Origin of the sequence: uncultured Legionella sp. (genome assembly GCF_937871865.1) — a bacterium.
Lineage (GTDB): Bacteria > Pseudomonadota > Gammaproteobacteria > Legionellales > Legionellaceae > Legionella.
Map to the genome: position 1 here is coordinate 1 of NZ_CALMPD010000052.1, position 47148 is coordinate 47148.

Consider the following 47148-nt stretch of genomic DNA (forward strand, 5'->3'; position numbering starts at 1 on the left):
AATGACAACATCACACTGAATAGAGGTGAATGCGGATTGAATGAGTTCAAGATAAAGCGGAGCAATAGTAGAATTCGTTACTATAAGAACCTGTTTTGAAGTAACCAAGTGGCGTAACAGTGACGAATCACTGACGCCCTTTCGACAGATTAGTATAGGGTATTGATATCCAGGTAAAGTGACATCAATCTGGGTATGCCCCTCAAACTTCGCCATAAATATATTTTATAATGTTATTCGCTACAGCTTTAACAGTTAATTTATCAGTTTCAAAACTAACATCAGCTAACTCATCATAAAATGGCTCGCGCTCATCTCTTAACGATTCCAGTCGTCCTTCAAGATCTTCTGTTTGTAACAGCGGACGCTTTGTGTCTCGTTTAGTTCGTTCAAATTGCTGCTGTAATGACGTTTTCAAATAAATAACAGTACCCCGACCGGCCAGAGCATTTCTGTTTTCAGGGGTAATAACTACACCGCCACCCGTTGCAAGGACAATATTAGTTTTTTGAGTAAGCTCATCAATAACTTTCTGCTCACGGCGCCGGAAGCCCTCTTCACCTTCGATATCAAAAATCCATGATATATCGGCACCAGCACGCTCTTCTATGACTTCATCCGAATCAAAGAATTCCAGTTTGAGCTCCTTTGCCAAAGCACGGCCTATAGTGCTTTTTCCAGCACCCATGGGGCCAATGAGAAAAATATTTCGTACTTTAACTATGCTCATTTTTTCTTACTTACCTCGTTCACTGTAGTGTTATTTAGATACACGTTTTAGTTGATTTTATGATATCAAACACATTTCACAGGTCAGATTAGATAAAAAATAATCTAAAACCCCAAATTTAACGCATATTCATTCTGAATATGTAATTATCCATTTACTGATAAAGAATGTATATGGCCTATTCTACAACGAATAGATACTAAAATCCCACATAATTATAGTTTATCAGTTCGACAAACTCACCAAATTTATTTATACACCTCTTTTTCTCTACCTTGTATCGCTGTAATTGATAAAGAGTTCGTTATTATCCTCGGAGTAATGAAAATGAGCAACTCTTCATTTCTTATTCTTACCTGTTTATTACTAAATAGTATACCGACAACCGGTAATTCTCCTAAAAAGGGTATTCGACTAATGGCTCTGTTTTTATCTTGCTTATAAATTCCGCCAAGTACAATAGTTTGTCCATTATTCACTAAAACATTAGTCTGAATCTGTTTTGTTAAAATAATAGGAACCCCTAACACCCGTTCACCTGAATCAGCATCCTGATTAATTTGCAAATCCATTAATATTTTACCATCGGGCGTTATTTGAGGTATTACCTTTAAACTTAATACCGCTTTTTTAAATGCTACCGCAGTAGCTCCGCTTGAGGTAGCCTCCTGATAGGGGATTTCTTTGCCAGACTCAATTACTGCTGCTTGCTGATTCGTAGTAATAATGCTGGGACTGGAAATTAATTCAGCCTGCCCCTGACTTTCCAATGCAGATAACTCTAAATCAAGTAAAATGCCATCTCCTAATTTAGCAAGTGCAATACCAACAGAAGCAGGAACTGCAGCCTCTGGAGCTGCTGCCAAATCCAGGTTTAAGCGTTGAGCTATAGGTACAGCCGCAGGATTGGCAAGACCTGCTGGTAATTGCAGTTGGTTTGCGCCAGCCAAGGTACCGCTTAAATGAGTAGGTTTCGATACCCCCCACTTAATCCCTAGATCCTGGCTAAAATCTTTATTCACTTCGACTATTCTGGCCTCAATCTGTACTTGTTTGACAGCCACATCCAATTGCTTAATGAGATCTCTGACCTCCTCTATTTTTAACCCAGTATCTTGTATCCATAAGGTATTCGTCCGAGCATCAACACTAATTTTACCCCGGGGAGACAAAAGTGAATTTTGTTTGTCTTTAATTAATATCGCAATATCTGCAGCTTTCGCGTAATTAATCTGAATTAAATCAGAACGTATTGGCTCAAGCTTTTCTATAGACTGTTGGCTCTTTAGCTCATCTTCTTCTCTTTTATCAAGGGACGCTTTACTGTCAATGAGCATGACGTTACCATTTTTTCGTTTATCAAGCCCTTGTGTAGTCAATATAATATCTAATGCCTGGTCCCAGGGTGTATCATTTAACCGAAGGGTAATATCGCCCTGGACCTTATCGCTTACGACCATATTAATTCCAGTGAAATCAGCCAAGAGCTGCAGAACTGCACGTATATTAATGTTCTGAAAATTCAGAGAGATTCGCTTTCCAGTAAACACCTGTTTCTTCAGTTTCGCCTGCTGAACCTCTTCCGCCGTAAGCGGGAAAATATCAACCATGAATTGTTTATTCACCTGATAAACAAAATGCCCATAATCGCCTTTACTGAGGATAGTCATCCTGACATTTTTCCCATCCTGCTGCAGAGTGACTACTTGAACAGGACTATGATAATCAGTTACATCAAAACGTTTCAGCAAATTTGCAGGTACTTGAGTGTTGAGAAAATTGACTACAACCTCTTTACCCGATTGTGTTACATCAATTGGAATACTCGTATCAGAAACATTAATGATGTATTCGCCCGCCTTGCTTTTCTATACCACGAAAATCAAATCGATTAATTAGATATCGTGTATTAACTGCCTGATTGGTGATGAATACTTCCTTATTGTTTTTATATAGTTCATTACTTTTACCATTTAGAACAAGGCTATAAACAGTCCCTGCCGCACTTCCAGAATAAGAAACTGTGCGCTGCAAATCCAATATTGCCCTTACCCTATCCGCTACAGATACAATGTTGTACGTGTTTAACGAACCTAATTCAATTTTTTTCATTCTCTGATCTGGCGATAAATACAAGTCAGTTTTAATAAAATCCAGCACAATTCGTGCAGGTTTCTGGGTAATAAAACTGGCTGGAAGCTGCTTTAAAGGATGAGTAAACTGAAAATCAATACGCACCCTGTCTTCAGGCAAAGGAAAAACTTTGACTGACACCAATGAATTACCTTTGGAAAAGGCCACACTGAAACCAACACTTAATAAAATCAAAATAGCGATAATCTTCCGCACCTGTGCTCCTACTTACCAGTATCTAAATTCAGGGTAATTATTCTTTTTTCCCACACCCCAGTATCTTTTACAGTTTCTTCTAATTTAATCAGTTCTCTTTTAATTACGATAATACGCCCATAGTTTTGTCCCATATAATCCCCAACCCTGACTCGATTGATTTGCGTGTCGGGTTGTTTTATTAGCGCCCAGATAACAGAGCCCTGCTCAAGAATTCCTACGAATTTTAATGCATCAAGCGGAAAAGCCTCCAAGGGTTGTTTTAAGCGACTCTGATCAGGAGCATCACTCTCTGCATTCTTCTTTAAGACAACAGGCTTAAACGGACTACGCCTTGTATCATTTTCGGGAAATTTGAAAATAGGCAAGGGAGCAAATTTGGGAATAGGCTCGATAGTCTTGGCTGGCCTGGACTTGGTATCATTAATATATTTATGTAAATCGCTATTATCCCCAGAACAGGAAATTATTAGCAGTGATAATAATCCGATAGGAACTGCTTGTAGATGCTTTATATAGTTTATCATTGTGATCGGTATCGATATATTTTAGCCGTGATATTCATCACCAAATCATCCTCTGATGTTGCTTTACCGTCTTTAGAGGACTCTCCCTGAATACTAAATTCATGCAAGGTAACAATTCTGTTCATTTCTGCTACCCTACTTAAAAAAGTTGCCAATTGCATGTAAGTACCACCCACGGTGGTTTTAATGGGTAGCTCTATATAAAAATCATGAACCACTTCGGGTTGCGGGGCAAACAGTTTAAATTTCAAACCAGATATGACACCAGTTTTAGAAATTTCCTCCAATAAACCTGGCATTTCATTTTTTGCTGGAAGTTGTTTGAGCATATTGCCGAAACGTTCGTTCATTAATTGCAATTGATTACGATATGCTTGTAAATTTGATGCCTGATGTTGTTTCTTTTCAAACTCGTCTTTTAAAGTAATTTCCTGCCGTTTCAGCGTGTCGTACTGCTCAAAATTATCTCTAATAAAAACCCAATAACCTAATGCAACGATTAATAAACTCATGCCAGCAATAACGCCAATTTTTACAGTAATTGGCCATTGCCCTACATTTTCAAGAGTTAATTCACTTAAATTGACTGAATTCATTCTAATAGCACCAGCCTAATATTTAGGTTTAAGAACAAAACTTAATTTAAACTCATTATTTGCGGCTTGCTTTTTCTCATCCATCTTTTTAATCTCCGTAAGTACAGGAGCCTGAATCCAGGCATTATTATCTATACTTCGCATCAACAAAGATATATTGGTGTTTGATTCAGCAAAGCCCCAGACAGAAACGATATCATTTTGTCGTTCCAGTTTAGTTACATATAATCCCGGAGGCATGACTTTTATTAATTCATCAAATAAATGAACCATCAACGTCCTTGTCGACTGCAAGTTTTGAACAATAGACATTCTTGAAATAAGACCGTCCCTGATTTGTTTCAATGTTTTAATTTCTTTTATCTGCTCATCAAAACGAGTAATTTCTGTTTTAAGCATCTGATTACGCTTTGTTTGATTATTCTTCAAATAAACGGCGTAAGAATTAATAAAAAAAACAATGATGGCAGCAATAATAATGCCTATCAATGACATAGTAGTGAACAATTTTTTTTCTTGTTCACGCCGGTATTCACGCCATGGCAGCAGATTTATTTCAGTCATAGTTCACTCAAGATGCCGAAGAGCCAACCCACAAGCAGCCATCAATGCAGGAGCATCATTAGTTATGGCTTCCAAATTGACCATTTTCCCAAAAGACATACGTGACAGCGGGTTTGCTATTGTTGTAGAAACACCTAGCTGCTCCTGAATCAACGTGGCCAATCCAGGCTGTCGTGCCAATCCGCCAGCTAACAAAATATGATCGACAAAGCCATGTTGACTGGTCGAATAAAAAAACTGTAACGTTCGTTTTACTTGTAATAAAACCATGTCCTTAAAAGGTTCCCAAACTTCCGTTTCATATCCTGCAGGTAACCTACCTTCTTCTTTTGCTATCAGAGCCTGCTCTGTAGTCATATTGTAGTGCTCGGTAATTGCTTCAATTAGTTGCATTCCGCCAAATTTTTCTTCTCTGGAAAATATTAATCGCATCCCATGCAAAACAAATAAATGTGTGTAATTAGCGCCTATATCAATTATGGCGACTATTTTATCTTGTCCTCCAGCAGGGAGTTCTTGTGACAATTGTTGTGCCGCGCGCTCTACAGCATAAGATTCTACATCTACAATTTTGGCTTCCAGACCTGCACGAGTTATCGCATCGACCCGGCTACTCACATTTTCTGCACGTGATGCAACAATAAGTACATCCAGCATTGCTGAATTTTTTGCCGAGTGCCCTAAAACCTCAAAATCAATATTAATTTCATCTATAGGATATGGAATGTATTTATCTGCTTCAATCACTACAAGCTCTTCCATTTCGCTGTCATTTAAACCATCATTCATTTGGACGATTTTGCTGATAACGGCTGAATCAGGAACCGCCAGTGCAACCTGTTTGCAATTTAGTTTCGAAGTACTTATTAATTGTTTGATGCTAATTGCTACCGCGTCCACATCTTTAATGACGTTTCCATCAAGTGCATTTACTGGAAGCAACTGACGACCATATCCCTCAACACACAGTTGCTCTCCGGAATCAGAAATTTCCAATATTTTTATTGATGAAGAACTAATGTCTACACCAAGAATAGAACGATGCTTGGGTTTAAACAGTTTAAGCACTTATTTTCCTCCCTGAGTATTCCCTGCTGCCTCAAAAGCGCACTTCTATTAAATTAGAAAAATACATCATCCAGAACATAGCGAAGGGCTCCTGAATCTCGGAGCCTCTCAGAATGACGGACAAAATCCTGAGGCCTCAAAAGCGTCGAGTAAAAGGCTCGCCAGCAACAATAACCAATGAGAAGGTTATAATTTCTCAAGAACCAGATTAATTGTTCCTATTCGATACAATAATTTCGCCACAATTTATTGAGATCTTACAGAATGTTAACGTAAGCTCTTGTAAATTGGAATCTTTTCAAATCAGTTATTTTACTAAGACGACAGTAACCTCACAATAAAACGGAGCCAACGTTAACTTGCACTCACACAAATCATTAAATATAGTGAAAATCAAGTTGTAATTAATAAAAGCATGGCGTTTTAAAAGGAGATGGCATGATAAAGGGCTAGTCGGTTGTTAGCGCTCTAATTTAGCGATTTAATGCTGGATTGGAGTAGATAGGTGACAGGTTGAATCATAAATTGAGGCATTAAGACCTCGTAAAGGAGATTGATCAAACCTATCACCGAACGGCCAGCCTGAGGCACTGAGACCTCGAATAGGAGTATGGTGACTGCCGATGAAAATTCTACTCTGTTAGGTTGTTTTTGCAAACAATAAGCGGAGTAAAAAAGTGAGACATATTGGAGTTGATTTACATACAAACAGCTTAACAGCCTGTTTTTTAGAGGAAGGAAAAGAAGAGTGCTTTGCTACTTATAAAGTGGAAGAGATGGAACAATTTAGGCAAGAGTTAATGGGAGATGATGTGTTAGCCGTAGAGGCAACTGGAAACTCCAACTACTTTTATGATCAACTGATTGATTATGTGGAAGAGATTGTAGTTGTTGCACCAAATCAGTTTGATGTGATTCGCCGCTCTGTCAGTAAAACGGATAAAAATGATGCTCGAGCATTGGCCTTTTTCTTAAGCAAGGACATGTTACCAAGAGCGCGAGTAAAAAAGAAAGAATATCGAGAGTTGGCAAGTCTTGTAGAGACTCGAGATAAATTAGTGAAGCTAAGAACTGTGTTGCTTAATAAAATACATGGTCTATTAAATGGGCAAGGAATAAAGCTTAAGAAAGAATCTTTGAGTAGTAAAAAAGGACTATTGCGCACATTAGATCATCCACTACCTGATGTTGTTCGCATTGAATGCGAGATTATTGTGGAGCAAGTGCAGCAATTGAATTTAAGTGTAGCCCGTATTAATGAAGCGTCCACTAACCAAGCAAAGCAGCTTGAAGGGTTTGAGAATATAGTCAGCATTAAAGGGGTTGGTGAGAAGTCAGCAGCCATTTTGTTGTCGGTTATTGGTGATGTGAATGAGTTTGAAAATGAGAGCAAATTGGCAGCCTATTTTGGTTTGGTGCCTCGGGTATCAAACTCTAATGAAACGGAACGAAGTGGGCGAATTACGAAACGTGGTTCCAAGATAGGCAGAACCACCTTAGTGCAGTGTGCCTTAATTGCAATAAAGTATAGCAAATATCTGCGACAGTTCTATGACCGCATTAAGGCGAGAAGAGGCTCATCAAAAGCGATTATTGCGACTGCTAAAAAATTGTTGGGTGTGATTTATAACACGTTAAAAAACAAATGGGTGTTTGAGGATTTTCCAAACTTTGTAATTAAAAATACAGTGTAATTGGAAGATAAGAGTAGATTTTTATCATAGGAGATTAAAATGACTGGATTAGAAGATTTACTCTACTCATTAACTACCGTAATTATTCGATATCACGATGCGCAGACCCGCGTAAAAAAATTAGTTCCAGAAAGTGATGAACACTCAGCAAGGAAAGACTCTCGAATATTAGCAAAAATAATTATCAACGATGATAAAATTGATTTTAAAACAAGGCTAAATACATTAATAAAAGAATGTCCTCAAAGCTCTCCAGATCGCAAACCATTTCTTGAATTCCTGTTGAATGAAATTGTTTCGCTCAAATCATTTTTGGATCAAAAGACATCATTTGATACATTTCAATATGAGGAATTCAAAAAACAACTGTTCACCCTTTTCTGGGATTTCAATAGTTTGTTATCCACGACTAAAAGCAATACCAGTAAAGTAACGAAAAATAAAACCGGTTTTATCGCTGAGGCAATATGTGTTTTAGCTGGATTAGTAAATGATGGTTGGTCTGGAAGTGAATTATGCAATTCTGGAATCTTTTTAAAAGAAGAGGTTATTGAACGATTTCATATAACTCTTGGCTCCGGTCCTAGTGAATTTATTGAATTATCAGAACAAATATGTTCCGAACATCAGAATGCTCTTTTAATTATAGAGTTAACAGCTCAAATTAGTCTCACTAAATCGATGTCCCAAGTAAGTACGGCAAGCCAAGATGGTGAAATTGCCGAGCTTAAAGAAGCGAATCAAAATTTAACAAGCAACCTTTCAAAATTAAAAATCACATTGTATCTACTAACATCGCAATACATGATGTTAAAGAAAAGTGATGCACAACATAAAAAAACAATTGAACAGCAGGAAAAGATCATAGAAACACTAACGGAGCAAGTTAAGGATCTATCAGAGGAATCCTCTACACCCCCAACATCTGGGTATGGATCTTTTTTCGGGATTACATTATAACTGATTGCAGAACATAGAAGATGAACCAAGAGATACCAGTTGCCCATATTAGCGTAGTGCAGAGGAATACAGGCCTATTTGTGCACAATCATCAGGGGTGTATGGTATTGAACAAACTGAGCTCAATTGTGTCGTTCCTGCGCGGGAACGACACAATCAAGATCATAATAAATTAATAAAGAATAAATTGGATGTATAAAAATGCCAGACTCACTCTGAGCGCAGTGTGAAATAGGGAGATTAATGACAATATTGTATAGCACACATCCTAATGGCGATTAAAATTCAGGTCACGCCAGTAAAATCCCCCTTCTTTTTGTATGTTTTTTACTTGCTATGTACTCCTAAACAAATACTTGAACTTCCCCAAAACATTTAATATAGTGAAAAACCAAGTTGTGGGGAATTTCCGCATCCGGATTATAGATTTATGTTTTAAAAAGGAGTTTATATGATTCGATTAGAAGAGCTACTTTATTCATTAACCACAGTTATTATTCGTTATCATGATAGCTTAACAGCCCCATTAGTGAGCGCCTCAAATAAAACTGAAATGCATTTGAAATCACGAGAACTCGCAACATCTATCATTAAAGAGCCCGCCCTGGATTTTAAATTAAGATTAAACGAAATAATTCAAAATTGTACAAATGGGTATCAGACGCGAAGACCATTCCTAAACTTTATGCTGAATGAAATAGTAATGCTTCATTCTTTTTTGAGTAAAAAGGAACCCTTTTCGGCTCAAGAACTCATCGAATATAAGGCACAAATTTTCAAATTATTAATGGATGTTAAAGGACTTTTGGAAACACCTAAAAGCAAAACCTATCCAGTAACTCAACATACAACGACAATGAATTCTGAAGGAGTTATCGCCCTATCGGGTTGCAAGAATGATGGTTATACAGGAAATGAGTTTTGCAATTCGGGTATTTTCTTAAAAGAAGAAATTTTAGCAACCCTCAACATCAAGATAAGTTTTACTGAAGATAAATATAAAGAATTTGTAGAACGTATTTGTACTGAGCATCAATATGCTTTATTGGTACCCGAATTACTAGAAAAACTTCAAAAAGCAGAACTCGCCAGAGACACAAATCAACAAACCATTATAGAATTAACTCTAAAGTCTCAGGAACCGCAGCAAGCCACCCCAGAGCAAATTGCTGAAAGCGAACGGTTGAACGGAACAATTCGAGAACAAAAAGCAGAGCTTGACGTGCTGGATGATACTATTGCAGAGCTCAGGAGACAACTACAAATCGCCCAAGAACAAATTACTGTGATAGAACGACTGAACGGAACAATCCGAGAACAAAAATCAGAGCTTGACGTTCTGGCTGAAACCATTGTAGAACTCAGAAAGCAGCTACAAGCCGTCCCAAGGCAAATTGCTGAAATCGAACAATTAAACGGAACAATCCAGGAACAAAAATCAGAGCTAGACGCACAGGCTAAAACCATTGCTGAACTCAAAAGACAACTACAAACAGCCCCCGGACAAATTGCTGAAGCTCAACGATTGAACGGAACAAGCCAAGGACAAAAAGCAGAGCTTGCTCCCCCGGATGAAACAATGGCCAGAAGACAACTACCAGCTAATAATACACAGGCTCGCAGAATATTCGGAGTGGGGAACTATTATTCCTTATTCCATCCCTATCTGACCCCCAATCCTCTCGCTCAACCAACCGTCACTCCTAAACCTTCTGATTTTGATGATTTCGATTTCTCAGACAGCAAAAATTACGACGCACGTCAATAATAGTCAGATGAATCATTGGTTAGTCGATTAAAGCCAATGATTCTTTAAATTCAGCTATAAAATTAGGTCTTTTTCGCACAAAACTCGCAATATTATATAGAATGACTGTATAATGTTGGACTATTCTCATTTAACGATAACTATATTCTATGAAAAAAATGGCATACTTCTGGCGTAAAGGTCTTTGGGCGCTGATGAGCCTGTTTTTTCTTTTATTAGTAGCAGGCAGCCTTATCTATCTGTACTTGGAAAGCCAGCTTCCTAATGTAGACTCACTAAAAACAGTCCAGTTACAAGTTCCTTTACAAATATTCAGCAAAGAAGGCTTGCTCATTCAAGAATACGGTGAAAAAAAACGTATACCAGTAACTTATGAAGAGATCCCTCAAACACTAGTTCATGCCTTAATTGCGACAGAGGATCAGCGATTTTTTGAACATCCAGGTGTTGATGTAATGGGGTTAGGACGTGCAACAGTCCGTATGCTTAAAACAGGTACTAAATCACAAGGCGGTAGTACCATAACCATGCAAGTGGCACGTAATTTCTTTTTAAGTCGTAAAAAAACATTCTTACGAAAGTTCAATGAAATCATGCTGGCCATCAAAATTGACCGTGAATTAAGCAAAGAAAAGATTTTAGAACTTTATCTGAACAGAATATACCTGGGCAACCGAGCCTATGGAGTAGGTGCTGCTGCCATGGTTTATTTTGGTAAGCCGCTGAAGGAACTTAATCTGGCAGAGCTCGCCATGATAGCAGGTCTTCCACAGGCACCATCAACTCAAAATCCAATCGCCAATCCTCTAGCCGCCAAAAAACGCCGAGACCACGTGCTGGAGCGTTTACTAGAAGAACGCTACATCAATGAAGAACAATATCAAAATGCGATAAACCAACCCATTACAGCTAAATATCATGGCACCAACATCGAAGTGAGTGCTCCTTATGTAGCTGAAATGATTCGCCAATCTTTATACGATAATTTTGGCCCGGACGCTTATACTAAAGGCTATAAAGTTTACACCACAGTTGATGGCAAATTACAAAATAAGGCGAATGAAGTTGTTGAAAAGAACTTAATCGCCTACGATCACCGACACGGTTATAGAGGCCCAGTAGCAACTATTGGTGAAAAAGACAGTCAATCAGCTCAAATTCGCCAAAAGTATTTAAGACAATATCCTGAACTAAATACTCTGATTCCTGCCGTTATTATTGAAGTAGGGGAAAAAGAGGCTACGGCTGCCTTGCAGAATGGTCAAACGTTCATTATACCTTGGGAAGGTTTATCTTGGGCCAGACCTGCTCTTAAAAAAGGATGGGTTGGAAAGTCGCCTGTAAAAGCGCAACAAGTAGTTGCAGTAGGCGATATCGTTTATGTTCACTCCACGGAAAAGCACTGGGTATTAGCTCAGATTCCGGAAGCTGAATCAGCGATGGTTGCTCTTAACCCTAAAAATGGCGCCATAGAAGTGCTCGTTGGTGGGTTTAACTTCCAGAAGAGTAAATTTAATCGTGCGACTCAATCCAGCAGACAACCAGGATCCAGCTTTAAACCGTTTGTTTATGCTGCAGCGTTAAATAATGGTTATAACCTGGCGACACTGGTTAATGACGCCCCCATAGTAGTTGATGATCCCAGCCAACCTAATTTATGGCGTCCCCATAACGTCAACCTGAAATTCAATGGACCAACCCGATTAAAACAAGCCCTGGTTCAATCAAAAAATATGGTATCCATTCGAATACTTGATGATATTGGCCTGAATTACACCATAGATTTCTTAACTCGCTTTGGCTTCAATAAGAAAACACTACCTAAAGGCTTATCTCTGGCCTTGGGAAGCCTATCCATTAGCCCCATGGATCTGACTACTGCCTATGCCGTATTTGCTAATGGTGGTTTTAAAGTAGAACCCTATCTTATTGATCATATTACTGATGCTGATGGCGAAGTACTCTTGCAAGCAAAACCAAGTGTAGTATGTAACCCTTGTGATGGAGAGAAGGTAGATACATCTACTTTGGCACCACGCGTTGTTCCTGAAGACCTAGTATTCTTAATGAACTCTGCAATGAAAGACGTGATTCAACACGGTACAGCACGAGCAGCCAGAGTCCTCAATCGCCAGGATATTGCAGGCAAAACAGGAACAACCAACGATCAGGTAGACTCATGGTTTGCGGGCTTTAACTCTGATTTGGTGGTAACAACCTGGATAGGATTTGATAATCCCAAATCATTACATGAATACGCCGCAGGTCTTGCTCTTCCTTTGTGGATAGACTTTATGAAAGAAGCATTAAAAGGAAAACCTGAAAGTGAAATAAAACAGCCTGAAAATGTAGTTGCTGTGCGAATTGATCCTGCCAGCGGTCTTTTAGCCAAACCGAATCAGGACAATGGCATCATTGAGTATTTTCGTGATAAAGAAATCCCGGCAGAAGAAGACCCGACTCCGGTATATAATAACGACAATGCCAGTGAGGAATATCTGGCACCAGTGGAAGAAAATTTATTTTAACGAATTTAAGAACTGCCATATTAGAACACGCGCCGAAAGGCGCGTTTTTATTGCGAACAATAATAAGAAACGCAATCAAGGTTTAGAACAACGTAACTGTTCACAAATAATTCATACTCATACATTCCGAATTCCCTAGTCCCTGTAATTTTGCGTACATACTCTAACAAAACCATAACAGATCGCATTTTATACTAAAAGCTCAATATTAGATCGAGGAGCTGTTATGTTTAATCTACGAAAAGCATTACGGGACATTTCAGAAAATAACCCAAATGAATTAGATCAAAACGATGAAACCATGTTAGATGCAATTCAGCTCCTGGAGTGGAATGCAGAAGCAATGTGCAAGTTGAAAGGTACCAAACAATCTCCTGATGATTTCATGACCTATATCAAACCTCTGCTTGATTGTGAGACTGCATCCAAAGCGAATGAAAAATCATGGCGAATAGTAATAGATATGCCGATTGAAGGAGATACTTACAGTAATGATCCTACAATCCAGATTTGTAGTGGTGAGCCTTCTTATCACCGCTTTGTCATGACATTTCGAAAACATGGGGTTGAAACTGTGGTTGAAACCGCTTGCGTTGTAAAAGAACCCGATTTATCAGTACTGACGGCTGAACATAATGCGGGCACTACACAAACTTTAGCTGATGTAAAAGAGTTTTACGATACGGCAGGAATCCAGCGTGTCGCTATTTTAGGGTCAGCTCGAGTATTTGCTCACCCTGATTTTGTAGACCCTAAAGATACAGCCAAAGGACAAGTTGCGCCTAATCAAAGTAATGTATGGGCACAAAAATACACTAACCGAGTTGAAAACCAGATCAACAAATTATTAGATGTGATGGATAAAGAAGAAACTCAATTTACAACGGTTAATGGAGGCTGGGCCGGTGTAAAAGAAAACAGTACCGGTATCCCTCTTATATCAAGTTTGGCTGGTGCATTAAGTGACGCAAATCAGGAATTCAGTTTGCCACCAATCACTATTATGCCTAGAGATGGGGCTTTTGATCGAGTAGTCACCCGATCAGATGCTTACAACTCCACTCCCCTGCCTCCAGTAGCGGAAACACTGGGCCATGTAAACCCTGAGATTCATACCTATTTTGAGATTCCTCGTGGATGGGGAGATGATTCAAAATACTTAGTTGGATTTAGTACCGGATTAGTAGTCTTTGAACCATATGGGTTTTGGACAAACATTGAAATTGCCAATGGGGTAGCCCAACAAAAGCCAGTAGCAATTATTGTTGATCCCGAAAACCTTGAGCCAGGAGGCAAGTATTACGAACAAATGAAAAATGAAGAGCGATTTGCTGAAATCAAGATACCTCTTCCTGAGAACGAGGTGGGAACCTACCGAGTGTACAGAGATGCTGGTGAAGCAGCACAATGGATTCATGACCAAACCGTGCAAAATTTGGAGAAAAAACAGATTGCACCTCAAGTATCCCAAGAATCCCAAGTATCCCAAGTATCCCAAGCATCCCAAGCATCCCAAGTATCCCAAGTATCCCAAGTATCCCAAGTATCCCAAGTATCCCAAGTATCCCAAGTATCCCAAGTATCCCAAGTATCCCAAGTATCCCAAGTATCCCAAGTACCCCAAGTATCCCAAGTACCCCAAGTATCCCAAGTATCCCAAGTACCTCAAGTATCCCAAGTACCTCAAGTAAACCACGTACAAAATATGAAACAAAAACTAAAAGCAATAATACCGTCTGATGATGAAGTAGAGTACCAACCAAAATGTGCTTTCTAAATTTGAAAACAACTGTCTGTGGCCACTCTGGCCCACAGACGTTCGATAGCCTACATCTCAGCATATTACAGGTTAAAAATGAAAACCTTGGTTACGTCCATCGCTCTCGTTATATCATTCACTAATAAAAACAAGATCTTGAACTACATCTCATTCACTTAAGTGTGGCCATGAAAAATTATAGTTATTCATGGAATAAAATTTTGTCTGCAGAAGAAATTACATTCGCTACATGGCACAAAGCAGAAGTCGCGGGCTTGCAACGGAGTGAAGTTAAACTCGCACCAATGAAATATCGGTACGAGTTTACAGAATGGCGTCGACTCTTACTTGCCAGCTAAAGCAATCTTGGCAGGTACATAATCAAAGTCGAGATCACGAGCAACAGCTTCATAAGTGATCTTCCCTTGATGAACATTCAGACCATTTAACAAATGCGGATCATCCAATAAAGCTAATTTGGTTCCTTTGGTCACTATGTTTAAAATAAAAGGTAAAGTCGCATTATTAAGAGCGAATGTTGAGGTTCTGGGTACAGCACCTGGCATGTTCGCTACACAATAATGCACTACATTATCAACAACATAGGTAGGTTCTTGATGGGTAGTAGCACGGCTGGTTTCAAAGCATCCACCCTGATCTATCGCCACGTCAACGAGAACAGAGCCTGGACGCATAGATTTCAGCATTGCACGCGTAACCAATTTGGGAGCTGCAGCACCTGGCACTAATACAGCACCAATTACCAAATCGGCACTTGATACATAGCGCTCAATCGCATCGGCAGTAGAATAAACGGTATTTAATTTAGAGCCAAACTGGAAATCCAGTTCGTTTAGTCTTTGCAAAGAACGATCCAGTACGATTACCCGTGCTTCCATACCCATAGCCATACGGACAGCGTTAGTACCTACTACACCACCACCAATGACGACAACATTCGCGGCAGCAACACCAGGTACACCACCTAATAACACCCCACTTCCGCCCTGTGCCATCTCGAGGCAATGAGCACCGGCTTGAATCGACATACGTCCAGCAACTTGTGACATAGGAGTAAGAAGGGGTAAACCACCATCATCCTGAGTCACTGTTTCATAGGCAATAGCTGTTACGCCTGATTCTTTAAGTAAACGTGTTTGTTGAGGATCTGGTGCCAAATGTAAATAAGTAAATAAAGTTTGACCTTCTCTTAGTCTTTTGCACTCAATAGGTTGTGGTTCTTTAACTTTAACAATTAATTCAGCATTAGCGAACACATCATCAGCACTATCAACAACCTCAGCACCTGCATTTCGGTAATCATCATCAGAAATACCAATTCCCAGTCCAGCACCGCGCTCTACGAAAACAGTACTGCCAACTCGAACAATCTCCCTTACACTTGAAGGGACAAGTCCCACACGATTTTCCTGAGATTTTATTTCCTTTGGAACTCCTACTAACATAACAACTCCTTTATTGGTTCTTTAATTGTTCAATTAATTGAGGAACTAATTCAAATAAATCACCTACCAATCCATAATTAGCAATTTGAAAAATAGGCGCATCTTCATCTTTATTAATAGCAACAATCACTTTTGAATCTTTCATACCAGCAAGGTGCTGCACTGCTCCAGAGATACCAACAGCAATATAGAGCGTTGGAGCAACAACCTTCCCTGTTTGTCCTACCTGATAATCATTAGGAACGAATCCTGCGTCAACCGCGGCACGTGAAGCTCCAATGGCAGCCCCTAAGGTATCAGCTAACTCTTCAATTAACTTAAATTTTTCTGCGCTTTGTAATCCTCTACCACCAGAAACGACAATTTTTGCACTACCTAATTCCGGTCGTTCAGATTTACTCAATTCATGGCGCACAAACTTGCTTTTGTTGAACGAAGACTCATAGCTCATATTCTCAATACAACACGCATTTTGGCTGGATAAGACTGAGTTAAAAGCTGTAGTTCTTATAGTCATCACTTTTATAGGATCTAAAATGCGAACCGTTTCGATAGCATTTCCAGCATATACTGGATGCTCAAACGTCTCTGCATCAATTATTTTTGTTACATCAGATATCTGTGCCACATCCAATAATGCAGCAATTCGCGGAGTAATATTTTTACCGTAGGTACTGGCAGGAGCCAATATGGCACTAAATGAACTGGCAAAAGAAAGAATCAAATCACTAATTTGTTCTGCCAACTGATGTTCATAACAAGGTTGATCCACGTACCATACCGCATGAACCCCAGCAAGTTCTGCTGCTTGTTCAGCAACGGTCCGGCATTGATGCCCTACCACCAGAAGAGTGGGTGTACTATCCAATTCCAATGCAGCAGCCAACACATTTCGAGTGGAAGGGTGCAAGGTTTGATTATTATGTTCTACAAGTATTAAAGTGCTCATCTCTTCTCCTTTATCAAAGCACTTTGGCTTCATGTTGTAGTTTATCCAACAATACTGCCACTGACTCAACTTTAATCCCGCCACTGCGGGTAGCTGGCGCACTGACTTTTAAAATTTCAATATGTTGCTTCAGCGCAAGACCTAAAGAATCCAGCTCTATCACGTCTAATGGCTTACGTTTTGCTTTCATGATATTGGGCAAACTGGCATATCTAGGTTCGTTCAAACGAAGGTCGGTGCTGACCACCGCCGGCAATTCAATATTGATAGTTTCCAACCCACCATCAATTTCTCGTGTAACCTCTATGTGTGCACCGTTTGCATTGAATTGAGATGCGTAGGTAGCCTGAGGCCAATTGAGCAAGGCAGCCAACATTTGAGGTGTTTGATTATTATCACCATCAATAGTTTGTTTGCCCATTAAAATTAGATCTGGTTTTTCTTCTTCAGCTATTTTTTGCAGAATTTTTGCAATATTAAGGCTTTCCAACGTTTTTTCAGTGCGCACTAAAATCGCTTTATCAGCACCTAAAGCCAGGGCATGACGTAGCGTTTCTTGAAAGCTGTCGTCCCCGATGCTTACAGCAACAACTTCTGTTGCCCAGTTTTTTTCACGAAGCCGTAATGCTTCTTCTATGGCGATTTCATCAAAAGGATTCATTGCCATTTTTATATTTTGCGTTTCGACTCCTGAATTATCCGATTTGACACGAATTTTGACATAAGGGTCTATCACACGCTTCACTGCCACGAGTATTTTCATGGTTCCTCACTGGAATATCAAAACATCCCGCATCTTGCCAGAGATACGGGTGTGAATTCAAGGGGTTAATTTTATTTCGAATAACCAAAGACAAGTATCTCATTGAAAATAAAGAAAAAATCTTGTTCTCAATTTGCTTTATATTGATTCCAACAACTCGAATCAATAAGAAATTTGTTGTATAAAATCAACTACATGCCTTATTTTAAGGCACGCACCACGATCAATTTACTTTGGAGAATAGGCTATTAGCTGCATGGAAGACGGTTCAGATGTCTGCAATAAACTAATAACATGTTCCGCACGATTAATGGCTATTTCGGTATTTCCATTATAAACGTCAGTATCGCTTTTAATTTTTTCCAACTCAGCCTTAGCCTCAATTAACTTTTGTTCCACGGGAACAAGGCTGGAATCTAACACCCTCATGCGAAATAAAAATTTTTCTACAGCAATATTTTTATATTTGCCCAAGCGCCAACTTAAAAATAGTTGTTGCGAATTTAAGCCGAGATAAGACTCCAATGGTGCAGAAATAAATTTCAATTCAGGGGTCTTAAATTGCATCCCTTCATTTAAGTTGGTGCTTGCTATAACTAAATCTCGGCACAAAGTTTCAGCTGTCTCAAAATCGTATTCTGGATAGACCGATGGGGCAGACAATAACGGAGTAAAAATAGAAGCACCAATTTGCAAACTTACATCCAGACATTGGCGCGAAGCCCAGAACGTCATTTCAAGTAAACGAACAATTAAAGTAGTAGTAGCAGTTGCAGTAATGGTGCTGATTTCTTGTAACGTTTTCCCTATACGTCTTAACTCAGCTGACTCATTCCGTTCCAGATATTGACCACCTTTCAGAACGATAAAATATAAAGCGTAGATGGCGAATAATTCCTCAGCGAATATAAATGTTCCGTAAGTGGCAAAAATCATTGGGAGCGATTTAATTAAGACGCGCAGGCCCATAGGTTTTATCTTGCCTGACTCATCGAAAAAACCACTTGATTGGTCCAGTAAATCTCCCAAACTCTCATAAAGGCTTTTCGCAGTATAGGTGCCAGCCTGTTCCTTTAAATTAGCCAGCCACTTTTTACAATCTTCGTTTGTTTTGATATCAGCAAATTTAAGATTATCCTTGAATTTTTCGGGGTAGATAAATTTTTCATAACATAGATTTAAGGCCTTAAAACATGCCCCATCATTTTTTCCCTGAGACAGATTGCCCTCTATCCATCGAACAGCATGGCACCAATTTGGCATTCTGTCAGGATGAACTTTAACACTTATCAAATGATATTTTTTTTTAATTTGTTCTTTTTCAGGACCACCAGACAAAAGCAGTTGGTTGAGCACTTTGGCATGGTCTACATCCAATCGTAATAATGCCTGATGATCCAATTGAGAAACATAGCAGTTTTTTTCTTTATCAAATGTCGCGTAAAAATCCGCTAATTTTGTTAATTCCATTTCGATAGTCATAATTACTCCCTTAATCATGCTAGTTTAGCCCGCTTTATCTCATTTTTTTAGATAATTCTTCCTCTTAAGAAATTCAGTAAAGAAACCAACAACCAGAATGGTTAGATATGCCCCTGTCATTACATCACTTAGATAATGATGATATAAAACTATCCGGGATAGAATTACCAAAACAGCAAACCCCAAAAATGCATAAAAATATTTGGGGAATAATACGCCTAAACCACAAGCTAAACCGGTGATAGTGACAGAATGACCTGAAGGAAAAGACCAATATAAATCCTTGGTCTGAAACCAGTAAAAACCGAATAAATTACTTGAAAATAATAAATCAGGGCGTGCTCGACTGAGACATACTTTTATAATAAAACTGATTACATTAGGAATGAAGATGCAACCAAACAAATACAGAACTTTGGCTTCGAAAATTTCATGTTTCTGTAAATATCGAAAATAAAAAAAGAGAAAAAGAAAGATCAATACATAAATTTTCCATTTCCCCAATGCCGTAAACACAGTCAAAGCAGGGATAGTTCCTCTGATATCATGTTGATGAAAGTAAGTAGCAACCGGTATATCGACAAAAAAATAAGCTAAAACAACAAGAATAATATAACTGGCAATCATCCAGGGTTTTTTCAGCAAATTAAAGGTTGTTTCAAATTGAGTCATTTATTAAATCCTATATATAAATCAAACGCCATAATAATGCATCATATAAGAGGTATCTGTTTTAGCCAAGACTAAAGTAATAATTAGCCTGGTTTTGAATCGATATAAATGCTGTTTTCATGATTCAATAAAATATAATTAAGACGAGCAGAAGGAATGGCGCTAACTTAAGAGCAACCCACCGTATATTTATCTGGTTACGCCTTGTTAATGACCTAGGGTATTAGTTAGAATCACAAGCAACGATTCATACATTAAAGTCATTCATGCAAGAATTTACCTTAATCCAGCAAATATGTATTTGGGCTCTGCCTGTTTTATTAGCAATCACTCTTCATGAAGCAGCTCATGCCTATGTTGCCTTTAAATGCGGTGATAATACCGCCAAAATGTTTGGTCGTTTAAGTTTAAATCCAATCAGACATATAGACCCTATTGGTACAGTGCTCCTCCCTATACTGGCAGGAGTCCTAACTCAGTTTAATTTTGTCATAGGCTACGCCAAACCGGTTCCAATAAATTGGGGGCAACTACGTAATCCGCAAAGAGACATGATACTGGTTGCTTTAGCTGGCCCCTTCTCTAACTTTTTAATGGCATTTCTATGGGCTGGATGCTTTAAAATTGCCACGCTTCTACACCCAGAAAGCTCTATGCCCGCCCTATTCCTCATGGTAACTGCCAGAGCCGGAATTATAATAAATCTGGTATTAGCATTCTTAAACCTGATACCACTTCCCCCTCTTGATGGAAGTAGAGTGGTCAGCAGTTTATTACCGGCAAAGCAAGCAATCGCCTATTCCAAAATTGAACCGTATGGATTTCTCATTCTGGTCATTTTAATTTTTACCAATGTGCTGGGGTATGTATTACTTCCTTTAATCAATGGCGGTTTATACATTCTGAGTAAAATATATAGTTTATGAATATACTTGCTGATAGCTCTCTTCCTGGATTGGAGGCAGCCTTTCCAAAACCATTTATTCTAACCCAATATAGTAATCCTGATGAGCTGTCCTTGTTACTGCCTCGTCAAGATATTCTATTGTGTCGAGCAGCTCTTAAAGTAAATCACGCTTTATTAACCAATCATCATTTAAAACTCGTAGCCACTGCAAGTAGTGGCACCGATCATTTGGATCATGCATTTTTAAAAAGCCAAAACATACAAATAATTGATGCTAAAGGATGCAACGCAATTTCAGTCGCCGACTATGTTGTCGCTACTTTGGCTTATCTGGAGCAACACCATTTAATTAAAGGAAAAAAAGCAGGGATTATTGGGATGGGCCAAGTTGGAACCAAAGTGTTTAGTCGTCTTGATGCATTGGCTTTTCACATTAAAACCTTTGATCCCCTGAAAGCCGAGAAAGAGACTCTCTTTCAAAGTTGCGAATTAAATGATTTATCTGATTGCGATGTACTTTGTATTCATGCTGAATTACATGATACCGCACCTCATCCAAGCAGAGATTTAATCAATCAGGATTTTCTTAATCAATTAAAACCTGGATGCATTATAATCAATGCCTCTCGTGGCGGCATTGTCAATGAAGAAGCAATAATCCACACTCCTCAATCACTGATTTACTGTACAGATGTTTATCTCAATGAGCCCAATATTAATAAACACATTATTGAAAAAGCTACGTTATGTACTCCTCATATTGCTGGTCACAGTCTGGAGGCTAAATATAATGCTGTAGCTATGGTAAGCAGGGAAATCCACCGGTTGATGTCGCTTCCAGAACCTGAATTCGCTAAACCTGAATTTTCAATTAAAACTACATTGATTGAAAATAAATCATGGCAGGAATTAATCCGTTCTATTTATGACCCAGCAACTGAAAGCAACTTGTTAAAAGAGGCAGATAATTTGGAGTTAGCTTTTTTAAATCGGCGTAAAAATCATCAGTTTCGTCATGACTTTTCTATTTATTCAAATGTGTTGAATGATGCTAGTTCTCATAGAAATAGTAAAATTTTAGGACATGAGTAAACGACCAAAATCTTTTATGATGAGCATACTACTCAAAATTCCTGCATTGTTCTAAGTGCTGAGGCAGCGCTATATATCATCCCTGTATTCACAGAGATATCCACAGAAAATGTGGATAAGTAATTGCTCTTTATTAAAGAAGAAACGAGAGATAAAGCAGATGCTGCGTGGATTAAGAAAGAAAAAAAGTTTTAATTTTAGAGGAATAGTCAAGAATTCTAGAAAAAATATCCACAAGTAATTAAGAACAAATTTGGATACTTGCTGGCGTATGGTAACAACAAAATAATTAAAAAAACAGTCTTGACTGGCATGATTTTTGATAAACATTTAAATTAATATATTTTCGCCACGATAAAGCTAATAGGCGAGCAATAACCAGTCAAGACAGTGTACTCTTAATGCATCATAAATATTACACTTTAGTCAAGCGCCTCACTACCTCCTGATCAGAAAATGCTAATTTTTCACTACCAATCTGCTGGTATGCTTCATGCCCTTTTCCAGCAATAAGAATTATATCGTTCTGGTCGGCACTACTTAATGCATGAGCAATTGCTTCTTCACGATTTATAAGCTTGGTAACAGAGACCGTATCAGGAATTCCATAAGCTATCTCATCCACTATAACACGGGGATCCTCACTCCTGGGATTATCGCTTGTTATAACGATATTATCAGCATACAGACTGGCTGCTTTCCCCATTACAGGGCGTTTGGTTTTATCTCTGTCGCCGCCACAACCAAAAATCACCCACAGCCGACCTTTTTTTAACTGATTTAAGGTAGTTAACACATTTTCTAAAGCATCAGGAGTATGAGCATAATCCACAAGGACATAAGGTGAGCTGGATACAATTTCCATACGACCAGGAGCGGCCTTGAGTTCTGCCATGACCTGAACTACCCTATCAGCCGGATAGCCATTTGCCATTAAACTACTGAACACTGCAAGGCTATTATAAATATTAAATTGCCCAAGTGCCTTGATTTTCAAATGGTGTATTCCCCACGGAGAATGCACTTCAATGACAGTTCCGGTTAAATCAGTATGCCATTTTACTGCTTTCACATCACATCCCTCACGCATACCATAGGTAATTTTTTTTACATGAGGTTTAATTACATTGCTGATTAATTCTTGGTAGGGATCGTCTTGATTGATTATAGCCCACTCCAATTCCTCTCGTGCAAAAAGCATGGCTTTCGCTTCACCATAAGCTTGCATGGTATGGTGATAATCCAAATGATCCAAGGTTAGATTGGTAAACAGTGCCTGATTAAATTCGATACCATCAACACGATGCTGGTACAAGGCATGTGATGAGACCTCCATGCACACCTGTTTTATACCTTCATCGCGATATTGTGCTAATAAACGTTGTAAACACAGAGCATCGGGTGTTGTATTATCCAAAGGTTTTAGCCGATTTACATCGCCTTGCCCTATGGTTCCGATATAAGCAGATGCTTGGCCAAGTAAATCATGTGCTTGAGCTAACTGATAGGCGATAGTCGTTTTGCCATTAGTTCCAGTTATGCCCGATACAGTTAATGATTTGGTGGGCTCCTGATAAAATCGTTGAGCTATTTGAGCTAATTGTTCAGCTAATTGTGGAATCGGGATACAGGGTACAGATTCAGGTAATGTAAAACCAACAGGCAAGTTATCCGGCTCATAAGCTATTGCTACGGCCCCCGAATTAATGGCCTTTTCGATATATAGACGGCCATCTGACGCTGCTCCAGGATAAGCAATAAATAAATCACCAACTTGAACCTGGCGGCTGTCGTTCTTAATATCATTAAGCTCACAACACTTTACGTCCTGTTTCATCCACGGCTTTAATAATTGAGTGAGTTCCACTGGTATTAACCTCGTTCAAGTTAAATGTCTTAGTCTATTCTCTTTATAAACTACCCCACTGGGTCATCAGCAGGTATATTAAATAAGCGCAAGGAGCCTGCCATCACCTTAGAGAAGAGAGGTGCCGCAACTGCTGCTGCGTAATAACCTTTGCGAGTAGGTTCATGAACAATGACCACTACAATAAACTTAGGTTTGGATACAGGCGCTATACCTATGAAACTGGCAATATATTTTCTATCTTTATATCCATTTTTACCAGCTATGCGAGCAGTTCCTGTTTTTCCCGCAACACGATAACCTGGTACTCGAGCACTTTTTCCAGTACCATCCTTTCCTAGTACGGCTTCCATCATTGCCAAGACCTGCTCCGCAGTCTTGGATTGTATTACCTGAACGCCGGGCGTGGGTGTATCGTTATGAATAATAGTGACTGGTATCAGCTTCCCGCCATTAGCAAAAATTAAGCTGGCTTTAGCCAACTGCAAAGCAGTAGCAGACATTCCATAACCAAAGGCTAACGTAGCCAGGACAAACGGTTTAGCATCTTTAGCTTTGACTATAGAGCCGTCGCTCTCTCCAGGATAAGTACTTTCAGTTTTTTGTCCAAAGCCGCTTCGTTGCAATAGGCCAATAAGCTGTTCGGGGGGACTAGCCAATACCATTTTGGTCACTCCCACGTTACTGGAGTGTTGCAATACACCAGTTACATCCAATACACCGTAATTATGCACGTCTCGTACGGTACGACCCTGTACACTCATCCAGCTGGGATTAGTATCAATAATTGTATTAGGCGTAAATAAACCGGTTTCTAGCGCACTGGCAATACTGAACGGCTTAATCACTGAACCAGGTTCAAAGGTATCGGTTAATGCTCTGTTCCTATAGGAGTCTTTATCATATCGTCCTCGTGAGTTTGGATTATAGGACGGCACATTGGCCATTGCCAGGATTTCACCATTTTCAGCATCAAGAACAACCACTGAACCCGATTTAGCTGCAAACTCCTCTACTGTTTTGGTTAATTCACTATAAGCAAGATACTGCAGTCGTCTGTCGATACTTAATGACAGTTCATGTCCTGGGCGCGGCTCTTTTAAAACCCCGAGTTCCTCTATTACACGACCTAATCTGTCTTTAATTACTCGTTTTTTACCCACTACCCCCATCAACCAATCTTGATAGGCCAACTCAATTCCTTCCAGTCCTTGATCGTCTACGTTAGTGAAACCTATCAACTGAGAAATGCTGTCAGAATCGGGATAAAAACGTTTGAATTCTTTCTGAAAATTTACTCCCGGAATTTTTAATGCTTTGATTTTTTTAGAAAGTGGAGGAGGCAACTGTCTTTTTAAATAAAGAAATTCACGATTTTGAGCATCAACAACTTTCCTGCTCAATTGTTTTGGGGTTAAATTGAGGTATTTAGCGAACTGCATGAATTGTTCTTCATCAGGAGAAAACTCCTTAGGATTAACCCATACAGATTCAACAGGAGTACTAATTGCCAGGGGGGTACCGTTACGGTCAGTTATCATTCCCCGGTATGCAGGAATATCTACAACTCTCAAACTTCGAGCATTACCCTGACCTTGTAAAAATTGTCGATGCAAAACAGTCAAATCTACCATTCGCCAGATTAAAACAAGTAATATCAAGGAAAAAAAAACAGCTACAGTGACGAGACGAGCAAAATGATGTGTTTTTTTCATGGATGACTACTCAAAATTGTGGACCTGGGCACAAAGTTATCCCATATGTGCTGATTATTGTTGAGTAGGGAGTGTACATGAAGTCTTAAATTTTTTCGAGGCGATTCTAGTCGAAATATTAAACTCATGTATTGACCGTGCTCATTCTTCACAATGAAGAACTGTCTTCATTGTGCATGAAGTAAATAGGTATTTTTAGAATCAGGGAAGGTCATACCCAATTGTTCTGTAGCTAACTCCTGAACTCGAGCCGGAGTCGCCAGACTGGATTGCTCCAACAATAACTGCCCCCACTGCAGCTGGAAAAAATGAGTTTGCTGCTCTTCCTGTTCAACCTGGCTTAGTGTAGATCTATAGGAGTTCGTACTATAGATTACAGTAAAACCGCTCACTAATACGGCAGCTAACAAGATTATCAACATATAAATTGATTTAGACATATGCATATCTGCCAAATGACCATTGAATAAATTACTTTGATTTATTACTCTAGCTGCAGCATTCATGCTAATTTCTCCCCTATCCTAAGCACTGCACTTCGTGATCTGACATTGTCTTTTACTTCATTTTCTTGCGGCATAATCGCTTTACCTACACGTTTAAATCCTGTCTTCATTTCTTCATATCTAATTGGTACTTCCGGTGGTGGTCTTTGTCCTTGTTCTTTATCTCTCATAAATTGTTTAACTATCCGGTCTTCAAGGGAATGAAAACTAATCACAGCCAATCGCCCGCCTGGCGCCAAAACGTCAAGACACTGTTCCAAACAACTCGTTAAATCGGTCAATTCCTGATTCACATGAATTCGGATGGCCTGAAAAACACGAGTGGCAGGATGTTTGTGTTTTTCCCACTTAGGATTAGCCTCTTTAACTATTTCTGCAAGTTGCAAAGTTGTCGTAATTGGATTCTCTTTTCGGGCCTCCACAATTGCTTTAGCTATTCTTCCAGCAAAACGCTCTTCACCATACAATCTGAATATCGAAGCCATTTCATCCACCTCAGCTTCGTTAACAAATTTGGCAGCACTCACAGCTTGCGTCAGATCCATTCGCATGTCCAATGGGCCTTGCTGCATAAAACTAAAGCCTCGCTCAGGATTATCAAGCTGAGGAGAAGACACGCCCAAATCCAGCAAAATTCCGTCTACAGCTCCAAGAACACCTGCTTCAGATGCAAAATCCTTGATTTGAGCAAAAGAACCATGAAATATCCCAAATCGTTTATCAAGGCCAAAATGATCTTTGGCGTATTGAATTGCATCAGGATCCTTATCAATGGCAAATAGTTTTCCGCTGTCATTTAAATGATTTAATAGTTCCTGACTGTGTCCACCACGACCAAAAGTCCCATCAAAATAGGTTCCCCCGGCTTTGATGACCAAACCATTGATTGATTCATGTAGTAATACTGATTGATGCGTTGCCATTTAAGTTTCCATTACAGAGAAAACGTTTTCATTTCATCAGGTAATCCATCAGTTCCAGATGCCTCATCTGCTAACCATTGTTCGCGCTTGGATTCCCAAAGTTCTTTATTCCATACTTCAAATTTATTACCCTGCCCTATCATCACTACATCTTTTTCCAGCTTGGCATAATTTCTTAAAACTGTTGGTAAAAGAACTCTGCCATTTGTATCTACCTCTACATCACTGGCATGACCGATTAATAATCGCTGAATTCGACGTGCAGCCGCATTAAAACTAGGTAGTTTTTGCAAATTATCTTCGATTACCTGCCATTGAGCAGCGGTATAGAGAAGTAAACATGTTTCTTCGGTATCAATAGTCACCACCAAAGGAATTTTTTCCTCTGCACCTAATGCACTTCGGTAGCGGGTTGGGATAGCCAATCGCCCTTTAGTGTCTATGGTGATGCTATTTATTCCACGAAACATAGTATTTCCCAAGTGGTGGATTACATCCCCTCCACAATTCTCCACTTTTTTATTATTTTAACCCACTTTTATACACTATAGAAACACATTTCTTCACCAGTCAAGCTGAAATCCCACTTTTTTGTTAAAATAATTGAAATTTATGAGGCAAGAAGAGAGTGGTGCTCGAAAAAAGAACTGAAAAACAATAAAACATGCATATAATTGATTAGCTAGCCTATGTTTATTTATGCGAATCAGTTGAGATTTAATGCCCAAATCTAGAAAAAGCATCTTGTAATGCAAACTTGATGAATTAGTAGCTCCGGGCCGTAAGCCTAGAGTGTAACGTTTGAATGAAGGCAGTATTTTTCCTCTCTCAGTCCTTACCGCCATTAAGTTAAGAATTTGGCCATCATCCTGAGGAGCTAGCGACGAGGGATGACGTACTGTTCTTAACTTAATGGCAGTGCTCCCTGCCCTCTCCCACGTTCATGGAACACTTCAAAGGTTCATATCACGGGAGAAAGAGTAATAGTGCTAAATTTCAATATCGGTTTCTTAAAGCAGCCTATTAGATCATGATCCCGACTTACATGTAGTGTGATTAAGACGGGTACTAATAGCGGGGATAAGTATTTTAGTGCACAACGGTCTGGTCATACCCACATCATTTTATTTCACGAATTACGATGCATTCATCAAAGCAGCTAATCGTATGCCTTGAAGCACGAGATCTGGAACCAGATGATCATATAAATCCTGCTTATCAAATAATGAAGCAAAACCTCCGGTAGCTAAAACCAATGCCTTATCACCAGAAAATGCTTCCTGGTTTATTCTCTGGATTAATTCCCGGCAAGCCCCCAGAACACCGTAGTATACTCCAGACTGAATGCTCTCAATAGTTGATCGTCCAACAACCTGTTCTGTCTTGATGATTTCAACAGAAGGTAATTTAGCAGTATTTTTGGATAATGCATCTACAGACAAGCGCACCCCAGGCAAAATCGCTCCTCCCAGATATCCCTTTTGTGCCGTTATGACACAAAAGGTAGTTGCGGTACCAAAATCAATCACTATTATATTTTGATTCGGGTAAATGTGGGTTGCAGAGATTGCATTGGCAATTCTGTCAGCCCCAACCTCCACAGGATTGCGATATTTGATGTTTAATCCTGTTTTAACTCCAGCCTGCAAGAAAAAAGGCTCAGAGGAAAAATACTTTACACAAGCTGCTCGCAAAGAATAATCTAATTGAGGAACCACAGAACAAATAGCAATGTGTTTGATTCCTTCTGGAGAACAATTATTTTCTCTTAAAACACTTTTCAAAAAAATACCTAATTCATCCGAAGTGCTGACTTTGGACGTGTGACGAAACCGCAACTTGATTTCATCCCCTTCAAAAACCCCACCATATATATGAGAATTCCCAACATCGATACACAATATCATTATATAGTTCTACTCTCGATTTAAAAAACACGATAGTATGTTGCAGTACGATTATTATCAAGCCCTCTGAGTGCCATGCAGTAATAATCACCGATTCTGAATTGCAACATTGGAAATTAAATAGCATCATATCCTGTATACTTGTTCGATATTGCTCACGACTGTTTCAAGTAATGAAATTTAGGTACATTCATGTATATTAAAGTAAGAACCAAGTTTTTATTCAATTTCATTATAGCCTTTGCATGGTTTATCTTCTGTTTCTATTTATCTATCCCCTGGATAAATGATTTGGCACATCTTGTTGGCCTCCTGCCTTCCTTAATTATTATTCTGTCTATAGCCTTAATTCCTGGTTTTATGTACATGTTTTTATTGTTCAGTTATTTAACTGATTCTCGTAAAAATAAATCTAATAATAATCAATATCCTCCAGTTACAGTCTTAATCGCTGCCTACAACGAACAAGATTCTATTGAGTTCACTTTAAATTCAATAAAAAAACAGGAGTATCCTGCTCTAATTAAAGTTGTGCTTATAGATGATGGCTCTGACGATAAAACAGTTGAAAATGCAAAAAAACTAAAATTAAACAATCTACATATTTTGCAAGCCGGACATAAAGGAAAGGCTGCAGCATTAAACTTGGCACTAAAGCATGTAACCACTGAGTACATCATCACCATCGATGCAGATACTTATTTGCAATCTGCAGCCATAAAACAACTCATGATGAAACTTTTAACTGGCCCCAAAGGTACAATTGCATGTGCAGGATCTGTTTATGTTAAAAACTCCAGAGCCACGTTGATGACACGCATTCAGGAATGGGATTATTTTCATGCAATTGCCGTTATCAAACGCTCTCAAAGTTTATACCAAGGTACTTTAGTTGCTCAGGGGTGCTTTTCAGTTTATACCAAAGAATCATTAGAGGAAGTAAACGGTTGGCCAGAAGTAGTAGGTGAAGATATAGTGCTTACATGGGCGTTATTAAATAAAGGCTACCGAATTGATTTTGCGGAACACGCAATATCATTTACCAATGTTCCGGAAACATACAAACAATTTTTCTTTCAAAGAAGTCGCTGGGCAAGAGGTTTATTAGAAGCCTTTCGTCAATATCCAGACATACTGTTGCGCCCCCGCCTCTCGACATTCTATGTATATTGGAATTTATTTTTTATCTTATTTGATAATGTATTTTTTTTCATTTTTATACCAGGTTTAATTGCGGCATTCTTCGGCTATTTTTATATAGCAGGTCCCATGACACTTGCAGTCTTGCCTCTTGGAATATTGAGTAATTTAATTTTTTATATTGGACAGAGTGATTTATTTAAACGAAACAAATTTAAAGTCAGAAAAAATATATTGGGATTTATACTTTATGTCCTGTTTTATCAAATAATGATGAATCCGGCTGTGATCTATGGTTATACCTCGGAGTTTCTGCGACGAAAAAAAACTTGGGGCACTAAAAAATAATAGGAATATTTTGACGTTCTTGTCGAATATCAATCCAAAAATATGGAGATTGAATTGTTTATCCGGAAGCTGCTTATTATTGCACTGACAAATTATATAATGAACTTCTCTTATGCAGATACTGCAGGAAATACCTATTGGCAAGAGTATTCAAAGGCTAAGAAGTTGTATAATCAAAACAAATTTTCAGAAGCATTGATTGTATTAGAGCAGCTGGAGCAACAACAAAAGAATTATAATGTTGAGCTGACTTTAGGCGATACATACACTGCTCTCGGTTACATACAAAAGGGATTAAATAGCCATACATCGGCTCTGGAACATGGAAAACAAGCCAATAATATTGTTATTCAACGTGTCGCGTTGTTTAAAATTGGTAAACTGCAAACACTACAAAAAGAATATGAAGCAGCAGCGGAAACCTATACTGTTTTATTGTCCATGAAATTGGATAAAGAAGATTATGCTGTTGCAAACTCTGGATTTAAAACCGCTCAGGAGCAAATAAATATCCTGGCAACCAACTTAATTAAAACAGGCAATCAGCTTGCCGAAAAGGAAGAGCCAACCAAGGCACTCAGTAATTTTCAAGAAGCTTACAGGAAGGCTTTACTTACTCATAATGACGATATGCAACGAATTGCTTTGTTTAAAATTGCCCGTACCCAACTCTGGTTGTTAAATTATAACGACGCAATAAAATCATATAAACATCTGTTGTCTACGCCACTGGATAAAGAAGATTCAAATCTGGCAAATGCAGGCTTAAAAGAAGCTTATGAGCTCAAAAAGGAAGCTCTAATTAAAGAAGCACGTGAATTAATTAATAAAAACCAAGGGCGAGAAGCCTATACATTAATTGAGCCCTATTTAGCCTCACAAAACCTTTTCGAACTGTTTATAATTGCAGCTCAAAGCATGGCAATTTTAGATAATCCCAATCAATCGTTTATTTATTTCCACAAGGCTTACTCCACCAGTAACAATTTAAGTGAACGTTCTATTGCCCTCTTAGGCATGATAAAAATGCAACTGTCATTAAATAATAGAAAAAATGCAGAACATTATTTGTTTCTTTTAGACAGAATGACCTCTGCTCATAAGATTCCCGGCGTAGAGCAAAAGAAGCAAGAATTTATAGAACAATTAAACCAATTAAAGATAGGTACTCAAATAGAACAAGCCCAAAAATATCTTGAATCAAATAATGGAAAACAAGTATACGATTCAATCAAGTGGTATCTGGAAGCAGAGAAAAGCCCACTGTTGTATCTTCTGGCAGCAGAAAGCATGGCCATGATAAACCAGCCTCAATTTGCCTTTAACTATTACCAAGAAGCTTTTAATAGCACCAATAAACCCAAATATAAAATTATTGCATTATTTGGGATGGGCAAAATGCAATTTTGGATGGCTCGTTATGTCAGGGCCAAAAATATCTACAAAGAATTATTGCATTACAATTTATCAAAAAAACAACGTGAACTTGCATTAGCAGGGATGGTTAAGAGTCTTTCCTATTATGACCGGCCTCGATTAGCTTATAGCAAGATTCCTCCCGAATTAGTTTTTACAACACCAGAAATGGTCATTGCTGCATCGCAAGCAAGCTCATGGGCTGATTGGTCCGACATAACAAAAAATATACTGACTCAATACAGTGAAACGCTTGAGCAAGTCAATTTACAATCAGGCTTAGGCAGAGATTTAAAAGACCTGGTATGGCAAACGAATTTAGCTACCTGGCCCAACATAATTACCCCATCTTATTATACATCAATGGATTCTGAGACATTTTCCAAAAGCAAAACGGTAATTGATTACAGGCATTATTGGAATCAACAAAGTCAAACTGTTTTAGGGCCTGAGTACATAAAATATAGCCAGGATTACTTTAGAGCAATGGATGCAAAAGGATTTTACATTGGCCAAATTATAAGACCGGGCCGCTACCTTATTTTAGATGGTAAGGTGGAACCGATGGAGTATAAAAACCGTACTATTGGGCAACGTGATAATTGGTCTCCTATCTTGTGGAACGTTGCAGGCTCTCTAACGCCAAACGACTATATAAAATTTAAATTACTAGGACAAAAAGAAGTTCTGGAAACATTCCCTGCATTTAATCACCGAATTACTAATACCTTATATGGAACAAATCTCACGATTAGTCCACTTCCATACGTGTCTCTTGATGGCTCTTATTCTCACATGGACATTAGTGATAAAAATGAAAGAAATGGCTATTATTTCGCCCCATCCCTGCTTATTAATCCAGATTTAGGATTAACTACCATGGCAATAGTGAGAGGATTTTCCAATAAGTTCAGATCGCGTGATTATTTCAGCCCTGCTCAATATCAAGAAAAAAAGGTATTAGTAAAACTAGGAAGGAAGTTGGGTCCAACCTGGCATTATTATTTAGATGGCGGTTTTGGACGACAATATATTAAAGATCTTTCGGATTCAGAAACAAATTCCAGTCCGACTTATCAATGGGGGATGGGAATAAACGGTCCTCTGTCCAAAGTGCTCTTTTTTACTATTTATTATGTAAACACCCATCAGGCATCAGCGTTTATTGATTCACCAGGCTATGCAATGCAGTATGGAGGGATTAGTGTTAATTTATTGACTTGATTTTTAAATAATACCTGTATGCAGGCATTGTTTTAGTATTGGTGAATGAACTGACAACCAAGTATCACGCCTTATGGGTGTGTCATAGCTAAATCACAAGAGAAAAAAAGCCCTGCAATATACAGGGCTAGAGTGGAGAAGCATTAATTCTTAACTCACATCTATTAGTATGGTTTAACTATTACAGAAGTTCCAACATCCATGAAATTTTGATTCAACCATTTTGCAGCGCTTGGTAGAACCCTGATACAACCATGACTGGCATTATAATTAGGTACTTCATATGCAGCATGGATCGAGTAGCCACCACTAAAGTGCATACAGTAAGGCATTTTCGCACCACCCCCTGTTTCAATAGGATAGATGCTGGAAGTACATTCCTCGCCTTTTTTAGAATAAACTTTGAAATTACCGGTGACCGTACGGCAAGGTCTGCCTACATCCTCACAGAAATCTTTCCCACCCGATGCACTTCCTGTTTTTACCCTATTCCCCTGAGCGTCATAAGCTGCCCAGGCAGTCGCTTTAGGATCAAACACAAAAACCTTCTTCCCAGTCGGCTCTCTTTTTTCCGGGAAATAATTTGCTCCCTTATGATCCGATTCCATACTCATGGTGTAATGAGTATAACCCGCATCATCGACAACAGCAGTAGATCTGTCCATTGATGCACAAGAAGCCGCCAAAGCACAAACAGGAACTAACAGTAGTTGTTTTTTCACTTGATATCTCCCTCTTTTTTTTACTGTATCGGGAGATCTCAAAATAGGTTTAGCTTTTTTTATAAATTTTTTTACTGTCTGTATTTTTTGTGCTCTTCAAGTTCTTTTAAAAGGCTTTTTTGTGCCTCTTTTGGAATCATGCTGACCACAGCGAGGGCGATCTGTCTATCTGAGCACTCAAAGCATCCGCCTCTTGGAGGCATTGCATTAAAACCTTCGTCTGTGTGTAAAAAAAGCACATCAAAACCTTGTTGCAGTCTCAATTTCCAATCCACTTGTTCTCCAATTCGTGGAGCACCTAAAGAAATTAATGGTTTTTGCGCATGGCAATTGGCACAATAATGCTTATAAATTTGTTCGCCTTCATCTTTGGCGCCAATAATCGATTTTAAAAACTCCTGCGGGTGATGGCTATTTGCATATACTGGTGCAAAAAACTCGAATAATATCAGCAGGCAGACTCCCAAGCAGTTTCTCATTTTATACTCCTGATAATTGGCCTGATTATTGCTTTTAATTCATTGCTTATATAAAGTGTGTCAATAATAACAAAAAGGATTAATGTTGTGAAAAAGAGCATACTAAGTGTTTTGATATTTTTTGCAAGCATCAGTTCGTATGCAGAACCTGCACAATCACTTGATCTATTGAAAAATAAAATTGAATCTTACGTCTTAAATGAACTCTCAACGCATACCCAAGGAAGAGTACAGGTTCAAGCTGACAAACTAGACCCACGTTTAAACCTCAGAGCCTGTGCAGAAGAGAAACTCGAGCTGTTCAATCCCTACCAAACACCAATGCTAAGTACCAATACAATGGGCATAAAGTGTATGGAGGAGAATAATCATTGGACGTTATATGTTCCAGTCCGAATTAATGTATTAAAAACAGTATTAGTTGCAAAACGGGCGTTAATTAAAGGGAAACGCATCACCAGTGATGACATTTATCCAATAGAAATGGATACTCAAAGGTTAAAACAGGGATATTTTACCGATAGCCGTGAATTAATTGGCCTTGTTTGTAAGCATGATATTTCCCCTGACAACCCATTAAACCCTTATAACATTGAGCTGGCAAAAATGGTTCATAGAGGAGAACAGGTAACCATAGTTGCTAGCGATGAAGGCTTATCAGTGAGTATGGGTGGCATTGCAATGAGTGAAGGAGCACTTGGCGAATCAGTCAGAGTAAAAAATCTTTCGTCAAAACGTGTTATTGAAGCCGAGGTTTCTGGAAATAAAACAGTAAAAGTAACTTTATAAGTAGTTATTTGGGATGTAACACGTTATTTTATTAATATTGACCAAATATTACTCAAAATAAACTAAAGAAATTGCTAAAGGAGCCGATAACTATGTTAAACGTGATTGAGGATTACTGTATGGTTAACCAAATTAATGATTCGGCCAATATGAAGCATATTGACTCAGACAATCGCTTAAAAGCGAAACAACAAGAATCAAAACATTCATCAATCGAAAATACAGTATCTGTTGACAATGTTAATTTGAGCGACACTTCAAAGCAATTAGAAGCATTGAAAGCCTCTTTAAAGGATATTCCAGAAATAAATGAGGCTCGCGTACTGTATTTTAAAGCTGAAATAAACTCTGGAAGCTATCAGATTAACAGCAACAAAATTGCGATGAATATGTTTCAAAATGTAGAAATGGCTTAACTTTCAGGAAGATTTTTAATGAATAACAATAATAATGCAAAAACATTGATAGACCATTTAGAACAAGAAATTAACTGGATAGAACATCTTAATGTTCTTTTGTCTGAAGAAAGAACCGTCCTGGAAACACGACAATTTGATCAATTGGATGTTCTGGCAGAGAAGAAACAAAATTTATCGGTACAACTGGAAGCAAGTGCCAAACAGCGCATGGCTCTTATCAATGGTTCCAACGTAGACCTTGCCCCTGGCATAGCATTACAGGAATTTCTGAAAGATTGTCCGGCAAATGACACCCAGCAAATAAATATACTTAACAATAAACTGGCCGAACAGCTCAGCATATGTCGCGATTTAAACACCATTAATGGCCAAGTAATAGCCAATAATATCCATACCCGTCAACAAATTGTCAACACCTTATCTGGAAACAAGACTGAATCAATGAGTGTTTATACTTCTAACGGCGATCTTAAATCATCAACAGATACTAATCATCATCAGAAAGCATAGAATCAGTATGACTATCAGTACTCTCCTGCTGGGCTTAGCAAGCTCAGCAAAGCAAATGCCGAAGTTAAATTGAAAAGACCTTATCTGCCCAACAACCTATAAGAACAGAGTCTGAAATAAAAATCACTAAATAATCCAACTCTGTCATTATTTTAAGTGATTGGAAGACGTAATTACATGTTTCCCTCTAACAAAGCTCATCAATAACTCAAAAGATGATCTCGTTATTACAAGTACCTTATTTTCCATCAAGAACCAATAAGGTGGTTTTCAGCAACAAACAATTACTCAATATAAACGCAATATATATAATTATAAGCGACCAACTATTAAGGAAATGAAGAAATGCCAGGTTCGTATTTACAAACGTTGTTACAAAAGCAAATAGGTGCGGGAACATTTCCAGCAAATCGTGAAGACTGGTATGTTAAAAATGGCTTCGGTAATTCAGAGATGTCTCTGGAAGAGAGATTTGCTGTTTTTTGAACAAGCTCAGCGTCAACCTGAAGGAAAATACTATGATGCGTTTCAGGGCATCAATCTTAAGCGTCATCAAATAGATGTGACTCTTGCGAACAAATCGCGATGCAGCACAGAGGTTGTAGCCTTCCATAATAATTCTGTAAACACTCCATCTAATATTAGTACTAGTACATCCCACACAGCCAATGAACAAGGAAAACATGTTGTCTATTTTACAGGCATATGTACCTTATATCAGGATTGTTTAGACGATCTTGCAAAAGCTGTACATACAACAGGAGCAAGCTATTACGCTTTTGAATATCCCGGTATGTCTCGATTAGGAGGCGAAGTTTTAGAAGTGAATGATTTGGTGAACACTGGTCTGGCACTCACCAATCATTTACTGCACCAAGGAATCCCTATCGACAACATCATTTTTCAAGGGGATTCTTTTGGAGCGGTTGTTGAGAAAAAGATAAGTGATGAATTTAAGAAACAAAGCGGTGTAGAAATTCGTTGTATTTTAAATAACACCTTTTCTTCTTTTCAAGAAGCAGTACAAGGCCTTATGAACCAAAGCCCCTGGACAGCATCATTAAAACCTGTAGTTTCTCCCCTGCTGCGCTATACGGGTTGGAATATTCGTACAGGAGACAGCTATAATCAAGTAACACCGTATCAGGTTCATGTGAATCATAGAGGTGATGGTTTGCTTGATCCTGGTAACGCAACATTGGCAGCTTTGGTAGAGCGCAATCGCGAGCAACCTAACTTTATAGATATTTGCCCTCAGGGATTTCGTACTCACAGAGATGCTTATAGTACTCTGCATTGGGCAGAAATAAGCCCCGAAGGAGAAGAGTATCTGGCAGCAAAATACGGAAGAAATGATGAAGGAGAAGTTAATACTCATCTAGCTGATTTGTATTATATGCAGTATAACAATGGGCAAGGTGTATATGAGACACTGGTATCTCCCTATATTCAAGCCAGTAATCAATATGTAGCTAACCACCCGCAAGAACTATCTCTTGATAACCTGCCACAACCTCTGGAATCAGAACAAGTATCTTTAAGTAGTTTGGTTTATTCCGTATTACCGCACGTACCAAGCATACCTCGTTTTCTGAGTTTCTTTAACCGAACTCCTGCCGTAGCTGTAGCTATTGATGTTGTTGAGCAGGAACTAGAGAAGGACGATTCTCAACCTAAAATCTAGTTTCGAAATGCCCAGACAATAATCCGTGCAATCTCAGATTGAGTGATAATAATTTATTTCCTCTTGAGGTTGCCGGAATTTATTACCTCATTTATTTCAAATTAAGTCCCCTGTCCTCAATTAATAACCGCTCTGTAGTAGAAAAAATAGTTCGGTAAATATCATTCTGATTAAAAAATGAATTTCGTGTGCCAGCCCAAAATAAATAAACGCCATCATATTTTGACTTGAATTTATACAGACCTTCAAGCAAATCAGATCTTTTTGTTAAAGGACATTGCATCAATTCGAGCATATTCACAATTTTCTCAACATCGTCAGTTTTTTGTTCTGTTAAGCGATTTAGAAGGATATCATATTGAGACAAAGCTTTTTTATACTCCTCTCTACTCAGAATAGTTAGTTCTTGAAAACTCCTTCTATGAAGAAGAAAAAAAGTGAATATAAACGGAAATATTGCGGTGACGAGCGGAACCATATAATTGAGAAGAAGAAGCTGTTGCTTCATTTCTCTTATTTCTGCTAAAGGTGAATTGGGGCCTGGAATGTATGTCTCTCCTCGTTGTTTAAGCTGGTTGATTTTATGCTCAACCATGGCAGTTAATTCTGCACCTTTTAGTACATAACCAATGGTCCATGTAGCAAATGGTGAAGCATAGATAGATAAGGTGCTCATTATACCAAGACCCCATTCAATTTGTGTCAACTGTTTTGCAGAGGGCATGTTTTCGAGAATATTAATACAGTCTCTAAGCTGAGGATACATCAGTTGGGAGTAATCGCTCTTAATGTTAAACATCGTTCTGCTATTAAACAGGCATCCATCAATAGTGTATTTATGGGGATCAAAAGTAGGTTCCGGGTCTTTAGTTTGGTGTACTAAAAGGTCAATCATCACATCCGTTGAATTGTTTCGATTTCAAAATCAATAAGTTCATCACTTGAAGTGTCTTCGGTTGCTAATAATCCATTCTGTTCACCATCATTAGCATGATTAGGTAACCAGCTTTGTAAATAGTCTAGTGTTTAGGCAAACATGTTTGCTCACATAAAAGTTAAAAACGTCAAATGAAGTACAACCAAGAAAGTAACTGAACAGGCAATAGCCTCACTCTCCCTCTCTCTAACTCTCTCCCCAAGGGAGAGAGGACAAATCCATGTTTCTTAAGTTGACGCCATTGACTGAACGGATGGATTTGAGTACAGGTTGTGAAATCTCGTCAGGGAAAAAAGCGGAGTGTACATTAAGTACATGAGCATTTTTTTCCCTGACGAGATCTCGCAAGATGCACCAAAGACACCCGTTCAGCGCATGCGCAGGGCACCGTCCAGGCGAATAACCTCCCCATTAATCATCCCATTCTCAATGACCTGCCCGACTAAAGCAGCAAACTCTTCTGGTCTGCCTAGACGTTTAGGGAAAGTAACTGAGGCGGCAAGATTGTCTTGTACTTCTTGAGGCATATTCAGCAACATGGGGGTTGCTATCAGACCAGGGGCGATGGTATTTACTCTTATCGCGAACTGAGCTAATTCCCGAGCTGCTGGCAAGGTCATCGCGACTACTCCCCCTTTTGAAGCGCTGTAGGCTGCCTGGCCAATTTGCCCTTCATATGCAGCAATGGAAGCAGTATTAATTATTACCCCGCGTTCTTGAGATTTACTTTCCAGCTCAAGAGTGCTCATTGCATGAGCGGCGACACGCATGACATTAAAAGTGCCGATAAGATTAACTTCAATTACTTGTTTAAATGCGGATAAGGGCATGGCTCCTTCTTTACCAACGATTCTTTTGGCTGGAGCAATTCCTGCACAATTGATGCATACTCTGGGTACGCCTAATTGCTCGACTGTCTGTTTCATTGCATTTTCGACCGATTCGTCACTGGTTACGTCGCAGGAAATATATAAATCTACATTTTGTTCGCTTTGCTCCTGTTTATCCCAGATAACCACTTTCATTCCGCGCTGCTGGAGATATTCAGCACATGCTTTACCCATACCTGATGCGCCACCGGTTACCAATGCAATTTGATTATCAAAATTCACTATTATGCTCCGTTCAATTTGTTTGTAAAAATTCTTTACTTAAGGCTTTAAACTCAGGAGTACCTGCTACCCTTATCCATTCAAAAAACACCATTTCTGCTGTTATTAAATGAATACCTTCCTGCTTCATGCGCTTTAAAGCATATTTCAAATCCTGCTCATTTCTACTGCTTACAGCATCCACTACGATAAAAACTTCATATCCTGCACTTTTCATTTCCATTGCTGTCTGTAAAACGCAGACATGGGCTTCTATGCCAATTAGTATCAACTGATTTTTTTTCAATTGATTTAAGCGTTGGGAATACTCTGGTTGCTGCATGCAGGAAAAATGAACTTTTTCGATACACTCTTCTGTTGAAAAATACGGATGGAGTGATTCAGCAGTGGGGCCAAGACCTTTTGGGTATTGTTCACTAGCCAAAACAGGTACTCCTAACCTATTGGCAAGCTTCAATAACCATTCACAGCGAGAAATAAAGTCGTCATGGTTTAAAACAAATGGAACCAATTTTGTTTGTACGTCAACCAATAATAAGAGGGAATCTTCTTTATTAAGTAACATCCTTTTATCCTTAGACTATGACTTTTGAAAAGATCTACATCTTATCCTATCTGTAGCAATTGAATCTACTATCGGCCCCCCAAAGCCACCGGTATATATTTTATTACACTGTCAGGCAAAAAAAAGCCGGTACATTTACCGGCTTTTAATCGCTGTAAAAATAATTATAGAGCCGCAATATCGATGGTTTTCATTTTAACATCCATTTGTTTATTGCCTCGTTGAATGGAAAGAGTCACTTCCTGCCCTACTTTAATTTCAGTCAGTAAATTATATAACACATCATAGTTGGGGACTGGATGAGCATTCAAGGCAACAATAACATCCCCCATCACAATACGTCCCCATTGGTCTCGGTGTGTTCCATGCAGATTTACCTTGGCAGCTGGAGTATTAGGTAGCACGTCTGCGATTAATATGCCCTTTTTAACACCTAATTTTTTAGCAACATTAGGCTCAACACGTTGAATACCTATACCTGAAAGAACAACTCGACCATGACCAATAATTTGGGTGACAATTTTTTCGATATCATCTGCCGGTACTGCAAAACCAATTCCTGCAGATGCTCCTGTTCGTGAATAAATCATGGTATTTAATCCAATCAGCTGACCTGCACTATTAAGCAAAGGACCGCCTGAGTTGCCAGGATTAATAGGAGTATCAGTTTGAATCATGTTATGAATGGTCACACCACCGATACCTGGAACTTTTCGTCCTAATGCTGAAATAACACCTTTTGACAAGCTATGGTCTAGCCCAAAAGGGTTTCCAATGGCTATTGCTTTTTGTCCAACAATAAGATCATTAGTGTGTACTATTGAAAAAGGTTTATAAGATTTCAAATAAGACAATGCCTGTGGCGATTTCACTTTTAATACAGCAATGTCTTTACGAGGCTCAGCCCCAATGATCTTTGCAGGCACGGTCATGTTACCCAGCGTAATAGACAGATCGTCAGCACCTTTAATCACATGATAATTAGTCACTATATGACCTTTGTCGTCCCAGATGATTCCAGAACCCGCTCCCGCAGGTACATGCATTTTTTGCAAAGAATGATTAGTAACGTTAGCAAGGCGATGAACATATACTACTTTAGAAGCTGACTTTTGAAATATATCAACCGTATTTCGTTCATCGGGTAGGAGAGTATCTAAATTTAAACTAAATCCAGGGGTTACAAGGGTAAAACTTAAAATCCATGCTTTAAACAACAAACTACTTTTCTTCATCATCTTCGTTATACTCCATACCAGCAGCACCAGCATATCGTTTGCGAAAGGCCTGGCGTGCTAATAACTTATCGATTACGGGTTGCGGAAAATCCGTTATAGTAATGATATTTTTATCCATTAAAATGTCAATTACGTCTTCAAGCACGCGAATTAATTGCAAATCTGACTGGACAAATTTCAATTGAAAATTTTTATCGCAGTGAATTAAAAATTCAACCACCTCAGGATTATCAATATCAATTTGTTCCGTAGATTCTGCGCTCTCTTGATTATATATGGCACAAATCCGACCATCCTTATCACGTTTTATATAGATCACGAGTCATTTTCCTTGTGCAACCAAAGGTTTAAAGTCTTCTTTTATTAAGTGTAACCTAGTTTTGCAAAAATTGGACTTTAAATATCCTACGCACCAAACAAGGACACGCAGGAACCATATTGTAGTATATGACAGCATAAATGTCACCAAACAAATCAAAAGAATTATTTTTAAACAAACATTATTCTGGAATCTGTTTCAGAATCAATATCATCATCTGAATCCTCTTTGGAATCATCGCTTTTTGAGCGATACTCGTCATCGCTGTTTATATCGGTATCACTTTTAACCTCATCGTCAATTCGTTCCGAATCGTTGATATCACTTTCAGTGCTCTCAACATCCTCCCTTGCTGCTTTTTCAATTTTTGATTGATCAAAGGAGATTCCTGTTGAAATATTGAAATACTGTAATAAAAATTGTATCGGAGCCAAAATCATCATTTTAAATGATGAAGTTCCTGCATCAATGGTGTGTTTTGCAATATGCTCACTGTGATCAGTATGGCGAATATAAATTTTTTCAAGAAGTCCTGAATGTTGCTTATAGATGAAATCCAGGCTTTCATTACGAGCTTTCTCTTGCCCAAGTAAATATTCTTGCAGATGGGTATGAGTGTCCCACAATGAGGCTCTTCTTTTTTGTAGATGTTCCAATTCACTATCATAGAACTTCATTTCATCATCTATTTCTTTTTTTAATCGATCACAAGCAGCTTTACGTTCTGCAGAAATTTCCCCATCAACAATAGCACCTGATTCTTTTAATGAAACTTGGGAATAACGCTCAACTAGTTGCGTTTTTTTACGAAGAATATCCTCGATTTTCGTATCCAGATAGATAATGGCGTCTTTATTGGCACCAAGAACCTTATAATGAGAATCGAAACGTTTGTTAGCTTGCATTTGATCCCGCATTTTTTCAAGCTCACCTGCTTCCTGAGTGATGGCTTTTCTTTGTGCTTCATCATTTAAATTCTTATCTCGACTCAATATTAATTGTCTGATAAACACAGATATGGCTACGACAGCTCCAAAAGAAGCCGCACAGATAAGCGCTATAGTCACAGGTTCCATAGTCGGCTCCTTATTAATGCAAATGAATCAATTGAGTATGTATTTCAACGGTAAAATACTTACTGAAAGACTGGAATGAAGTTATTTCTGGCCATTCATCAGACTGAGTAGACATTCGCTTCATTGCAGTTTCGAAGATTGGCAGGTAATACTGCTGCAAAAAAGGCTTTACGGTTTCTAAACCAGTAAAATTTTTCACCATCACAGTAGAATTTTCTGCTAATTGCGACAAACTGACTCGCTCCATGACATTAGCCAATTCTTCTTGCTCCTCAACTGCCGATTTCATCCAATGCATCAGCATGGTACGTGGTTTGATATTCAGTAATTGATGACCATCTTCCATAGTTGGTTCCATCAAAATAATATGATTATGCAATTCAAATTTGAAACAGCATAAAAAGTCCAGGAAACTGGTTTCGATTTGATTACGCGCCTCAGTCCCTAGCCATCGACAAATCTCATGCCGGAACATAGTCGAAAAATGTTTTTCGATTTCGTTCAAGGTTTTTTCATCGGAATTATGGCGAGGAATCACATAAGCTGTGTTGTCAGTTTGTAATGTTTTCAAACTTGGCAAATCATCTTCAGGTAATTGTGACGCGAGAAATGCTAAAAAGACAGTGGTAGGTTTTAGCACCACAATCTCTGATTGTTTTTGATGCATGACGATCTCCTTGATTAGTCAACTCATCCTGAGTACATCCTGAAAAAGAAATCTACATCTCATAGCATCACCACCAAGCTTTATACTGCACCAGGTATACTGGTTAATGCTATATATCTTTGCGCTTACAAAACAACTGCTATCAAATAAAATCGGAATCATACGAGTTCAATATAAGCACTATTGAATTAACATGTATCTTAAGTCGATTTCTATTATTCAGTCTAAATTGGCGGTACGATACTTTCAATAGCCATCGCCTTTTTTATAATAATAATAGTAGCCTATAATTCGGCATAAACATTGGTTTCTGCGCAGAAAGAAAAAAATAGAGCAATCTTTTGTTCTGATGCCCAATAAGCGCCCATTTGCATACAATCTAGCGATAAAACACTAGGGTCAGTGAACAAGTTTTGTTTGTCGCGCAAAAATCTGTCGTTGCGAGCATTAATAAAGCAATTGAGTGATGTTTCGCTAAAATCCGGGACTAGATTGCTTCACTTCGTTGGCAACGACTACTTATTTACAATGAATTAAAATTTCGTTCACAGAACCTGGTATTTGGCTTATTTTGAAAGGTGATTTAAATTGAACCTCAGAAAAACACTATTTTTTTAAAGTTCAACTTGACAGGCCTGTCTATATCTATATGCTTCTTTTTTTAACTCCCGGTTCTGTCCTATGAAATTGCTAGGAAAATCTCTGCTTGCTGTATTCTTCTTAATCATATTTGCAGTTGTCGCCCTCTGGATATTGGCTAAAAATATAAAACCAGAAACAATCAAAAATCTGATAAATAATCAAATAACCGCCATTACTCATAAAAAAAGCCAGATCAATGGCGATATTTTTTGGCAGGTTTTCCCAAGACCAGGATTAAAATTCAGCAAAATTCAAATTGGTGATGAAAACATACGTGAAGATTACTTTTTATCAATTGATACCTTATTATTGAATTTACAAATCACTCCATTATTAAAAGGCAATTTTGTTTTTAGTGAAATAAATGTAGATGGAATGAAATTACAGATAAATAAAAACGTACCCAAAGCAAAAAAAATAAACGATGAATCATCAGCCAAAAATAATGAGTCGGTAAGTCATCAATTTGCTATTCAAAATTTAGTATTGAGTCATGGTCAAATCAGCATTCATAAAAATGGCCGTTCGACTGTTTTCAAAAATGTACAGGTGGGTATTGAACAATTCAATACGGCAAAACTCCCATTCCCCATTCAAATAAAAGCACGATTAATTCAGGCAGCCCCTGTGTCCATTGCAAAAGCGAGTATCAATTTTAAAGGAAGAATGGTTATTGCATCGTCACTAGTCAATGAAATACAAGACGGACTCGTACAATCATCTATCGAAGGACAACTTAATATTCAGAATATTCTATTAAACCAATTTGCCATCAGTAAACTTAATTCAACAATTAAGCCTAATAAAAATGGAATTACCTTTAATCCTCTTACTCTCTCTTTGTATAACGGTGAATCTATAGGTGATATGGATTACAATTTTGCTAATCAGCAAATTGCATTAAATCAAACAGCCACAAATCTGGATGGTAAGTTATTGATGGCGGCCTTATTAGGCAGAGAAGCCGTTAGTGGAAATCTCGACTACTCTGTTCATGCAACAGTACCATTAAATGATTCTGGGCTTGAGCATATCAGTGGGAAAGGAAATATCACTATAAAAGATGGTGAAATATATAATATAAATCTGAATCAATTAATTGCCACTTTAAAAGAACAATTAAGTAATTTCAGCAGCGGCAAGCCCGATCACCCCAAGAAATCCCTGCAACTATCTGACTGGGATTCAAGTAAATCAGCTAAAGGAAATACTCCTTTTAAATTAGCTAACATTCAATATCAAGTACACAACAAGCAACTAATCAGTGACTCACTATTGTTGCAAACGGATAAATTACAAGTGAGTGGGGAAGGCTCTCTGCACCTAGTCAGCCACGAACTCAATGCAAAATTAAAAGCCAGCCTAAATAACAATTCGACGGACAGTTCATTGCAAAAAATGCAATCAGCTCTGGGAGGACATTTCCCTCTTAATGTATCTGGAACACTAGAACATCCTGTAGTTTTACCTGATTTAAAAATGATAAATCCGTTACTGAGTCAGTTATTAATAACAACAACACTTGAAAAACCAATAAAGAAGCTTGAGGGTACAATAAAAGGGCTGCTCCGTTGAGAAATAAATTAATACAGAAACAGTTTACTATCCCCTTACTTGCCTGGTATGACGTAAATGGGCGCAAGGATTTGCCTTGGCAGACTCCTCGTCATCCCTACAGAGTTTGGGTATCTGAAATTATGCTACAGCAAACTCAGGTTCAAACAGTTATCCCCTACTTTACGCGTTTCATGGAGCGTTTCCCTACGGTTGATGCTTTGGCTCATGCAGAAGAAGATGAAGTGCTCTCCTTATGGTCTGGCCTTGGTTACTATAGCCGAGCAAGGAACCTGCATGCCACCGCTAAAATAATCAGTAGAATCTACCTGGGAGTATTCCCCAAAGACCTGGATAACCTTATCAATTTACCTGGAATAGGACCATCAACAGCCGCTGCAATTGTCTCTCAGGCCTTTAATGAACCTGCTGCAATATTAGATGGTAATGTCAAACGAGTTTTAGCTCGTTATTTTTTAATTAAAGGATGGCCAGAACAAGCTCAGGTAAAAAAAATAATGTGGGATTTAGCTCGTTCATGTATGTCTGTACAGCGCTGTGCAGATTACACTCAGGCCATTATGGATTTAGGGGCAACATGTTGTACTAACAAAAAACCAGATTGTTTTAATTGTCCTGTTCGGGATAATTGTCAGGCATTTATCAATGAGGAGCAATCTCAATATCCCACAAAAAAAATTAAGAAACCAATTCCAGTTCAACACCAGCAATTTCTGGTTCTTCAGGATGCTCAACATAGAATTTATCTGGAAAAAAGACCACCGACAGGGTTATGGGGAGGTTTATGGTGTTTGCCCAGTTTGGAAATTGATGATAGTCCTTTAGATTTTATTCAAGATAATTATGCGCTTAATGGAGAGTCTCCAAAACATTTGATCTCCTTTAAACACCGATTTAGCCATTTTCATTTAGAAATAAATGCATTAAGCATTAAAACCCAACCAATGACGAGTCAATTGTCTGAATCAACAGGAACATGGTTTCCCAAAGAAAAATTGGATTCTGTGGGGCTGGCTAAACCGACTAGTTTGATATTGTCTAAATTAGACAATGTCGAGGATTAGTTTTACGCATCATATATTAAGCCTCCCAGATAGTCGTCAAGCTAAGGAATGTCTGTCTCAAAAGCAGCCTGGATGAGTGCGTCCGGGAAGCAGATACCGATTAAAAATGTACTGTGCCGCATCCAGGCTTTTGATTTGATACCCTCTCCCCCCGCCCTCTCCCGCGAATTGGATTTGATCCTATTTACATCATTTCTTTCGCAGGCGAGAGAGCTTTTAGTGCTGTGCCCATGTATTTTATTAGCAGCCTGACACTCCTTAGAATGACTTAGCTTCGTTTGGCCTTTCTTTCAGGGTGAAAATTTTGATGCTGTATCCTTTGGGCTCCCTTGCCCGTGGCTGTATCTGAATTTGAAACCATTTTCGCAGGCGAGGGAGCTTTTAGTGCTGTGCCCATGTATTTTATTAGCAGCCTGACACTCCTTAGAAT

The 47148-nt window shown here is 38.5% G+C and carries 41 protein-coding genes and 2 pseudogenes; 16 read left to right on the top strand and 27 right to left on the bottom strand.

Features of this window, described 5'->3' with window-relative positions:
- The 7 genes and pseudogenes from Q0495_RS03035 to pilM form a co-directional block, all read right to left on the bottom strand.
- Positions 1-216: pseudogene (locus Q0495_RS03035) on the bottom strand (3-dehydroquinate synthase); the annotation flags it as partial.
- A complete protein-coding gene (aroK, locus tag Q0495_RS03040; RefSeq protein WP_018576163.1) occupies positions 203-730 on the bottom strand; it encodes a shikimate kinase AroK in 528 nt (175 codons plus the stop codon). The gene aroK and the pseudogene Q0495_RS03035, both read right to left, overlap by 14 nt.
- A gap of 248 nt (positions 731-978) precedes the next feature.
- Positions 979-3079, bottom strand: a pseudogene (pilQ, locus tag Q0495_RS03045) (type IV pilus secretin PilQ).
- An 8-nt stretch (positions 3080-3087) separates the two neighbouring features.
- Positions 3088-3606: a pilus assembly protein PilP gene (locus Q0495_RS03055; RefSeq protein ID WP_298622883.1), complete on the bottom strand. Its 519-nt coding sequence runs from the start codon at positions 3604-3606 to the stop codon at positions 3088-3090.
- Positions 3603-4202, bottom strand: a complete 600-nt coding sequence (locus Q0495_RS03060) for a type 4a pilus biogenesis protein PilO (RefSeq protein ID WP_298622886.1) — start codon at positions 4200-4202, stop codon at positions 3603-3605. The genes Q0495_RS03055 and Q0495_RS03060 overlap by 4 nt, the downstream gene beginning before the upstream one ends.
- Positions 4203-4217: 15 nt before the next feature.
- Complete coding sequence (locus Q0495_RS03065; protein ID WP_298622889.1) at positions 4218-4766, bottom strand: PilN domain-containing protein; 549 nt, start codon at positions 4764-4766, stop codon at positions 4218-4220.
- 3 nt (positions 4767-4769) lie between these two features.
- The gene (pilM, locus tag Q0495_RS03070) at positions 4770-5834 is read right to left on the bottom strand and encodes a type IV pilus assembly protein PilM (RefSeq protein WP_298622892.1); all 1065 of its coding nucleotides are present in this window, start codon (positions 5832-5834) and stop codon (positions 4770-4772) included.
- Positions 5835-6511: 677 nt separating this feature from the next.
- On the opposite strand from pilM, the gene Q0495_RS03075 reads away from it, so the two are divergent.
- The 5 genes from Q0495_RS03075 to Q0495_RS03095 all read left to right on the top strand — a co-directional run bounded on the left by Q0495_RS03075 (position 6512) and on the right by Q0495_RS03095 (position 14561).
- On the top strand, positions 6512-7528 hold the full coding sequence (locus Q0495_RS03075) for an IS110 family transposase (protein ID WP_298622893.1): 1017 nt from the start codon (positions 6512-6514) through the stop codon (positions 7526-7528).
- A 39-nt stretch (positions 7529-7567) separates the two neighbouring features.
- A complete protein-coding gene (locus Q0495_RS03080; RefSeq protein WP_298622895.1) occupies positions 7568-8488 on the top strand; it encodes a hypothetical protein in 921 nt (306 codons plus the stop codon).
- A gap of 451 nt (positions 8489-8939) precedes the next feature.
- Positions 8940-10256: a hypothetical protein gene (locus Q0495_RS03085; RefSeq protein ID WP_298622897.1), complete on the top strand. Its 1317-nt coding sequence runs from the start codon at positions 8940-8942 to the stop codon at positions 10254-10256.
- A gap of 149 nt (positions 10257-10405) precedes the next feature.
- Complete coding sequence (locus tag Q0495_RS03090) at positions 10406-12784, top strand: penicillin-binding protein 1A (protein ID WP_298622899.1); 2379 nt, start codon at positions 10406-10408, stop codon at positions 12782-12784.
- A gap of 226 nt (positions 12785-13010) precedes the next feature.
- Positions 13011-14561, top strand: a complete 1551-nt coding sequence (locus Q0495_RS03095; RefSeq protein ID WP_298622901.1) for a hypothetical protein — start codon at positions 13011-13013, stop codon at positions 14559-14561.
- A 326-nt stretch (positions 14562-14887) separates the two neighbouring features.
- Here the strand turns inward: Q0495_RS03095 and ald are convergent, their stop codons facing one another.
- From ald to Q0495_RS03120, 5 genes are all read right to left on the bottom strand, one after another.
- Positions 14888-16009, bottom strand: a complete 1122-nt coding sequence (gene ald, locus Q0495_RS03100) for an alanine dehydrogenase (protein ID WP_298622903.1) — start codon at positions 16007-16009, stop codon at positions 14888-14890.
- Between the two features lie 10 nt (positions 16010-16019).
- Positions 16020-16958, bottom strand: coding sequence for an FAD-binding protein (locus Q0495_RS03105; RefSeq protein WP_298622904.1), 939 nt, complete (start codon positions 16956-16958; stop codon positions 16020-16022).
- Between the two features lie 13 nt (positions 16959-16971).
- Positions 16972-17721, bottom strand: coding sequence for an electron transfer flavoprotein subunit beta/FixA family protein (locus tag Q0495_RS03110; protein WP_298622905.1), 750 nt, complete (start codon positions 17719-17721; stop codon positions 16972-16974).
- A gap of 228 nt (positions 17722-17949) precedes the next feature.
- A complete protein-coding gene (locus Q0495_RS03115) occupies positions 17950-19203 on the bottom strand; it encodes a J domain-containing protein (RefSeq protein WP_298622907.1) in 1254 nt (417 codons plus the stop codon).
- Between the two features lie 39 nt (positions 19204-19242).
- Positions 19243-19875 (bottom strand): phosphatase PAP2 family protein, encoded by a 633-nt coding sequence (locus tag Q0495_RS03120; RefSeq protein WP_298622908.1) that lies wholly within the window; start codon positions 19873-19875, stop codon positions 19243-19245.
- Positions 19876-20141: 266 nt separating this feature from the next.
- Here Q0495_RS03120 and Q0495_RS03125 point away from each other — a divergent pair, with 266 nt between their 5' ends.
- On the top strand, positions 20142-20801 hold the full coding sequence (locus Q0495_RS03125; protein WP_298622909.1) for a site-2 protease family protein: 660 nt from the start codon (positions 20142-20144) through the stop codon (positions 20799-20801).
- Positions 20798-21874: a 4-phosphoerythronate dehydrogenase gene (locus tag Q0495_RS03130; RefSeq protein ID WP_298622910.1), complete on the top strand. Its 1077-nt coding sequence runs from the start codon at positions 20798-20800 to the stop codon at positions 21872-21874. Before Q0495_RS03125 ends, Q0495_RS03130 begins: the two co-directional genes overlap by 4 nt.
- A 415-nt stretch (positions 21875-22289) precedes the next feature.
- Here the strand turns inward: Q0495_RS03130 and Q0495_RS03135 are convergent, their stop codons facing one another.
- From Q0495_RS03135 to Q0495_RS03160, 6 genes are all read right to left on the bottom strand, one after another.
- Positions 22290-23741, bottom strand: coding sequence for a UDP-N-acetylmuramoyl-L-alanyl-D-glutamate--2,6-diaminopimelate ligase (locus Q0495_RS03135; RefSeq protein ID WP_298622912.1), 1452 nt, complete (start codon positions 23739-23741; stop codon positions 22290-22292).
- Positions 23742-23791: 50 nt separating this feature from the next.
- Positions 23792-25456, bottom strand: coding sequence for a penicillin-binding protein 2 (locus Q0495_RS03140; protein WP_298622914.1), 1665 nt, complete (start codon positions 25454-25456; stop codon positions 23792-23794).
- A gap of 167 nt (positions 25457-25623) precedes the next feature.
- On the bottom strand, positions 25624-25962 hold the full coding sequence (gene ftsL, locus Q0495_RS03145; RefSeq protein WP_298622916.1) for a cell division protein FtsL: 339 nt from the start codon (positions 25960-25962) through the stop codon (positions 25624-25626).
- Positions 25959-26885: a 16S rRNA (cytosine(1402)-N(4))-methyltransferase RsmH gene (gene rsmH, locus Q0495_RS03150; protein WP_298622918.1), complete on the bottom strand. Its 927-nt coding sequence runs from the start codon at positions 26883-26885 to the stop codon at positions 25959-25961. Before rsmH ends, ftsL begins: the two co-directional genes overlap by 4 nt.
- Positions 26886-26896: 11 nt before the next feature.
- On the bottom strand, positions 26897-27355 hold the full coding sequence (gene mraZ / locus Q0495_RS03155) for a division/cell wall cluster transcriptional repressor MraZ (RefSeq protein WP_298622920.1): 459 nt from the start codon (positions 27353-27355) through the stop codon (positions 26897-26899).
- A 666-nt stretch (positions 27356-28021) separates the two neighbouring features.
- Positions 28022-28792 carry a type III pantothenate kinase gene (locus Q0495_RS03160; RefSeq protein WP_298622923.1) on the bottom strand — a complete coding sequence of 257 codons (771 nt, stop codon included), beginning with the start codon at positions 28790-28792 and terminating at the stop codon, positions 28022-28024.
- A gap of 192 nt (positions 28793-28984) precedes the next feature.
- Here Q0495_RS03160 and Q0495_RS03165 point away from each other — a divergent pair, with 192 nt between their 5' ends.
- Positions 28985-30280, top strand: a complete 1296-nt coding sequence (locus Q0495_RS03165; protein ID WP_298622925.1) for a glycosyltransferase family 2 protein — start codon at positions 28985-28987, stop codon at positions 30278-30280.
- A 54-nt stretch (positions 30281-30334) separates the two neighbouring features.
- Positions 30335-32920, top strand: coding sequence for a hypothetical protein (locus tag Q0495_RS03170; RefSeq protein ID WP_298622928.1), 2586 nt, complete (start codon positions 30335-30337; stop codon positions 32918-32920).
- A gap of 164 nt (positions 32921-33084) precedes the next feature.
- Here Q0495_RS03170 and Q0495_RS03175 read toward each other — a convergent pair whose 3' ends face one another.
- The gene (locus Q0495_RS03175; RefSeq protein ID WP_298622929.1) at positions 33085-33642 is read right to left on the bottom strand and encodes a L,D-transpeptidase; all 558 of its coding nucleotides are present in this window, start codon (positions 33640-33642) and stop codon (positions 33085-33087) included.
- A 71-nt stretch (positions 33643-33713) separates the two neighbouring features.
- Positions 33714-34121, bottom strand: coding sequence for a c-type cytochrome (locus tag Q0495_RS03180; protein WP_298622931.1), 408 nt, complete (start codon positions 34119-34121; stop codon positions 33714-33716).
- A gap of 87 nt (positions 34122-34208) precedes the next feature.
- Here Q0495_RS03180 and flgA point away from each other — a divergent pair, with 87 nt between their 5' ends.
- From flgA to sdbB, 5 genes are all read left to right on the top strand, one after another.
- A complete protein-coding gene (gene flgA / locus Q0495_RS03185) occupies positions 34209-34910 on the top strand; it encodes a flagellar basal body P-ring formation chaperone FlgA (protein ID WP_298622934.1) in 702 nt (233 codons plus the stop codon).
- A gap of 92 nt (positions 34911-35002) precedes the next feature.
- Positions 35003-35326 carry a flagellar biosynthesis anti-sigma factor FlgM gene (gene flgM / locus Q0495_RS03190; protein ID WP_298622937.1) on the top strand — a complete coding sequence of 108 codons (324 nt, stop codon included), beginning with the start codon at positions 35003-35005 and terminating at the stop codon, positions 35324-35326.
- Between the two features lie 18 nt (positions 35327-35344).
- Positions 35345-35839 (top strand): flagella synthesis protein FlgN, encoded by a 495-nt coding sequence (locus Q0495_RS03195; protein WP_298622940.1) that lies wholly within the window; start codon positions 35345-35347, stop codon positions 35837-35839.
- Between the two features lie 345 nt (positions 35840-36184).
- Positions 36185-36325 (top strand): hypothetical protein, encoded by a 141-nt coding sequence (locus Q0495_RS03200; RefSeq protein ID WP_298622942.1) that lies wholly within the window; start codon positions 36185-36187, stop codon positions 36323-36325.
- Positions 36312-37523, top strand: a complete 1212-nt coding sequence (gene sdbB / locus Q0495_RS03205) for a Dot/Icm T4SS effector alpha/beta hydrolase (RefSeq protein WP_298622945.1) — start codon at positions 36312-36314, stop codon at positions 37521-37523. Before Q0495_RS03200 ends, sdbB begins: the two co-directional genes overlap by 14 nt.
- 91 nt (positions 37524-37614) lie before the next feature.
- On the opposite strand, the gene Q0495_RS03210 is transcribed toward sdbB, so the two are convergent.
- The 7 genes from Q0495_RS03210 to Q0495_RS03240 form a co-directional block, all read right to left on the bottom strand.
- Entirely contained in the window at positions 37615-38418 is an 804-nt protein-coding gene (locus Q0495_RS03210) for a hypothetical protein (RefSeq protein WP_298622947.1), read from the bottom strand.
- A 410-nt stretch (positions 38419-38828) separates the two neighbouring features.
- The gene (locus Q0495_RS03215; protein WP_298622951.1) at positions 38829-39572 is read right to left on the bottom strand and encodes an SDR family NAD(P)-dependent oxidoreductase; all 744 of its coding nucleotides are present in this window, start codon (positions 39570-39572) and stop codon (positions 38829-38831) included.
- A gap of 13 nt (positions 39573-39585) precedes the next feature.
- On the bottom strand, positions 39586-40137 hold the full coding sequence (locus Q0495_RS03220) for a hydrolase (RefSeq protein WP_298622953.1): 552 nt from the start codon (positions 40135-40137) through the stop codon (positions 39586-39588).
- A 164-nt stretch (positions 40138-40301) separates the two neighbouring features.
- Positions 40302-41375 (bottom strand): trypsin-like peptidase domain-containing protein, encoded by a 1074-nt coding sequence (locus Q0495_RS03225; RefSeq protein WP_298622955.1) that lies wholly within the window; start codon positions 41373-41375, stop codon positions 40302-40304.
- Positions 41359-41694, bottom strand: a complete 336-nt coding sequence (locus tag Q0495_RS03230; protein ID WP_298622957.1) for a hypothetical protein — start codon at positions 41692-41694, stop codon at positions 41359-41361. The genes Q0495_RS03225 and Q0495_RS03230 overlap by 17 nt, the downstream gene beginning before the upstream one ends.
- A gap of 170 nt (positions 41695-41864) precedes the next feature.
- Entirely contained in the window at positions 41865-42770 is a 906-nt protein-coding gene (locus Q0495_RS03235) for a hypothetical protein (RefSeq protein ID WP_298622960.1), read from the bottom strand.
- A 13-nt stretch (positions 42771-42783) separates the two neighbouring features.
- Entirely contained in the window at positions 42784-43437 is a 654-nt protein-coding gene (locus Q0495_RS03240) for a hypothetical protein (protein ID WP_298622963.1), read from the bottom strand.
- A gap of 681 nt (positions 43438-44118) precedes the next feature.
- Here Q0495_RS03240 and Q0495_RS03245 point away from each other — a divergent pair.
- Together Q0495_RS03245 and mutY are read left to right on the top strand one after the other, a co-directional pair.
- Positions 44119-45654, top strand: coding sequence for an AsmA family protein (locus Q0495_RS03245; protein WP_298622965.1), 1536 nt, complete (start codon positions 44119-44121; stop codon positions 45652-45654).
- Positions 45651-46718: an A/G-specific adenine glycosylase gene (mutY, locus tag Q0495_RS03250; protein WP_298622968.1), complete on the top strand. Its 1068-nt coding sequence runs from the start codon at positions 45651-45653 to the stop codon at positions 46716-46718. The genes Q0495_RS03245 and mutY overlap by 4 nt, the downstream gene beginning before the upstream one ends.
- Positions 46719-47148: the final 430 nt, after the last annotated feature.

Bases quoted from the DNA above. Each gene is read 5' to 3' on its own strand.
- aroK (WP_018576163.1), bottom strand. From the start codon at position 730: ATGAGCATAGTTAAAGTACGAAATATTTTTCTCATTGGCCCCATGGGT.
- Q0495_RS03055 (WP_298622883.1), bottom strand. From the start codon at position 3,606: ATGATAAACTATATAAAGCATCTACAAGCAGTTCCTATCGGATTATTA.
- Q0495_RS03060 (WP_298622886.1), bottom strand. From the start codon at position 4,202: ATGAATTCAGTCAATTTAAGTGAATTAACTCTTGAAAATGTAGGGCAA.
- Q0495_RS03065 (WP_298622889.1), bottom strand. From the start codon at position 4,766: ATGACTGAAATAAATCTGCTGCCATGGCGTGAATACCGGCGTGAACAA.
- Q0495_RS03080 (WP_298622895.1), top strand. From the start codon at position 7,568: ATGACTGGATTAGAAGATTTACTCTACTCATTAACTACCGTAATTATT.
- Q0495_RS03085 (WP_298622897.1), top strand. From the start codon at position 8,940: ATGATTCGATTAGAAGAGCTACTTTATTCATTAACCACAGTTATTATT.
- Q0495_RS03090 (WP_298622899.1), top strand. From the start codon at position 10,406: ATGAAAAAAATGGCATACTTCTGGCGTAAAGGTCTTTGGGCGCTGATG.
- Q0495_RS03095 (WP_298622901.1), top strand. From the start codon at position 13,011: ATGTTTAATCTACGAAAAGCATTACGGGACATTTCAGAAAATAACCCA.
- ald (WP_298622903.1), bottom strand. From the start codon at position 16,009: ATGTTAGTAGGAGTTCCAAAGGAAATAAAATCTCAGGAAAATCGTGTG.
- Q0495_RS03105 (WP_298622904.1), bottom strand. From the start codon at position 16,958: ATGAGCACTTTAATACTTGTAGAACATAATAATCAAACCTTGCACCCT.
- Q0495_RS03110 (WP_298622905.1), bottom strand. From the start codon at position 17,721: ATGAAAATACTCGTGGCAGTGAAGCGTGTGATAGACCCTTATGTCAAA.
- Q0495_RS03115 (WP_298622907.1), bottom strand. From the start codon at position 19,203: ATGACTATCGAAATGGAATTAACAAAATTAGCGGATTTTTACGCGACA.
- Q0495_RS03120 (WP_298622908.1), bottom strand. From the start codon at position 19,875: ATGACTCAATTTGAAACAACCTTTAATTTGCTGAAAAAACCCTGGATG.
- Q0495_RS03125 (WP_298622909.1), top strand. From the start codon at position 20,142: ATGCAAGAATTTACCTTAATCCAGCAAATATGTATTTGGGCTCTGCCT.
- Q0495_RS03130 (WP_298622910.1), top strand. From the start codon at position 20,798: ATGAATATACTTGCTGATAGCTCTCTTCCTGGATTGGAGGCAGCCTTT.
- Q0495_RS03140 (WP_298622914.1), bottom strand. From the start codon at position 25,456: ATGAAAAAAACACATCATTTTGCTCGTCTCGTCACTGTAGCTGTTTTT.
- ftsL (WP_298622916.1), bottom strand. From the start codon at position 25,962: ATGAATGCTGCAGCTAGAGTAATAAATCAAAGTAATTTATTCAATGGT.
- rsmH (WP_298622918.1), bottom strand. From the start codon at position 26,885: ATGGCAACGCATCAATCAGTATTACTACATGAATCAATCAATGGTTTG.
- mraZ (WP_298622920.1), bottom strand. From the start codon at position 27,355: ATGTTTCGTGGAATAAATAGCATCACCATAGACACTAAAGGGCGATTG.
- Q0495_RS03160 (WP_298622923.1), bottom strand. From the start codon at position 28,792: ATGATATTGTGTATCGATGTTGGGAATTCTCATATATATGGTGGGGTT.
- Q0495_RS03165 (WP_298622925.1), top strand. From the start codon at position 28,985: ATGTATATTAAAGTAAGAACCAAGTTTTTATTCAATTTCATTATAGCC.
- Q0495_RS03180 (WP_298622931.1), bottom strand. From the start codon at position 34,121: ATGAGAAACTGCTTGGGAGTCTGCCTGCTGATATTATTCGAGTTTTTT.
- flgM (WP_298622937.1), top strand. From the start codon at position 35,003: ATGTTAAACGTGATTGAGGATTACTGTATGGTTAACCAAATTAATGAT.
- Q0495_RS03195 (WP_298622940.1), top strand. From the start codon at position 35,345: ATGAATAACAATAATAATGCAAAAACATTGATAGACCATTTAGAACAA.
- Q0495_RS03200 (WP_298622942.1), top strand. From the start codon at position 36,185: ATGCCAGGTTCGTATTTACAAACGTTGTTACAAAAGCAAATAGGTGCG.
- Q0495_RS03210 (WP_298622947.1), bottom strand. From the start codon at position 38,418: ATGATTGACCTTTTAGTACACCAAACTAAAGACCCGGAACCTACTTTT.
- Q0495_RS03220 (WP_298622953.1), bottom strand. From the start codon at position 40,137: ATGTTACTTAATAAAGAAGATTCCCTCTTATTATTGGTTGACGTACAA.
- Q0495_RS03225 (WP_298622955.1), bottom strand. From the start codon at position 41,375: ATGATGAAGAAAAGTAGTTTGTTGTTTAAAGCATGGATTTTAAGTTTT.
- Q0495_RS03235 (WP_298622960.1), bottom strand. From the start codon at position 42,770: ATGGAACCTGTGACTATAGCGCTTATCTGTGCGGCTTCTTTTGGAGCT.
- Q0495_RS03240 (WP_298622963.1), bottom strand. From the start codon at position 43,437: ATGCATCAAAAACAATCAGAGATTGTGGTGCTAAAACCTACCACTGTC.
- Q0495_RS03245 (WP_298622965.1), top strand. From the start codon at position 44,119: ATGAAATTGCTAGGAAAATCTCTGCTTGCTGTATTCTTCTTAATCATA.